This window comes from Bacillus coreaensis (genome assembly GCF_050586445.1).
Taxonomy (GTDB): Bacteria; Bacillota; Bacilli; order Bacillales; family Cytobacillaceae; genus Robertmurraya_A; species Robertmurraya_A coreaensis.
The window spans coordinates 1-57671 of record NZ_JBOCCY010000017.1; the positions used below are offsets into that span (position 1 = coordinate 1).

The 57671-nt window shown below is 38.3% G+C and carries 54 protein-coding genes, 2 pseudogenes and 2 riboswitches (1 of these 58 running past the window's edge); of the genes and pseudogenes, 20 read left to right on the plus strand and 36 right to left on the minus strand.

Going from position 1 to position 57671, the window contains the following annotated elements; translation table 11 throughout:
• Positions 1 to 135 precede the first annotated feature (135 nt).
• Complete coding sequence (locus ACQ5H4_RS19285; protein ID WP_430776613.1) at positions 136 to 1614, minus strand: SulP family inorganic anion transporter; 1479 nt, start codon at positions 1612 to 1614, stop codon at positions 136 to 138.
• A 272-nt stretch (positions 1615 to 1886) separates the two neighbouring features.
• Between ACQ5H4_RS19285 and ACQ5H4_RS19290 the strand changes: the two genes are divergently transcribed.
• Entirely contained in the window at positions 1887 to 3170 is a 1284-nt protein-coding gene (locus tag ACQ5H4_RS19290) for an MFS transporter (protein WP_430776614.1), read from the plus strand.
• Between the two features lie 30 nt (positions 3171 to 3200).
• Here the strand turns inward: ACQ5H4_RS19290 and ACQ5H4_RS19295 are convergent, their stop codons facing one another.
• The 5 genes from ACQ5H4_RS19295 to ACQ5H4_RS19315 form a co-directional block, all read right to left on the minus strand.
• Positions 3201 to 3620, minus strand: coding sequence for a universal stress protein (locus ACQ5H4_RS19295; protein WP_430776615.1), 420 nt, complete (start codon positions 3618 to 3620; stop codon positions 3201 to 3203).
• 13 nt (positions 3621 to 3633) lie between these two features.
• A complete protein-coding gene (locus ACQ5H4_RS19300) occupies positions 3634 to 5082 on the minus strand; it encodes a SulP family inorganic anion transporter (protein WP_430776616.1) in 1449 nt (482 codons plus the stop codon).
• Positions 5083 to 5191: 109 nt separating this feature from the next.
• Positions 5192 to 6037 (minus strand): STAS domain-containing protein, encoded by an 846-nt coding sequence (locus ACQ5H4_RS19305; RefSeq protein WP_430776617.1) that lies wholly within the window; start codon positions 6035 to 6037, stop codon positions 5192 to 5194.
• Positions 6038 to 6168: 131 nt separating this feature from the next.
• Positions 6169 to 7263, minus strand: coding sequence for a mechanosensitive ion channel family protein (locus ACQ5H4_RS19310; protein WP_430776618.1), 1095 nt, complete (start codon positions 7261 to 7263; stop codon positions 6169 to 6171).
• Between the two features lie 424 nt (positions 7264 to 7687).
• Positions 7688 to 8656 carry an MBL fold metallo-hydrolase gene (locus ACQ5H4_RS19315; RefSeq protein WP_430776619.1) on the minus strand — a complete coding sequence of 323 codons (969 nt, stop codon included), beginning with the start codon at positions 8654 to 8656 and terminating at the stop codon, positions 7688 to 7690.
• Positions 8657 to 8851: 195 nt separating this feature from the next.
• Here ACQ5H4_RS19315 and ACQ5H4_RS19320 point away from each other — a divergent pair, with 195 nt between their 5' ends.
• Positions 8852 to 9844, plus strand: coding sequence for an LLM class flavin-dependent oxidoreductase (locus ACQ5H4_RS19320; protein ID WP_430776620.1), 993 nt, complete (start codon positions 8852 to 8854; stop codon positions 9842 to 9844).
• A gap of 185 nt (positions 9845 to 10029) precedes the next feature.
• Here ACQ5H4_RS19320 and ACQ5H4_RS19325 read toward each other — a convergent pair whose 3' ends face one another.
• On the minus strand, positions 10030 to 10596 hold the full coding sequence (locus ACQ5H4_RS19325) for a nitroreductase family protein (protein WP_430776621.1): 567 nt from the start codon (positions 10594 to 10596) through the stop codon (positions 10030 to 10032).
• Positions 10597 to 10849: 253 nt separating this feature from the next.
• On the opposite strand from ACQ5H4_RS19325, the gene sda reads away from it, so the two are divergent.
• On the plus strand, positions 10850 to 11164 hold the full coding sequence (gene sda, locus ACQ5H4_RS19330; protein WP_430776622.1) for a sporulation histidine kinase inhibitor Sda: 315 nt from the start codon (positions 10850 to 10852) through the stop codon (positions 11162 to 11164).
• Between the two features lie 5 nt (positions 11165 to 11169).
• Positions 11170 to 11252, plus strand: a riboswitch (cyclic di-GMP riboswitch).
• 157 nt (positions 11253 to 11409) lie between these two features.
• Here the strand turns inward: sda and ACQ5H4_RS19335 are convergent.
• Both ACQ5H4_RS19335 and ACQ5H4_RS19340 read right to left on the minus strand, forming a co-directional pair.
• Positions 11410 to 12594: an LL-diaminopimelate aminotransferase gene (locus tag ACQ5H4_RS19335; RefSeq protein WP_430776623.1), complete on the minus strand. Its 1185-nt coding sequence runs from the start codon at positions 12592 to 12594 to the stop codon at positions 11410 to 11412.
• 95 nt (positions 12595 to 12689) lie between these two features.
• Complete coding sequence (locus ACQ5H4_RS19340) at positions 12690 to 13556, minus strand: hypothetical protein (RefSeq protein WP_430776624.1); 867 nt, start codon at positions 13554 to 13556, stop codon at positions 12690 to 12692.
• Positions 13557 to 13711: 155 nt separating this feature from the next.
• Between ACQ5H4_RS19340 and wrbA the strand changes: the two genes are divergently transcribed.
• Complete coding sequence (wrbA, locus tag ACQ5H4_RS19345; protein WP_430776680.1) at positions 13712 to 14329, plus strand: NAD(P)H:quinone oxidoreductase; 618 nt, start codon at positions 13712 to 13714, stop codon at positions 14327 to 14329.
• Positions 14330 to 14359: 30 nt separating this feature from the next.
• Here wrbA and ACQ5H4_RS19350 read toward each other — a convergent pair whose 3' ends face one another.
• The gene (locus ACQ5H4_RS19350) at positions 14360 to 14977 is read right to left on the minus strand and encodes a superoxide dismutase (protein WP_430776625.1); all 618 of its coding nucleotides are present in this window, start codon (positions 14975 to 14977) and stop codon (positions 14360 to 14362) included.
• 204 nt (positions 14978 to 15181) lie between these two features.
• Between ACQ5H4_RS19350 and ACQ5H4_RS19355 the strand changes: the two genes are divergently transcribed.
• Both ACQ5H4_RS19355 and ACQ5H4_RS19360 read left to right on the plus strand, forming a co-directional pair.
• Positions 15182 to 15802, plus strand: a complete 621-nt coding sequence (locus tag ACQ5H4_RS19355; protein WP_430776626.1) for a helix-turn-helix transcriptional regulator — start codon at positions 15182 to 15184, stop codon at positions 15800 to 15802.
• 119 nt (positions 15803 to 15921) lie between these two features.
• Positions 15922 to 16782 carry a fructoselysine 6-kinase gene (locus tag ACQ5H4_RS19360; RefSeq protein WP_430776627.1) on the plus strand — a complete coding sequence of 287 codons (861 nt, stop codon included), beginning with the start codon at positions 15922 to 15924 and terminating at the stop codon, positions 16780 to 16782.
• Positions 16783 to 17136: 354 nt separating this feature from the next.
• On the opposite strand, the gene gdhA is transcribed toward ACQ5H4_RS19360, so the two are convergent.
• Positions 17137 to 18519 carry an NADP-specific glutamate dehydrogenase gene (gene gdhA, locus ACQ5H4_RS19365; RefSeq protein ID WP_430776628.1) on the minus strand — a complete coding sequence of 461 codons (1383 nt, stop codon included), beginning with the start codon at positions 18517 to 18519 and terminating at the stop codon, positions 17137 to 17139.
• Between the two features lie 147 nt (positions 18520 to 18666).
• On the opposite strand from gdhA, the gene gltC reads away from it, so the two are divergent.
• Positions 18667 to 19578 (plus strand): glutamate biosynthesis transcriptional regulator GltC, encoded by a 912-nt coding sequence (gltC, locus tag ACQ5H4_RS19370; RefSeq protein ID WP_430776629.1) that lies wholly within the window; start codon positions 18667 to 18669, stop codon positions 19576 to 19578.
• 135 nt (positions 19579 to 19713) lie between these two features.
• Here the strand turns inward: gltC and ACQ5H4_RS19375 are convergent, their stop codons facing one another.
• The 4 genes from ACQ5H4_RS19375 to ACQ5H4_RS19390 all read right to left on the minus strand — a co-directional run bounded on the left by ACQ5H4_RS19375 (position 19714) and on the right by ACQ5H4_RS19390 (position 22969).
• Positions 19714 to 20505 (minus strand): basic amino acid ABC transporter substrate-binding protein, encoded by a 792-nt coding sequence (locus ACQ5H4_RS19375; protein WP_430776630.1) that lies wholly within the window; start codon positions 20503 to 20505, stop codon positions 19714 to 19716.
• A 25-nt stretch (positions 20506 to 20530) separates the two neighbouring features.
• Entirely contained in the window at positions 20531 to 21499 is a 969-nt protein-coding gene (locus ACQ5H4_RS19380) for an SIS domain-containing protein (RefSeq protein WP_430776631.1), read from the minus strand.
• A 95-nt stretch (positions 21500 to 21594) separates the two neighbouring features.
• Positions 21595 to 22317: an amino acid ABC transporter ATP-binding protein gene (locus ACQ5H4_RS19385; RefSeq protein ID WP_430776632.1), complete on the minus strand. Its 723-nt coding sequence runs from the start codon at positions 22315 to 22317 to the stop codon at positions 21595 to 21597.
• Positions 22310 to 22969, minus strand: coding sequence for an amino acid ABC transporter permease (locus ACQ5H4_RS19390; RefSeq protein WP_430776633.1), 660 nt, complete (start codon positions 22967 to 22969; stop codon positions 22310 to 22312). The genes ACQ5H4_RS19385 and ACQ5H4_RS19390 overlap by 8 nt, the downstream gene beginning before the upstream one ends.
• A gap of 240 nt (positions 22970 to 23209) precedes the next feature.
• Here ACQ5H4_RS19390 and ACQ5H4_RS19395 point away from each other — a divergent pair, with 240 nt between their 5' ends.
• A complete protein-coding gene (locus ACQ5H4_RS19395) occupies positions 23210 to 23926 on the plus strand; it encodes a GntR family transcriptional regulator (RefSeq protein ID WP_430776634.1) in 717 nt (238 codons plus the stop codon).
• Positions 23927 to 23976: 50 nt separating this feature from the next.
• On the opposite strand, the gene ACQ5H4_RS19400 is transcribed toward ACQ5H4_RS19395, so the two are convergent.
• The 3 genes from ACQ5H4_RS19400 to ACQ5H4_RS19410 all read right to left on the minus strand — a co-directional run bounded on the left by ACQ5H4_RS19400 (position 23977) and on the right by ACQ5H4_RS19410 (position 26455).
• Positions 23977 to 25236: an ATP-binding protein gene (locus tag ACQ5H4_RS19400; RefSeq protein ID WP_430776635.1), complete on the minus strand. Its 1260-nt coding sequence runs from the start codon at positions 25234 to 25236 to the stop codon at positions 23977 to 23979.
• 209 nt (positions 25237 to 25445) lie between these two features.
• On the minus strand, positions 25446 to 26195 hold the full coding sequence (tatC, locus tag ACQ5H4_RS19405; RefSeq protein ID WP_430776636.1) for a twin-arginine translocase subunit TatC: 750 nt from the start codon (positions 26193 to 26195) through the stop codon (positions 25446 to 25448).
• Positions 26196 to 26269: 74 nt separating this feature from the next.
• Entirely contained in the window at positions 26270 to 26455 is a 186-nt protein-coding gene (locus ACQ5H4_RS19410; RefSeq protein WP_430776637.1) for a twin-arginine translocase TatA/TatE family subunit, read from the minus strand.
• A 291-nt stretch (positions 26456 to 26746) separates the two neighbouring features.
• Between ACQ5H4_RS19410 and ACQ5H4_RS19415 the strand changes: the two genes are divergently transcribed.
• The gene (locus ACQ5H4_RS19415; protein ID WP_430776638.1) at positions 26747 to 28189 is read left to right on the plus strand and encodes an alkaline phosphatase PhoX; all 1443 of its coding nucleotides are present in this window, start codon (positions 26747 to 26749) and stop codon (positions 28187 to 28189) included.
• 62 nt (positions 28190 to 28251) lie between these two features.
• On the opposite strand, the gene ACQ5H4_RS19420 is transcribed toward ACQ5H4_RS19415, so the two are convergent.
• A complete protein-coding gene (locus ACQ5H4_RS19420; protein WP_430776681.1) occupies positions 28252 to 30366 on the minus strand; it encodes a transglycosylase domain-containing protein in 2115 nt (704 codons plus the stop codon).
• Between the two features lie 201 nt (positions 30367 to 30567).
• Positions 30568 to 30653, plus strand: a riboswitch (cyclic di-GMP riboswitch).
• 103 nt (positions 30654 to 30756) lie between these two features.
• On the opposite strand from ACQ5H4_RS19420, the gene ACQ5H4_RS19425 reads away from it, so the two are divergent.
• Positions 30757 to 31920 (plus strand): DUF5667 domain-containing protein, encoded by a 1164-nt coding sequence (locus ACQ5H4_RS19425; RefSeq protein WP_430776639.1) that lies wholly within the window; start codon positions 30757 to 30759, stop codon positions 31918 to 31920.
• An 85-nt stretch (positions 31921 to 32005) separates the two neighbouring features.
• Here the strand turns inward: ACQ5H4_RS19425 and ACQ5H4_RS19430 are convergent, their stop codons facing one another.
• Together ACQ5H4_RS19430 and ACQ5H4_RS19435 are read right to left on the minus strand one after the other, a co-directional pair.
• Positions 32006 to 32155 carry a hypothetical protein gene (locus ACQ5H4_RS19430; RefSeq protein ID WP_430776640.1) on the minus strand — a complete coding sequence of 50 codons (150 nt, stop codon included), beginning with the start codon at positions 32153 to 32155 and terminating at the stop codon, positions 32006 to 32008.
• Positions 32156 to 32302: 147 nt separating this feature from the next.
• Positions 32303 to 33454: a 3-phenylpropionate MFS transporter gene (locus ACQ5H4_RS19435; RefSeq protein ID WP_430776641.1), complete on the minus strand. Its 1152-nt coding sequence runs from the start codon at positions 33452 to 33454 to the stop codon at positions 32303 to 32305.
• 83 nt (positions 33455 to 33537) lie between these two features.
• On the opposite strand from ACQ5H4_RS19435, the gene yeiL reads away from it, so the two are divergent.
• A complete protein-coding gene (gene yeiL, locus ACQ5H4_RS19440) occupies positions 33538 to 34194 on the plus strand; it encodes a transcriptional regulator YeiL (protein ID WP_430776642.1) in 657 nt (218 codons plus the stop codon).
• 91 nt (positions 34195 to 34285) lie between these two features.
• Here the strand turns inward: yeiL and ACQ5H4_RS19445 are convergent, their stop codons facing one another.
• Together ACQ5H4_RS19445 and ACQ5H4_RS19450 are read right to left on the minus strand one after the other, a co-directional pair.
• Entirely contained in the window at positions 34286 to 34663 is a 378-nt protein-coding gene (locus tag ACQ5H4_RS19445) for a VOC family protein (protein WP_430776643.1), read from the minus strand.
• A gap of 131 nt (positions 34664 to 34794) precedes the next feature.
• Positions 34795 to 35586: a VOC family protein gene (locus tag ACQ5H4_RS19450; RefSeq protein WP_430776644.1), complete on the minus strand. Its 792-nt coding sequence runs from the start codon at positions 35584 to 35586 to the stop codon at positions 34795 to 34797.
• Positions 35587 to 35837: 251 nt separating this feature from the next.
• Between ACQ5H4_RS19450 and ACQ5H4_RS19455 the strand changes: the two genes are divergently transcribed.
• Positions 35838 to 36038: an aspartyl-phosphate phosphatase Spo0E family protein gene (locus ACQ5H4_RS19455; RefSeq protein ID WP_160546738.1), complete on the plus strand. Its 201-nt coding sequence runs from the start codon at positions 35838 to 35840 to the stop codon at positions 36036 to 36038.
• 71 nt (positions 36039 to 36109) lie between these two features.
• Here ACQ5H4_RS19455 and ACQ5H4_RS19460 read toward each other — a convergent pair whose 3' ends face one another.
• From ACQ5H4_RS19460 to ACQ5H4_RS19470, 3 genes and pseudogenes are all read right to left on the minus strand, one after another.
• Positions 36110 to 37057, minus strand: a complete 948-nt coding sequence (locus tag ACQ5H4_RS19460) for a methyl-accepting chemotaxis protein (RefSeq protein ID WP_430776682.1) — start codon at positions 37055 to 37057, stop codon at positions 36110 to 36112.
• A pseudogene (locus ACQ5H4_RS19465) lies at positions 37052 to 37816 on the minus strand (cache domain-containing protein); the annotation flags it as partial. The pseudogene ACQ5H4_RS19465 and the gene ACQ5H4_RS19460, both read right to left, overlap by 6 nt.
• Positions 37817 to 38627: 811 nt before the next feature.
• On the minus strand, positions 38628 to 39275 hold the full coding sequence (locus ACQ5H4_RS19470) for a pentapeptide repeat-containing protein (protein ID WP_430776645.1): 648 nt from the start codon (positions 39273 to 39275) through the stop codon (positions 38628 to 38630).
• A gap of 615 nt (positions 39276 to 39890) precedes the next feature.
• Here ACQ5H4_RS19470 and ACQ5H4_RS19475 point away from each other — a divergent pair.
• Positions 39891 to 42461: a rhamnogalacturonan lyase gene (locus ACQ5H4_RS19475; protein ID WP_430776646.1), complete on the plus strand. Its 2571-nt coding sequence runs from the start codon at positions 39891 to 39893 to the stop codon at positions 42459 to 42461.
• A gap of 64 nt (positions 42462 to 42525) precedes the next feature.
• Here the strand turns inward: ACQ5H4_RS19475 and ACQ5H4_RS19480 are convergent, their stop codons facing one another.
• Complete coding sequence (locus tag ACQ5H4_RS19480; RefSeq protein WP_430776647.1) at positions 42526 to 43047, minus strand: acyl-CoA thioesterase; 522 nt, start codon at positions 43045 to 43047, stop codon at positions 42526 to 42528.
• A 165-nt stretch (positions 43048 to 43212) separates the two neighbouring features.
• Between ACQ5H4_RS19480 and ACQ5H4_RS19485 the strand changes: the two genes are divergently transcribed.
• Positions 43213 to 43455, plus strand: a complete 243-nt coding sequence (locus ACQ5H4_RS19485) for a hypothetical protein (RefSeq protein WP_430776648.1) — start codon at positions 43213 to 43215, stop codon at positions 43453 to 43455.
• Positions 43456 to 43515: 60 nt separating this feature from the next.
• Here the strand turns inward: ACQ5H4_RS19485 and ACQ5H4_RS19490 are convergent, their stop codons facing one another.
• Together ACQ5H4_RS19490 and ACQ5H4_RS19495 are read right to left on the minus strand one after the other, a co-directional pair.
• The gene (locus ACQ5H4_RS19490) at positions 43516 to 43812 is read right to left on the minus strand and encodes a DUF3817 domain-containing protein (protein ID WP_430776649.1); all 297 of its coding nucleotides are present in this window, start codon (positions 43810 to 43812) and stop codon (positions 43516 to 43518) included.
• Positions 43813 to 43981: 169 nt separating this feature from the next.
• Positions 43982 to 44422, minus strand: a complete 441-nt coding sequence (locus tag ACQ5H4_RS19495; protein ID WP_430776650.1) for a GNAT family N-acetyltransferase — start codon at positions 44420 to 44422, stop codon at positions 43982 to 43984.
• 105 nt (positions 44423 to 44527) lie between these two features.
• Between ACQ5H4_RS19495 and pdxR the strand changes: the two genes are divergently transcribed.
• The 3 genes from pdxR to ACQ5H4_RS19510 all read left to right on the plus strand — a co-directional run bounded on the left by pdxR (position 44528) and on the right by ACQ5H4_RS19510 (position 48556).
• A complete protein-coding gene (gene pdxR / locus ACQ5H4_RS19500; RefSeq protein WP_430776651.1) occupies positions 44528 to 45907 on the plus strand; it encodes a MocR-like pyridoxine biosynthesis transcription factor PdxR in 1380 nt (459 codons plus the stop codon).
• Between the two features lie 63 nt (positions 45908 to 45970).
• A complete protein-coding gene (locus tag ACQ5H4_RS19505) occupies positions 45971 to 47170 on the plus strand; it encodes an iron-containing alcohol dehydrogenase (protein WP_430776652.1) in 1200 nt (399 codons plus the stop codon).
• A gap of 15 nt (positions 47171 to 47185) precedes the next feature.
• A complete protein-coding gene (locus ACQ5H4_RS19510) occupies positions 47186 to 48556 on the plus strand; it encodes an aldehyde dehydrogenase (RefSeq protein ID WP_430776653.1) in 1371 nt (456 codons plus the stop codon).
• Between the two features lie 56 nt (positions 48557 to 48612).
• On the opposite strand, the gene ACQ5H4_RS19515 is transcribed toward ACQ5H4_RS19510, so the two are convergent.
• Positions 48613 to 48786 (minus strand): hypothetical protein, encoded by a 174-nt coding sequence (locus ACQ5H4_RS19515; protein WP_430776654.1) that lies wholly within the window; start codon positions 48784 to 48786, stop codon positions 48613 to 48615.
• A 280-nt stretch (positions 48787 to 49066) separates the two neighbouring features.
• Between ACQ5H4_RS19515 and ACQ5H4_RS19520 the strand changes: the two genes are divergently transcribed.
• Positions 49067 to 49576, plus strand: coding sequence for a DoxX family membrane protein (locus tag ACQ5H4_RS19520; protein ID WP_430776655.1), 510 nt, complete (start codon positions 49067 to 49069; stop codon positions 49574 to 49576).
• An 89-nt stretch (positions 49577 to 49665) separates the two neighbouring features.
• Here the strand turns inward: ACQ5H4_RS19520 and ACQ5H4_RS19525 are convergent, their stop codons facing one another.
• Positions 49666 to 50613, minus strand: coding sequence for a methyl-accepting chemotaxis protein (locus tag ACQ5H4_RS19525; RefSeq protein ID WP_430776683.1), 948 nt, complete (start codon positions 50611 to 50613; stop codon positions 49666 to 49668).
• Positions 50605 to 51636 (minus strand): annotated as a pseudogene (locus ACQ5H4_RS19530) (cache domain-containing protein); the annotation flags it as partial. The pseudogene ACQ5H4_RS19530 and the gene ACQ5H4_RS19525, both read right to left, overlap by 9 nt.
• A 110-nt stretch (positions 51637 to 51746) precedes the next feature.
• Between ACQ5H4_RS19530 and ACQ5H4_RS19535 the strand changes: the two are divergent.
• Together ACQ5H4_RS19535 and ACQ5H4_RS19540 are read left to right on the plus strand one after the other, a co-directional pair.
• The gene (locus ACQ5H4_RS19535; RefSeq protein ID WP_430776656.1) at positions 51747 to 52952 is read left to right on the plus strand and encodes an MFS transporter; all 1206 of its coding nucleotides are present in this window, start codon (positions 51747 to 51749) and stop codon (positions 52950 to 52952) included.
• Positions 52953 to 52998: 46 nt separating this feature from the next.
• Positions 52999 to 53445 (plus strand): GNAT family N-acetyltransferase, encoded by a 447-nt coding sequence (locus ACQ5H4_RS19540; protein ID WP_430776657.1) that lies wholly within the window; start codon positions 52999 to 53001, stop codon positions 53443 to 53445.
• Positions 53446 to 53485: 40 nt separating this feature from the next.
• Here the strand turns inward: ACQ5H4_RS19540 and ACQ5H4_RS19545 are convergent, their stop codons facing one another.
• The 4 genes from ACQ5H4_RS19545 to ACQ5H4_RS19560 form a co-directional block, all read right to left on the minus strand.
• On the minus strand, positions 53486 to 53812 hold the full coding sequence (locus ACQ5H4_RS19545; RefSeq protein ID WP_430776684.1) for a YnfA family protein: 327 nt from the start codon (positions 53810 to 53812) through the stop codon (positions 53486 to 53488).
• A 22-nt stretch (positions 53813 to 53834) separates the two neighbouring features.
• The gene (locus ACQ5H4_RS19550; RefSeq protein ID WP_430776658.1) at positions 53835 to 54521 is read right to left on the minus strand and encodes a DUF2306 domain-containing protein; all 687 of its coding nucleotides are present in this window, start codon (positions 54519 to 54521) and stop codon (positions 53835 to 53837) included.
• 133 nt (positions 54522 to 54654) lie between these two features.
• On the minus strand, positions 54655 to 55800 hold the full coding sequence (locus tag ACQ5H4_RS19555) for a PstS family phosphate ABC transporter substrate-binding protein (protein ID WP_430776659.1): 1146 nt from the start codon (positions 55798 to 55800) through the stop codon (positions 54655 to 54657).
• Between the two features lie 130 nt (positions 55801 to 55930).
• On the minus strand, positions 55931 to 57671 hold the 3' portion of the coding sequence (locus tag ACQ5H4_RS19560) for a sensor domain-containing protein (RefSeq protein WP_430776660.1). 503 nt of this gene lie beyond the right edge of the window; the window shows 1741 of its 2244 coding nt (coding positions 504-2244); its start codon lies beyond the right edge, outside the window — the gene reads right to left on this strand; the stop codon is at positions 55931 to 55933.

Below are 57671 nucleotides of genomic sequence, written 5' to 3' on the forward strand. Positions count from 1 at the left end.
ACCAAAAATATTTTAGCACCACGGGGAAGTTTTTTTAATACCACGCTGAAAGCTTTTTGGAACCCCGGGCCTAGCCCGGGGTTTTCGTTTCCATAATAAAAAAACCGCAAAGCTTCATCGCTTTGCGGTTTCTCTTTAATGTCCTACAACTTTCTCTAGGCCACCTGGTTTGTTATGAACGGCTAATCTATCTATTAATTTATTGCTTTCTTTATTTAGTCCTACGAGATTGACTTTAATCCCGTTTTGATGGTACTTAATGACGATTTTATCAATCGCACCAACTGCAGAATCATCCCATAGATGAGCTTCCGTTAAGTCAATATTTACTTCTTTAACATCTTCATTGTAATTGAAGTATTCTACAAAGTCTGTCACTGAAGCAAAAAACAATTGACCATATACACGGTAGTACTTTTTATGAGAATGCTCTGAGGCAAGTGTCGTTACTTTCACCTTTGAAATTTTAGATGCAAAGAAAATCGCACTTAAAATAATTCCTACTAACACTCCCTTTGACAAGTCATGTGTCATTAGTACTGTAAGAACGGTAGCAATCATCACAATCGTATCGGTAATCGGAGTTTTGTGTAGAGATTTTACTGAACCCCAATCAAATGTACCGATAGACACCATAATCATTACACCTACAAGTGCTGCCATTGGAATTTGAACAAGGAAGTCATTTAATACTAGGATCAAAATCATTAAGAACACGCCAGCTACAAAAGCAGAGAGTCGTCCGCGCCCACCAGATTTCACATTGATGACCGATTGACCAATCATCGCACATCCAGCCATTCCACCAAACAGTCCAGATACAATGTTGGCAATCCCTTGACCACGTGCCTCTTTGTTTTTATCACTTTTCGTATCCGTCATATCATCAACGATCGTTGCGGTTAGCAAAGATTCCACTAAACCAACAATCGCAATCGAAAGTGAGTATGGGAAAATGATTTTTAACGTCTCGAACGTTAATGGAATATCAGGCAATAAAAACATAGGTAAGGCTTGTGTTAATTCCCCCATATCTCCGATCGTACGCACACCACTACCTGTAAAAATAGCAATAGCAGAAATGACAACGATAGCCACTAATGGAGATGGAACAGCTTTTGTAAAGCGTGGAAGAATATAAATGATCGCTAATGCACCCGCCACCATCGCATACATCGCCCAAGATTCACCAACAAAGTGAGTTAATTGGCTCGTGAAAATCAGGATTGCTAACGCATTAACAAAACCTACCATTACGGATCGAGGAACAAATTTCATCAGTTTCCCTAGTTTAAGTACACCCATGACAATTTGTATAATACCTGTCAAAATCGTCGCAGCTAACAGGTATTGTAAACCGTGTTCAGAAACTAATGTAACCATTAGTAACGCCGTAGCACCAGTTGCAGCAGAAATCATCCCAGGTCTTCCCCCAACAAACGCAATCACAACCGCAATACAGAAGGACGCATACAACCCAATCATCGGATCAACTCCTGCAATAATTGAGAACGCAATCGCCTCTGGGATCAGAGCCATGGCAACGACTAATCCTGCCAACACATCTCCTTTGATGTTCCCAAACCATTCATATTTAATTGTGTTTAAATTCATGAAGCACCTCTTCTTTTTTTATTTGTAGTGACTTTCAACTCTCATGAAAGTCGGGGCCGTTTTTAACAGAAACAAGTATATAAGAATGTGGATAAATTGTGAAATCGAATGAAAGCGCACTCAACTATTATTTCCTTTCATATACTCTCTATTGTTCAGATAAACACTATAAACCTATAATTTTTTCACAAAAAAGATTAGGAGAAAAATTCTTAGAAATCGTATATAGTTTAATAAGAGCATTTATTTCTGTTTACGAAGGAAGTGTTTGTTTGAATAAAACCATACATCATGAAAAAACATCCTATTATTATGGATGGGTAATTGTTTTTATTGCTGCCTTAGGTGGTTTCTTTTCTGGGCCTGGGCAAACCTATTCAAACTCCGTATTCATTGATGAATACATAAAAAGCTTTGGCTGGTCGCGCACGGAGATATCGAGTTTATACAGTGTCGCAACCTTATGTGCGGGTTTATTAATGATGTTCATGGGTAGACTCGTCGATAAGCTTGGACAGCGAATGATGATGGTCATTGTTGGGAGCATTCTTGCTTTTGCCTGTTTCTTTAACAGCTTTGTAACGAACACGTGGATGATGGGAATTGGCTTTTTCCTCATTCGACTGTTTGGTCAAGGAAGTATGACGTTAATCCCTAATACGCTTGTCCCACAGTGGTTTATAAAAAAACGCGGTCGTGCCTTAAGTTTTATGGCCATTGGCGGTGTAGCAAGTGCGGCTTTTTTTCCTTTGGCGAATGCGTGGATTATTGATACGTGGAGCTGGCAAACTGCCTGGCAAGTATGGGGTGTTCTTCTCTTAGTGCTGTTTGTTCCTGTTGCGTTCTTTGGGGTGCGAAACCGTCCCGAGGATGTTGGACTTGTGCCAGATGGCGTTACTGGCCTAAATGGCGAAAGCACAAAACAAGAAGCACCCATTATTATAGAAGACGACTGGACTTTGAAAGAAGCTATGCGAACGAGAACCTTTTGGGCAGTGTTAACTTGTGTTGGAATTCCAGCTCTAGTAAATACAGCAATGACCTTTCATCTTCTATCAATTTTCGGGCAAAGTCAGTTATCTCCTCAATTAGCTGCCACTGTCCTTAGCTTAATGGCGATTGTTGGTTTTCCGATTAGCTTCATTTCCGGTTTCATTGTGGAGAAGGTAAAAACCAGTGTGTTGTTGTTAACTGTGTTTGTCTTAGAGATTGTCGTGCTATTTGTTTTAACACAGGCGAATAGTGTAGCAGTCGGAGTCCTTTTTGGGGTTCTTTGGGGGATTGGCTCAGGAATTGAGCGTATTACATTAAATATTGTGTGGCCGAATTATTTCGGTAGGAAGTATTTAGGTAGCATTAGTGGAATTGCCGCCATGGTTATGGTGATTGGTTCTGCTTGTGGACCTCTTCCACTAGGATTAGGATTTGATCTTTTCCATAGCTATACGGAAAGTTTGTTTCTTTTAATGGTGTTTCCATTAATCGGTCTTGGTTGTGCTTTGTTAGCCAAAAAGCCGGAGAGAATGGTAATCGTAGAAGTACGAAAATTGAGCTAAGTAAGACCACAAAAAATGTGGTCTTTCTCTTTATTTCACGATTAAAACTGGACAGTTCGCTCGTTTTGCTACCTTGTGGCTTACACTTCCTAACACAAATTCCTGTAGTCCGTTTAATCCTCTGCTACCAATGATAGCGATTTCAAAATTGTTTTTGTTCGTATAGTCTACGATCGTAGGACCAGGCTCTCCGTGAAGGATCGTTAACTTATAAGTTACTCCTGCTTCTTTTGCCATTTTTTCAATAGCTCTCATTCGTTCCTTCCGTTTATCCCCTATATCCGCTGTGTTCCAATTGTTTAACACATCTGATTTAGCTTTATCTGCATCTACTACATACACCACTTCCATCAATGAGCCCTTAGAGCATTGTGCGATGTGTATGGCATTTTCTGCTGCTCGTTTGGAGTGTTCCGAACCGTCGGATGCTAAAAGAATTTTTTTATACATCATTCTACCCCCATTAATGTGATCCAAGTTTATTTGCTAATTTACTTACTAATTCGTTACTGTCTTCATTTAATCCTGTTACATTTACCATTATGTTATTTTCTTCGAATTTGTTAACAATTTTATCAACGGCAGCGACAGCCGAATCATCCCATATATGTGTGCGACTTAAATTGATCTCAACATATTTAATTTTTTCCTTGTAATCGAACAGAGTTAACAATTCTGTCACAGACGCAAAAAACAATTCACCTTTGACTTTATATGTTCTTGTATTGCCTTCGAGCTTACTATCTACTCTTACTTTTGATATTTTTGAGACAAAAAAGATTGCACTAAGGAGAATTCCCGTAAAAACGCCAATCGCTAAATTATGCGTTAAGACTACGGTTAATACGGTAACGACCATCACCACAGCATCACTTCTTGGAATCAGGTGAAGTGTTTTAATCGAATTCCAGTCAAACGTGCTTATGGAGACCATAATCATCACCCCAGCTAAAGCACCCATCGGAATTTGAACAACGATATCTCCAAGAACGACAATTAAAAAAATCAAAAACACACCGGCAACAAGAGCGGATAATCGTCCTCGACCACCGGATTTCACATTAATCACAGACTGACCAATCATCGCACAACCAGCCATTCCGCCAAAAAAACCCGTAATGATATTAGCGATTCCTTGTCCTCTACTCTCCATGTTTTTATCACTATCTGTGTCTGTCATGTCATCGACAATCGTGGCCGTTAACAATGACTCAAGAAGTCCAACGACGGCGAGCGCTAGCGAATATGGGATAATAATCATGATTGTTTCCAGATTGAGCGGGACATCTGGCAAGAAAAAAACCGGCAAGGTTTTCGAAATATCTCCCATATCCCCTACAGTACGCACTCCGTAATTCATAAAAATCGATAAAGCTGTAATCGCTACAATGGCAACAAGAGTAGAAGGAACGGCCTTTGTGAGATAAGGAAATAAGTAGATGATCGCAAGAGTTAATCCAACCAATACAAAGATGATTAAATTTTCACCTTGAAAATGTTGAAGCTGCGAAATAAATATAAGAATAGCCAACGCGTTCACGAAGCCAACCATGACAGACCTCGGAATAAATTTCATATATCTTGCTAGCTTAAACACACCAAATAGAATTTGAAGGATACCCGTGAGGATCGTTGCCGCTAACATGTACTCCACACCGTAATTAGCCACTAAATCAATAAACACCAAGGCCATCGCCCCGGTTGCGGCAGAGATCATACCAGGCCTTCCGCCAAGAAACGAAATCGTCACAGCAATCGTAAAAGAAGCATATAACCCCACCATCGGGTCAACACCTGCAATAATTGAAAAAGCAATCGCCTCTGGAATCAATGCTAGGGCAACAACGATACCTGATAATAGGTCGCCTTTTACATTCCCGAACCACGATTGCTTATATGTAAGCTGTCCCATCTTCTTTTCCTCCTTTTTCCTTAGTATGAACGGATGAAGAAAAGTCATGAAAGAAAAATGGCCCTGATTGATGGATAAATCAATCAGGACCATTGAATTCGCAATGCTGTTACCTGCTTCTTTTTACTGAAAAACCTAATTGTTTCAATGCATTCTCCAATGATGAATTAGTTGTCACCTCATTAAATTGCAAGCCAATATTCACAATTGTTTGTGCTAGTTCTGGACGAATACCTGTGATTAAAGGTTCAATTCCACTAAGCTTTAGAGCAGTAATGATCTTATAAAGCTGGTCAGCTACCATCGTATCAATGATAGGTACACCCGATACATCCATAATTAGTGAATCTAACTGAAGGCGTGAGCCTTCATTGAGTACAGCTTCCATGATTAATTGCGCTCGATTGGTGTCTATCGTCCCGATCAGTGGAATCACCGCAATCCCCTTGGTGATTACCACAACGGGAACGGATAACTCTTCAACAGCGGAATAAGCAATTTTCATTAATTCGGTGTTTCTTTTTTCATACACTTCACTTATCACTTGCAGTACTCTATCTATTAAAGGATCAATGATTTTAGACACATCAAGCATCGTAATGGCCGCAAATTGTTTTTCCGCCAATTCGTCGGTAAATACATCCCATAGAATGGTTCGGTAAAAGCTCACTGCGCGTAAGGCATTGCTTAGTGACACCTGATATTTCATCGCAAATATAGCGGACTTTTTCCCCCAACCAATCACATGTTCAAGAATGACTTCCTTTTCCTCGTATAATGCCTGTCCAAAGTATCTGACGAGTTCTGCTCTGTAAGCATGTAGCTCTTGGTCAGGGGCCCCAGCCTTACTCAGACTTGATGAATAATCTGAATCGATTAACTCCGATATTCTGGTAGCTAATATATCCTCATTTTTTACAATCTTTTCCCCAATATAACGTAATTCTTTCTTCACATTCGTAGTCTCCTTGTCTATAGGGCAATATAAATTATTTCAACATCCAGCAGATAGAATCCTTCTATGTGGATTGTGCGCTATAAAAAAAAGAGCCCACCGCTAAAATAAACGGTAGGTCTCTTAACAGGTCAATCAAAAGAACCCATGGTTTGAAGCATATCACTCGATTCCTGTGATACGTAAATCGTTCTACTTGGGAATGCCACTTCGACACCCTCTTCTTCTAAAATCGCCATAATCGCTATGTTGATTTCATGTTTAATTTTCACATGTTCTCCCCAAACGGTTGTGTTCGTGAAAAAGTATAAGAGGATATCAAGGCTACTATCATTATACTGATCGAATGCCACCATAATCGTATCCGGATGAACGTCCTCATGATTTCGCAGCAGATGCTCCACCCGCTGAACGACTCTTTGAATTTGATCTTTAGTAGATTTATAGTTTAATCCTAAGTGAAATGTAATTCGTCTTTTCCCCATACGACTCCAGTTTGTAATTGGTTCGTTCGCTAGAGTTGAATTCGGAACCGTTACTAAAGCCTGGCTAAACGTTCGTACCTTCGTGCTTCGGAAATTAATATCCTCTACCGTTCCCTCAACGCTAGGAGTTAAAATCCAATCTCCAATCGAAAAAGGTTTTTCGGTTACTATAACGATACCACCAATCAAGTTGCCAACCGCTTCTTTGGCAGCGAGTGCAAAGGCAAGACCGCCCAGTCCTAGTCCAGCAACCAAGCCATTAACGTCATAATCAAACTCCTGACCAATAATGCTTATACTGATGGCAACAAGGATCACTCGAATCGTCCTTGAGATAAAAGGAATCAAAATTAAATCTATCTTATTATTAATCTTTTGATTCACACTCATGATAATTCCAGTAGTTGGTGAAGAAAGATTAAATAATCCCCACGTAATGGTTACAATCACCATGGATCGTAGAAATTTTAAAAATAGTGCATTGTGCTGTTCGATAAACGGGAAATAATCCATCGATACATATAAACCGATAATAATAAACAACCAGCCGATCGGGCGTTCAAAACTTAAGCAAATTTGCGTAAAAAAATCAGTGGGTGTTTTTCTAGACAATTTTAATATCAACTGAAATACATACTTCGTAAATAGGTTTCTAAATAGAATAAACAAAAGCAAGATTCCTATAGAGATCCCTAAATCTTTTAACATATCATAGTCGAGTTGGAATGAAAAAAAATCCATCTTACTTACCTTCTCTCTTTGTAATTCACAACATACATCCTCATATATTACTCGCATCATCAAGAGATTTGAATACACCAAAAGTCTTGTTTATAAAAAAGGATAAAAGAAGGTAGACGAACGAGTGTCGACAAAGAATCGTTGAAATTTGTTGTAACTTGACTAAAAATGTTGGTAATAAATGGTTTTATTTACAGACTGATGTTGTTAAAATAGATTTTGTGTTGAAAAATAATACGTTGAAAGGTGTGTGGAAATTGATTTATGAAATAGTCCTTTATAAAGGTCTAAAGTGTAATGTGGTATTTGATTATGGAAATGGAAATCTCGAAATATTATGCTTGGATGAAGTTCTCCTCGTCCACGAGGGTCAAATAGATCGGTTACAATAAAGGATTGCACTAAAAAAGAAGCAAACTTACGTCTACTTCTTCCAAATTTCCCTCCACCAAGGAGTTTTCGGACAATCATCCATACCAATGCAAACGGTTTCCCCGATTTTCGGCGTAGAAATGGATACCTGATGCAGAGCTGCCGCTTTTGTTACTCGTTCTACTGGATCAATCCACGAATGGAAAGCAAGGGTAAAGGCTCCCCAATGAACAGGTATTAACAAATCACCGCGAACATCAAGATGGGCTTGTACCGTTTCTTCCGGTAGCATATGGATATGGGACCATCGCTCATCATATTGACCGCATTCCATTAAAGTTACGTCAAAAGGTCCGTAGGTATCACCGATTTCCTTGAAATGTGGACCATAACCGCTGTCGCCACTGTAGTATACCTTTGTTTCACGTCCTGCTATTACCCATGAACACCACAAGGTAGAATTTCGATTAAATAAACCTCTTCCGGAAAAATGTCTAGCAGGCACACAAGCTAGGGTGAGATCCTCAAGCTGGACTTCGTCGCCCCAAGCATGCTCAGTAATTTTTTCTGAAGGAACACCCCAATTGACTAAATATCGTCGTACCCCTAACGGTACAATAAATCTTTCTGTTTTATCCTTTAATCTACGAATAGATGAATAATCCAGATGATCATAATGATCATGGGAGATCACTATTGCATCAATATGGAAAAGCTCTTCAGGTTCAATCGGCAAGTTTGTGCTAAAGCGTTTCGTACCAGCCCATGAAACCGGTGACGGACGGTTACCAAGCATCGGATCAAAGAAGAGTCTTTTCCCTTCAAGCTCAAGAAGAAAAGCCGAGTGTCCGAACCAGGTAACCCTTGAATGAGAAGTAGTTCCCTCTACAAAATTTTCTACCTGGATGGGAATGCTTGGCCTTCGAATGCTTCTAGTAGTTACAGAATCCTTCATCATGCTGATCATCGACTTTAGATTCATATTCATAAAGGTTGGTATTTGGTTTTCGTATTTTTTCATTAAAGAATCTTCCTTTTTTGTTACATTGATTTTTATCTCATTATAGAACAATTCTGATACAATTTCATTTTACTACAATCATAAAAGCATAACTGGAGACCACCTAAAGTAATAGATAGGTTACTTTTCTTGCTTCATAGAAACACATAAATTAAAGTGGAAATGTCTATTAATTTTTTAGTTGGAGGGTATGTCTTGAAACTTAGTGTTCTTGATCAATCAGTTATCAGTAAAGGAGCAACCGCCTCGACTGCACTACAAAACACCGTGAAACTCGCGCAATTATCAGAGGAATTAGGATACACTCGCTTTTGGGTTGCTGAACATCATAATTCAAACGGAATCGCAGGCTCTTCTCCGGAAGTACTAATTTCTCATGTTGCATCAAGCACGAAAAAAATCCGAGTGGGATCTGGCGGTGTTTTACTCCCACAATACAGTCCATATAAAATTGCCGAAAACTTTAAAGTATTAGAAGCTCTATTTCCCAACCGAATCGATCTAGGAATTGGCCGCTCTCCAGGAGGTGCGGCAACCACCAGAATAGCATTAACAGATGGATCAAGAAAAAGTCTAAATGAATTCCCACGGCAAGTGAGAGATTTGCAAGCCTTTCTAAGTAATGACTTACCTGCCGACCATCCTTATGAGTTGGTAAAAGCCTACCCTGTTTCTTCGAGTTCCCCCCACATCTGGATGCTTGGTATCACACATCGAGGTGCAAGGTTGGCTGCAGAATATGGGACAGCCTTTACGTATGGACATTTTATTACTCCGGCAAATGGACAACGGGCTTTGGACTATTATTATGAAAACTTCCACCCCTCCCCCCTGCTACCAAAGCCACAAGCGAATGTTTGCGTATTCGTGGTATGTGCAACCTCACAGGCAAAAGCAGAAGAATTGGCTTTGAGCCAGGACATGTGGCTTTTAGCTATCGAAAAAGGACTGGATACTCGGATTATGTCTGTAGAAGAGGCAAAAAGAATTCCACTAACAAGTGCTGACATAGTAAAAATCCAAGAAAACCGCAAACGCATGATCATAGGTACACCACAGAAGGTGAAAGAGGACATTCTCAGATTTAGCGAACGGTATCGTACAGATGAGTTTATGATTATTAATAATGTATATGACTTTCAAGATAAAATGGAGACGTATACATTGTTGGCTGAGGCTTTGCTTTGAATGGCGTTGGTATTGTGGGGATAGGTCCGATGTTTAGTTCTTTAATTCCTGGAAATCACGGGTCCTAAACCCCAACTTTGTCCCCTCCTGGAATCCACAAGCACTAAGTACGCCCAATTGTTTTGTTCACCTACCCACCAAAAGCAAAAAAAGCAAACCACACAGTGATTTGCTCAACTACTTATCTACTTATATTCACCTTCAAATATTAACTCTTTAAGAGGCCGTCTGCCCGATGGATGCTCACGGTCTTGTAATTCTGCTGGTAGGGCTTCTTTCTCACCCTGATATCCCATTGCGACAATCACTTGAATGTCGAAGTCATCCGGGACATTTAGTGCTTCTCGAGCTTGATCTTGATAAAATCCAGCCATCGGGTGAGTGATCAACCCTTTTTGACTTGCCTGTAGTGCTAAATACCCCCAAGCCGAGCCAGAATCAAATGCATGATATCCGAAATTTTTATCCGACAAAATCGCCACAAAAACAGGAGCCTTTTCACACCATTTACGATTTCCTTCCTTGATAAAAGAATGGAATTTTTCACGATCCTCTTGTGAACGTGCAATCACAAATCTCCAAGGCTGAGAGTTATTTGCAGACGGAGCCCAATGTGCTGCTTCTAATACACTCATAAGAACGTCCTCAGATACTTCCTTTTCTAAAAACGAACGAGGGGACCACCGATTTAAGTAGATTGGATCAATGTTATACTCAGCTTGACGAACTTGTTTTGATTGTAATTCCGCCATATACATTCCTCCCTTTGTGAAAATATCCCATAACACAATACCCATTTTACTCCAACCATAATTTCCCTACAATTTTTTTGCTTTTTTATGACTACATCTCTTCCATAGCGGGTATTGATATACGTCAGCACACAAATAATCAGATATTACGAATTTTGTCGAAAAATATCTTATGGTGTATGCAGTTACCTTTGGACTATTGAACTTAACCTATATATACTAATTTAAGTAGAATGTAAGAAAGGATTTTCGTATGAATTCGCTACAAAGACTAGAAGATGAACAATTATCTACTACCATTATTCGAGCCATAAAGTTTAACTTAGAAGGAGATTTTATCCAATTTTTAAAAAATGAGGCGATACGAAGGTTGACCTATTCACAGCATGATCTTATTTCCAAGCAAAGTCTTCAAGATGCACTTGATGTAATTTATTTCAAAAAAGAATTAGAGCTTTTACAATATGAACAAACGAAATGTACAAATGATGCAATAAGAGAGCAAATATGGATGGACATTGAACTTTTACGTTCTGTCATTGAATTAGCCACCGAACAGATCAAATAACCACCCTCCTGCAAAGGCAAACCTTATGAAAATAAGAGACGCAAAGCCACGGACCTAACGCAATCGCTATGGTAGCCGAGCCGCCAGGACACTTCCTCTTTTTTGTTTACTACAACTCTTACAATTACCCACAAACAAGTTAAAATTTTTTTCTCCTAATGATAAAAACTCGTACATATCCCTTTTCAGACACAAAAAAAATCCCTATCAAAGTAGTAAAGTTCCTACTATGAAAGGGATTTATATTAATTGGTTTCTGGTCGATAGGTATGTAAAAACTTCTGAATGCGCTCTGCAGCTACTGCTAATCTTTCGGAAGGCTGTACTAATGCGATTCGCACGTATCCTTCTCCCCCTGCACCAAATGCGTCACCTGGTACAACTGCCACACCAGCGTGTTCAAGTAATTCAAAAGCAAATTGACGAGAGGTCCAGCCTGGAGGAATCTTTGTCCAAATGAACATCGTTGCCGGGGTAGTTTTTACTTCCCAACCGCCCTGATTAAGTCCGTTAATTAATGTATTTCTTCGGTCTTCGTATATTTTTTTCTGTTCAGCAAGCATCAAAAAATCGGAAGTTAACACGGCTACTGCTGCTTTTTGAATCGGTAAAAACACTCCGTAATCCATATGTGACTTTAGAGAAGCTAGTATTTGTAATGCTTGAGGATTTCCGACCACATATCCAATTCGGCAGCCCGCCATATTAAAGGTTTTTGATAAAGAATTGAACTCAATACCGACTTCCTTAGCCCCTTCAATAGACATAAAGCTCAATTGAGGATGATCATCAAAAATAAGTTCCGAATAAGCGAAATCGTGTACCACTAGAATGTTATGCTTCTTTGCAAAAATTACTAACTTTTCAAAAAAGGTTCTATCTGCAATGGCAGTCACTGGATTTCCTGGATAACTCAAGATCATCATTTTTGTTTTAACTAAAACTTCTTCAGGAATGTCCTCTAAAATGGGCAGGAAATCATTTTCTTCAAATAATGGCATCGGATATACGATTCCCCCCGCAATCGTGACACTCGCCTCGTAAATCGGATATCCTGGGTCAGGCACAAGTACATATTCACCTGGGTTCACCATGGCCGTTGCCAAGTGTGATAGTCCATCCTGCGAACCCATAAGCTGTAGAACCTCATTCTTCGGGTTAAGTTCCACTCCATAACGTGTTTTATAAAAATAGCAAACCGCTTCACTAAACTCAGCCGTCCCTGTTAACGTATATCCATAATTTGCAGGATCTTTACTGTATGCACTAATCGTATCCATAACTAATGACGATGGAGGTAAATCGGGACTACCTACACTTAAATCTATTACATCCAATCCCTGATTCATAAGTTCACTTTTTCGATTGGCTAAGTCCAAAAAAATGGATGTTGTTAGTTTGTCCATCTTAGCTGATGCCTGTAATTTCATTTCAAGTTGTCTCCTTATTATCAAAACTATACTACAATTTTAAATTGTTTTGTTTTTTAGTATAGCAAAAAAAGAAAACCTAATCATATAGGTTTTCAAATATTTCCCTGTAATTGATTTAAAAAATGCTCCATGTCAATTTTCCACCGATCCAATAGACTATTTTTTCTTAAAATAAATGTCATGTTCTTTGTTACTTTCCCGCTTTTATCGGTGTGATATTTGGCTTCTACTGGAACTTCTAAAACTAGCTGACCTTCTAGATCTTCCACTGGTAGATAGGACATAGATGTAATTCGGAAGTAAGTAAATGTCTTTGTCCATTTCTTTAATTTTTTAGGATCTTGATTCTCAATACTAGTTACTTTTAGTAAATGAGGATCTTGATAATTTATGCCTGTAACAAAAAACTCAATCATTTCATACGGATCAACGGTATGTAAGTACTCTTCTTCTTTTCCCCCGGCTTTTAAAATCATTAAATGATGGAGTTTATCCATTTTTCCTGAGCGATGGGTGGTACTTCCAAAAAAGTGGATGCAAAAATGGCCCGGAAAACCATTTTGGAGTGCTCCTGCTCCGTGAGGCATTCCATGCATAGAAGCCGCAATAAATTGGTCTCCCACCTTCACGATAATCGCTCTTCTTTTCCAACTCCATTTTCCATCATAGATTTTCTTCATGATCTTCGTGTCTTTTGTCGTTAAAGGCTGAACATCTGCATGTCTGCTCCCCGCTCGTCTTTGAACCTTGAATTGTTTTCCTGTTTCAACATCAATCACTGTGAATTTCTTCCACTTCGGAAGGAGATCTTTAGCCGTTTCCCAGGGTAGGATTTCAATTTCAAAGCTAATGGGAAGGTCATCATCATCAAACTTCATTACATTTGCTTTAGATTCTACAGGAAGAATGAAAAGAAAAGTAAGAATTCCTATTATGATATATAAAGAAAAGTTTCTCATATCACACCTCACTTTTCATATTCTTTTCCATCAAAACAAAAAATATTTAATAAGCTGAGTTTGTCCTGGAGGAACTAAAGGAAAGGATTGGTATAAACACTCTGACCAATGGGAATAGTAGCTTTGTATTAGCTATTAATATAAAGGGTGGATGAATCATGACTGTAAAATTAGCGATTGTTTACTACAGCTCTACCGGTACGAACTATCAATTAGCAAAGTGGGCTGCTGATGGGGCATTGGAGGCTGGTGCGGATGTGACCATTTACAAAGTACAAGAGACGGCCCCACAAACTGTGATTGATGGGAACCCTGCCTGGAAAGCACATGTAGAAGCTACAAAAGATATTCCTGTTATTACACCTGCTGATATCGAAAATTCTGATGCCATTATTTTTAGTACGCCTACTCGTTTTGGAAATATGGCCGCACAAATGAAGCAATTTTTGGATACCACTGGTGGAATTTGGTTCCATGGAAAAACAGTCAATAAAGTCGTAAGTGCGATGACTTCGGCGCAAAATTCCCATGGCGGTCAAGAGGCAACCATCCTTAGTCTTTATACATCTATGTATCATTGGGGTGCGATCGTTGTAGCTCCAGGTTATACGGACGCGTCACTATTTGCCGCTGGCGGAAACCCTTATGGAACAAGTGTATCAGTAGACCAAAACAATGAAATCGTTGGGGACAAAGAAACCTTTAAAAAAGCCATCGTACACCAAGCGCGACGTGTGGTATCCATTGCGGACATGGTTAAAAAGGGACAATAATTTTTATTGTCCCTTTTCCTACGTTCTTATTTACTTACTTGCCTGCTCAAACTTGCTAGAAACCGCATCCCAGTTAATAATCTTGAAGAAGCTTTCAATATAATCTGGTCTTCTGTTTTGATAATTTAAGTAATACGCATGCTCCCACACATCAAGGCCAAGGATCGCCACTTTGCCTTCCATAATTGGGTTGTCTTGATTAGGTGTACTTGTTACTTCAAGAGCGCCTTGTTCGTTTACAACCAGCCAAGCCCAACCGGATCCAAAACGAGTAAGTGCCGCTTTTGTAAATTCTGCTTTAAAGTTGTCGAAGCTACCAAATGCTTTTTCAATCGCTGCTCCTAATTCACTGCTTGGTGCAACATTCCCTGCTGGCGCAATAACTTCCCAGAATAATGTGTGGTTTAAATGTCCTCCACCATTATTTCTAACTGCTCCTTGAATCGCTTCAGGCAATTCATTTAAATTTTTCAACAAGCTTTCTAAATCTTTTCCTTGAAGTTCAGCTTTTCCTTCAAGTGCAGCATTTAAGTTATTTACATACGTTTGGTGATGCTTTCCGTAATGAATTTCCATTGTTTGCTGGTCAATGTGAGGCTCTAATGCATTAAAATCGTAAGCTAATGTTGGTAATGTGTAAGTTGTCATCATAACAATCCCCTTTAATTGTTCTTTTTTATACTTTATGGTTTAAAAAGTATATTTTAAATTTACCTCAATCTTTCAAATTATTCAATGTATTTGCTTCATCTTTTTTCTTATATTTTTTAAAACAGAAGCGTTTCTTTTCATTATTTATACTATATAGTATAATAAGTCTTATATTAAGATAGAATTGAGGTGTTGCAGTCTATGAGTAAAAACACCAGAGAACAGATATTGGATTTGCTGAAGAAGGAAGTGTCACTGGCTGTTAATGAGCTGACCGAACGGTTAAACATTACCCATATGGCTGTCAGAAAGCACTTAAATATTCTTGAAAAAGATCATCTGATCCGCTCGATAGAGGTCAAGCAGCCCATGGGCCGTCCCCTCCAAATGTACTCCTTAACGGAAAAAGGAGAACAGCTTTTTCCGAAAAATTATGAAAGCATTAGTGTCGAGTTTCTTCGAGATATCCAAGAACTCCACGGGGAAGAAACGATTCAACTCTTATTTGATAAAAGAGAAAAACGAATTACTGATGAATATAAATTAAAAATTCAAGATAAAAAGAATTTGTCTGAAAAAATAAAAGAGCTCGCATCGCTACAAAATGACAAAGGCTATATGACCGAAGTAAACCAAGTGGACGAACATTCCTATGAAATGATTGAGTATAACTGTCCAATCTATGCGGTAGCCAAAGAATTTAAAATCGCTTGCCGATGTGAAACAGACATGTTCAAAAACGTGGTAGGTACCGAACAAGTAGATCGAATTTGCTGCAAAACAGATGGAGATGACCACTGCCGATTTGTTTTTCACGCATAACAAAGGGGCTTACCAACCAGTGAGTCCCTCTTTTTATATATTAAGAAATTTCTATCTTAAATTTACTGAAATTTCTGTTCAAATGTAATATAATACGTTTTATAACGTTTCTTTATATTGTGTCTCAGGGGGTTACTATAATGAAAGTCATTGGTTTTGGAGATAATGTTGTAGATAAGTATGTTGATATACAAACAATGTATCCTGGTGGCAACACATTAAATTTTACAGTTTATGCGAAACAGCTGGGAAGCGATTCTTCTTTTATGGGCATATTCGGCACAGATTTGGCGGCTGCGCATAACCAAGACACGTTGAAAAAAATCGGCGTCGACATTTCTCATTGTAAGGTATTAGAAGGTGAAAATGGTTATGCCATGGTTGACCTTGTAGATGGAGATCGTGTTTTCCTTCGTAGTAATAAAGGTGGCATCAGCAATACAAGCAATTATCATTTATCAGCTGAGAACCTAGAATATATTAAAAGCTTTCAGCTCCTTCATTCCAGTAAATATAGCTACATAGAAAATGAGTTACCAAAAATAAAATCAACTGGCGTTCCAATCTCTTTTGATTTTTCCGATGATTTTACAGACGAATACATCGAGCAAGTTGCCCCGTTTGTAAATTATAGCTTTCTATCATGCAGCCATCTCGAAGAAATCGAAGTGAAGGAACTGCTAAAAAAAGTACACTCACTTGGAAGTCAAATGGTTGTTGGTACACTTGGCTCAAAGGGAGCACTTTTATATAACGGGACAAGCTTTTATGCTCAAGCTCCAAAGCTTGTAGAAGCGGTTGATACATTGGGTGCGGGAGATTCATTTATTACGGCGTTTTTGTTAAACTATGTTGGTCATTCGGCGAATTTAGAAGAGGAAGTATTAATCCAACAATCCTTAAGTAAAGCAGCCGAGTTTGCCGCATCAACCTGCATGGTAGAAGGCGCGTTTGGGTACGGATTGAAATATGAAGAATAGGAAGACGCAAAAAACTCGCTCATAGTCAGCGAGTTTTCTTCGTTCTATTATCCTCTTAAATAAAGTAAAACCATAAGAAAAATGACAAGTCCAATCATGAAAATAGAACCAATACTAGCGCTGTAAATTATATAAACTTTAACATGAAGAATTACATGAACTAAGAGAACGATAAATAAGCAAAACAGCAAAATAATGATTAAATTAACATTTTTATTTCTATACAAAGAATCAGCACCTTAAGGATCCATTTTTCTATTACTTCTTATATATTTTGCATATGCTAAGAATATTCTTTTTCCATCTCTTAAAACAGAAAAAGGCCACCAAATAGTGACCTTTTGTCTATAATAGTTAGATAACTCCCTGTGCGATCATCGCATCCGCTACTTTTACAAACCCCGCGATATTCGCACCGACTACCAGATTCCCTGGAGCATCATATTCTTCTGCTGCCTTCTGACTCTTAGTATAAATATCTTTCATGATCTGTTGTAATTTGAGATCCACTTCTTCTTGTGTCCAAGCTAATCTAGCACTATTTTGTGCCATTTCTAATGCCGACACAGCCACTCCACCAGCATTGGCTGCTTTAGCAGGAGCAAATAATACTTGATTCTCGCTAAAAATTTCAACGGCTTCTAATGTGGAAGGCATGTTTGCTCCCTCACCTACCGCTTTTACTCCATTCGAAACTAGCAATTCTGCTGCTTCTTTATTTAATTCATTTTGAGTCGCACATGGCAATGCAATATCGCACGGAATGGTCCAAATACCTAAACAACCTTCTTGATAGATTGCACCAGAATGTTCCTTCACATATTCAGAAATCCTTTTATTTTCTACTTCTTTTAAGCGTTTTACGGTATCTAAATGAATTCCATTTGGGTCGTAAACATAGCCTGATGAATCACTACATGCGACCACTTTTGCACCAAATTGGATCGCTTTTTCCATCGCATAAATGGAAACATTGCCTGATCCAGATACTACCACCGTACTACCATCAAAGCTGAAGCCCTTACTTTTTAACATTTCATCTACAAAGTAAACCGTACCATAACCAGTTGCTTCTTTTCGACCTAAGCTTCCTCCATATCCAATTCCTTTTCCCGTTAATACACCGGCCTCATAAGCGCCTCTTAGTTTCTTATATTGTCCGAACATATAACCGATCTCTCTCGCTCCTACCCCGATATCTCCAGCCGGAACATCTGTGTCTGGACCGATATATTTACTTAGCTCTGTCATAAAGCTCTGACAAAAACGCATAATTTCAAAATCCGATTTTCCTTTTGGATCAAAATCAGACCCACCTTTACCACCACCGATTGGCTGCCCTGTTAAAGAGTTCTTAAAGATTTGCTCAAAGCCAAGGAATTTAATAATGCTTGCGTTCACAAAAGGGTGAAATCTAAGTCCTCCTTTATAAGGTCCAATGGCACTATTAAACTGAACACGATACCCGCGATTGACTTTTACATTTCCATTGTCATCTACCCATGGCACTCGGAATGAAATCAAGCGCTCAGGTTCAATCATTCTTTCTAAAACTGCTTGTTTGATATAAATCGGATTTTTCACAAGAACAGGTACTAATGATTCCAGCACTTCTTTTACTGCCTGCTGGAACTCTCCTTCATTTGGATTATTCTCTTGAACCTTTGTAAATAAACGGTTTACATACTCTTTTACCATTTGCATTTGGCTCTCTTCTACTTTTTCTAACACTTTCATAAAAATTTCGCCCCTAATCTATTATAAAGTTAAGAATATTATCTTTTCTTAAATGTGTTTTCATTTTATAATTTTGTAATTAATAGTTCCAATATCAAAATTCGATGAAATCCATGCGTAAAACGCATGAATCAGGAGCGGGTAAAAATGGAAACAAGGCAAATTCAATATTTCTTAGAAGTAGCAAAAAGAGAGCATGTAACAGAAGCAGCAGATGCTTTGCATGTTGCCCAGTCTTCGGTTAGCAGACAAATATTTAATTTAGAAGACGAATTAGGGGTCGAATTATTTATTCGTGAAGGTAGAAGTGTACGGCTAACCCCTTTAGGTAGAATCTTTTACGAACGAATGAAGCAAGTGTGGAACATGATGGAGGATGCAAAGCGAGAAGTGGAAGAATATCTTAATCCGGAAAAAGGAACCGTTCGAATCGCGTTTCCGATTAGTATGGCTGCTCATACCTTGCCTTCCATTATCTATGCATTCCGCAATAGATACCCTGAGGCTAAGTTTCATATGAGCAATGCCCTTTATTCTGACTTAATCGATGGTGTCGTAAATGGGGAGTACAACTTAGCCATGATTGCTCCCATGCCCAATCAGGAGAAGGAGAACAAAATCAAAGGAGACATTCTTTTCACAGAAAATATCGTTGCCCTCATCCCTCTTCACCATCCACTTTCAGACCGAGAGTCCATTCGCCTGCGTGACTTAAAGGATGACTCCTTCTGTGTCTTACCTGAAGGGTTTATCTTTCGCGAACAAGTGGTTCAAGCCTGTCATGATGCAGGTTTTTCTCCCAAAATTGCGTTCGAAGGAAAGGATATTGATGCATTAAAAGGGTTGGTTTCTGCTGGATTAGGTGTCGCCTTAATGCCAGAAATGACATTGGTGGATAACACCCCGCGATCCACCGTTATGATACCCTTATCAGATACAAGTGTAACCCGAACAGTCGGAGTGATTTATCCCACTCAACGGAAATTACTCCCCACCGAAGCATTGTTTTATGATTTCTTGCTTGAAACATTTGAAAGATTGAATGAATTTAGAAAGTAGCATTTACAAGGGACGAAAGATATAAAGATTCGTCCCTTCGTGCAGTTAGTTTACATAATATAATTATAGTTAATAAAAAAACTGACCTCAGAAGCAAGATTGTACCCACTTTTGAAGTCAGTCTTTTTTCACCTACTATTCAACAAACCATTTCACAACCAATTCATCAATTTCTCCGCTATCCATCATTTCCTTTAATGCAGTGTTAAATTCTTCTGTTAGCTCGCTGCCCTTTGGAAAAGCAATGGCTGTACCAGGTGTTTCTCCATTTGGAACTGAAATAGTTTTGAGATTTTCATTCGTGCTCATATAGCCAATTGCTACAGCTTCTTCCATGATTACTGCGTCAAATCGCTTTGATTTTAGTTCTTGTATTAAGTCAGGTGTGCGGTCACGTGTTTCAAGGGTAAAATCCACCGTGCCATTTAGCTCTTTGGCTACTTCCTCCTGGAAGGAATTCACTTGAGCGCCCAATACCTTCCCACTCAAGTCGTCTGTACTTGTGATCTTACTATCTTCTTCAAATAATAAAACCAAATCGGAACGATAATAGCTGTCTGTAAAGTCAACATTTTGCTTTCGCTCTTCGGTTGGTGCCATTCCAGACATGACGAAATCAACCTTCCCAGCCTGTAACGCAGCAATTAACCCGCTAAAATCCATGTCTCTAATCTCGACTTCATACCCCAGTTTGTCGGCTAGAGCATGAATAATGTCCACGTCAAACCCAATGATCTCCTCACTTTTTGCTGTATCGATGTATTCAAATGGCGGAAAATCAGCCGACGTTCCCATCACTAGCACTTTTTTCGATTCTGTTTCTGTCTGCTCCTCACTTCCAGACGTTGAAAGATTGGAGGTTCCACATGCAACTAATACACTCATCACTAACGTAACCAACATAAATACTGAAAAGAACTTTTTCATTGATAAACCCCTCTTCTCTATTTTTTTAATAAGCGACTTTCCCCATATATCTTCTTGTTTCTAATGGATGCTTGCGAATGTACGAAAGCTCTGTACGATATACATCTAAAATACTGTAAAAAAGAATCGGGTTGAAGTATTCAACAACCGTATCATCTATTGTACTAATTCCTAGTTCCTTGCTATCAATGACTTCTACCTTTTCAGCGTATGTGTTCAAAAATTTTAGCGCTCGTTCATCAAGGGGTCTCGTTCTTCCTTCATTGACTAAAAGGATATATGGTGTGTCTTTATCGGTTACCTCAAATGGGCCATGGAAGTATTCACCTGAATGAATGGCGGAAGCATTTACCCATTGCATCTCCATTAACGAACAAATTGAAAATCCATACGCATGACCGTAGGAGGCACCGCTACTCATTACATAAAATAAGTCCTCACGCTCATATCTTTCAGCAAATGCTTTTGCACGATCCGCCACAAGCACCTTCGCTTTTTCAATAATGCCATTGATTCGCTCTAACCCTTCTAGAACCTTGTCATAGTAGTCAAATCCTTCAGTCACATGCAAAATCTCAAAAGTAATGTGCAAGATGATGGCCATTGGGTTGTTTTTCACATTTGATTCGGCTCCCCACATATATAAAATATTATGGTCCGCATGTTGAATAAGATTTGCCTGTTCATTATGTGTTAATGTGATAGTTGTGGAGCCATGCGCTCTTGCAAGTCTAGCTGCCTCAACAGATTCCGGTGTATTACCACCGTGTGAACAAACAATTGTTACGGAACTTTCACCTAAGGCTTTCGGTAATGCATGAACAAACTCATTGCTCGTATAAAATCCCACGCGTAACTCTCTTGCTTCACTTTCTAGCAAGTATTTAGATGCATACATATCGACCAGTGATCCGCCACAAGCAACTAAATAGACTTCCTTAATCCCCTCTTGTTTTGCTGAATGAATTTGCTTCACGATTTCTTGAATATTCATTATGTCCTCTCCTTTTGTTCATTTAATACGTATTAAAACGTATCTTTTTATAGTTAACATTCATCCTCTACTGAAGAAGTACAGGACGAATATTTTTATAGCATTTTTTCTAAAAATTCCTTTGCTCGACTACTTCTTGGCGAGGAGAAAAACTGTGCTGGTGGTGAATCTTCTACTAATCTACCATCATCCAAAAATAACACTCGATCCGCTACCTCACGTGCAAATCCCATTTCATGGGTGACGATTGCCATGGTCATCCCTGTTTGTACAAGGGATTTCATCACATCCAGCACTTCCTTCACCATCTCTGGATCTAATGCCGAAGTGGGTTCATCAAAAAGCATGACTTCTGGTGACATGGCTAATGCTCTTGCGATAGCCACCCTTTGCTTTTGACCACCAGATAGTCGATTCGGATATTCGGCTGCTTTTTCCGCTAAGCCTACTTTACTAAGTAGGTTTAACCCAATCTTATCAGCCTCTTCCTTAGACAGCCCTTTTACTTTCATTGGCGCATACGTTAGATTTTCTAAAACCGTTTTATGTGGAAACAAATGAAAATGCTGAAAGACCATGCCAATGTTCTGTCTGACACTCATAAGATCTACTTTTGGATTGGTCACCTCTATTTGTCGGTACCAGATCTCTCCTTTAGTTGGCGTTTCTAATAAATTCATACATCGAAGAAACGTCGACTTTCCAGATCCAGAGGGTCCAATAATGGCTACAACTTCTCCTTCTTTAATTTCTGTTGATATCCCCTTTAAAACGGTATTGCTTCCAAACGATTTTTCGAGGTTCGTTATCTTAATCACTTTTTCTCATTCTCCTCTCGATCGCTTTTCCAAGAATCGTAAGAACCATGACCAATATGTAATAAATGATACCCGCGATCAGAAGTGGCTCAAAATAACGATAGGTTTGACCACCAACGATATATGCTCGTCTCATCACATCCATCGCACCAATCACCGTTACGACTGCTGATTCCTTCGTAAGAGTAATGAATTCATTCATAAGAGCGGGCAAGATGTTCTTCATTGCCTGCGGGAGGATGATATCCTTCATCATGGGGCGGTATGGAATACCAAGTGCAAGTGATGCCTCACTTTGTCCTTTGTCAACAGCTAGAATACCAGCACGAATAATTTCAGAAATATAAGCGGCTGAGTTCATTCCAAATGCAATGACTGCTGCAGGAAATGCCGTGATTTCGAACCCGATGATCTGAGGCAATCCGTAATAAATAATCAATAATTGTAAAACCATCGGTGTTCCTCTAAATACAGAGGTATAACCATCGGCAAACCATCGTAACAGCCGATACTTACTAATTTTAAATAAAGTAAGGATAATCCCTAGTGTAAAACCAAGGAGAGCAGCAGCTAATACAATTTGAATCGTAATCCGTAACCCTTCTAAGATGTATGGAATTGATGGTCCTATTTGAGTAAAATCCAAATCCATAATCGGTTCACTCCTCCCTTTTTATGGTAAAATCAAAACCAATGAATCTATTATGTGAAACAAAACGTATTAAAACGTTTTATGAAAATATACTATACAAAAAGAACACTCGTCAATACTTTTTAGTATTTTCTGAAATCTTCACTTTTAAAAGGTTAAATGATTGGCACTTCGTTTGGTAAGATGATACAATACGTTTTACAAAGACAGCGTATACATATTTAAAAGAAGGTGATATAAATGCTTAGCCAGGAGAACAAGATTCCTCTTTACCTACAATTAAAAGAATCGATTCGTAGTGAAATTGTAAATAAGAAGCTGAAATCTGGAGAAAAAATCCCCACAGAAGTGGAATTGAGCGAGAAATATGATATTAGTAGAGTCACCGTTAGAAAAGCGATTACCGAATTAGTTGAAGAAGGTTACTTGATTAAAAAACAAGGAAAAGGAACTTTTGTTAGCAAACCGAAAATCGAAAGAAAGATCGTCCACTTCATTAGTTTTTCAGCAGCCTGTGAAGCAAATGGATTAAAAGCGAGCAGCAAGGTGATCAAACGAGAAATTCTCCAACCAGAACCGGGTGTCATGCAATTACTTCAGTTGGACCCTGATGATCTGGTCATCTATATTCAACGTGTGAGATTGGCTGGTGAAAATCCGTTAATGCTAGAAAACAACTACTTTCCTTATAACAAATATAAATTCTTATTAAATGAAAACTTAGAGGGCTCCCTGTATCAAACACTAAAAGAAAAACATAATATTCATCCTTCTAATCCAGGTGAAACCACACTAGAAATCGTCCGTGCATTGGAAGAAGAAGCGCAGTTGCTAGAAGTCCCATCCGGTGAGCCTTTGTTTTTAATGAAAACGGTGATTTTTGATCAAAATCACGCACCTATTCATATTGGAAAACAGCTTATCGTTGGAGAAGGTTATAAATTTACGTTTAGTTAAAAACCCGAATAGCTCTCCACTTAGTAATAAGTGGGAACTATTCGGGTTTTTTATTTGTGTGAGAAATATTTACTAACCGTTTGAAATTGGATCGTAAACCTGGTACCTCTTCCTTGTTTACTTCTCACCATTATCGTACCCTTCATCGAGTGTACGATCTTATAGCACAGAGACAGTCCTACTCCTGTTCCTTTATCTTTCGTCGAATAAAAAGGAGTACCGAGATATTTCAGTTGAGTTTCTGACATACCTTGACCATTATCTTCTATCTCTACTATTACATGTTTTCCATTTTGATAGGCACTAACCATAATTTCGCCTTTTTCTCCAATCGCTTCTATGCTGTTCTTGAGAAGATTCACAAAAACTTGCTTGATTTCAGAACTGTCGCCTTTGATCAAAAGTCTATCTTCTATTGAAGAAACGATCGAAATGGTTTGAAGGTTCGTAAATGACCTCATCAGTTCGATAATATTTTCTAAGTCCGACTTTAAGTTTAGGATTTTCAGATCGGTCGTAGCAGGCTTGGCTAAGGACAGGTACTCCGTTAAGATGACCTGCGAGTGATCTAACTCTTCCATTGAAATATTTATGTACCTTCTTTGAGATTCCGTTAAATTATCATCATCACTCATTAGCTGTAAAAACCCTCGAACAGCGGTCATCGGGTTTCTCACCTCATGCGCTACAGACGCTGCAAGTTGACCAACCACATCAAATTTTTCTGCCCGTTGTACCTTAGACTCTAATTCCATTTGCTTGTTCATATTTTCAAAAATAAACATAGCCGACAACAAAGTAAGCCAAGAAATGAATGAGAAAGTAAAGACGATTCCAATTTCCTGAGAGTGATTCGTATAAACAAGCAAAACTCCCCTCGTAATCGTTATGAGTCCATACAGAGTGCTAATTAAAAGTATCTTTTTTAAATCACTATATGTACGAAATTTCTTTGTTACAAGAATGAGTAATCCACTTATGATTCCAAAATTCATCACAGTTATTATTGGGTTATCATTATGAATGAATATTTCATAAACGACAGTAATGCCGATTATCAGTAATCCACATGGATTGCTTCCGTATAGAAAAGCAATAATGATCGGGACCATTTTTAAGTCAAAGAAATATGTATCATAATAATTAATTGAAAATGTTAAGGTAAGTAAAAGAGAAATGATTAGAACCAACACTAGCGTTGGTTTAAACCCTTGTCTAGACCCTTTTTCCTGAAATAACAAATGGTACGTCCAAATAGGAAAAAGCACCATTAGGACTTGATTTAAGATGAGTTCTATCCCATGAAGCATGGAGCACGTCCCCCTGTAAAATACTTTCCTTATAATAATTTTTTACTCTATCAATTATTCGATAAAAAACATCAAATTCCTTTTTCCGACAAAAAAAGCTAACAAATTCGTTTCGTTTTTGTACTGAGGGGACAGAATCAGACATAAAAAAGAGCAATCACCAAGATGATTACTCTTCTACAGTTTCAATTATTGTACTTTGATCTTCACTAGCTTACTTCACTAAAATCTACCTCTTCCACCTTGGCCTCCTCTTTCAGCTTCTTTTTATAAACGATTTTGGAGAGAGTTAAACTTACCTCATAAAGTGTAAGCAAGGGAATGATCACTAGAAAATCAGAAATAAAGTCCGGTGGTGTGATAAGAATCGATACAACGATAAGAACAAAGTACGAGAGCTTTCTCGCTTTTACTAGTCTCATTGGATTGAGAATTCCTAATCTTGTTAAAAACAAGACGACGAGTGGCATTTCAAACAGAAAGCCAAAGGGCAATGTGAGATTGATTAAGAAGCTAAAGTATTTTTCTGCCGTAAACATGGTCTGAAATTGTCCCTCAGATAGTCCCATCAAAAACCCTAATACGATAGGAAATAAAACAAAGTACCCGAAACTGATTCCTAAAATAAATAATAGAAAAAAGCCAGGGATAAACCTAAGTGTTACATCCCTTTCCTTCTTATGTAATGCAGGCGTGACAAACCTCCACACTTGAAAAGCCGCTACAGGAATGGTGCATGCAAAAGCACAAACACCTGATAACATCATATACACCCACAAAATATCGCTTGGCCCAAGTACGGCAAGCTTCTCATCTAGGTCCCTTATTAACCAATTATATAAGTCTTTTACAAATATAAAAGCGCCCATAAGGAATATCATGAAGGCACCTAATGTGATAATGAGTCGTTTCCGAAGCTCTTCTAAATGCTCTACTAAATGGATATCCTTGTTGTGCATCTGTTTGCCCCCTCTTATTCGTTCCATAAAATAAGATGTAAGTAGGAATAACCACTTACATCTTACAGATCCTTTTAATTTGTTTTTTCCTCTTTTTTCACTGGTGCATCATCTGATACTAACTCTCGAGTGGATTTTTTAAACTCTTTTAATGTTGATCCCACTGCACGGCCTAATTCAGGCAGCTTAGAAGGACCAAAAATAATTAGTGCAATCACAAGCAAAAGGATTAAGCCAGGTACTCCTATATTTTGGAACAATTGAAAAACCTCCCTATTCACTAGTAGTTTGTTTTATTAATAGTTTTGATTATAGGTGAGTAAAAAACCAAAGCCAATGAAGCTACTGTAAAAAAGTGTTAAGAAATTATTATAGTGAAAATAGAATATACCTCTTCTCAACAGCACTTTAGGAAATAAGTAACAAGAAATCTTTTACATTTCATTAGTAATATTCATAAAATTCTTACAAGCTCTCCATTTCAACTTAATCCTCTACCTTTACTATAAAACTAGTTTTTGAAAACTAACCATTTGAGGGAGGAATTTTTTATGAAAAAAGAAACAACTCAAAACGGATTAAACCGACGTGATTTTCTAAAAGCTGGAGGTGTGGGAACACTTGCCCTAACTCTAGGATCCACTGGAATTTTATCTTTAGGATCAAAGGTATTAGCTGATTCTACCGATAATCCGACAAGCGGGTTTGGAGGCTACGGACCATTAGTTCCGGATCCAAATGGTATTCTTGATCTTCCACAAGGCTTTCATTATAAGATCATTTCCGAAGAAGGAAAGCCAATGACTAACGGAACAGCGATTCCAGGAGCATTTGATGGAATGGCCGCTTTCGAAGGACCAAACAACACGACTGTTCTTGTGCGTAACCACGAATTAGGGACAAGCGCCGCCAATCCGGTTATTGGAACAAACCCGTATAGCTCTGCAGCAGTAGGAGGTACAACGACACTGATTATTAATAATGCTAGAAACGTATTAAAAGAATATGTTAGTTCTTCAGGAACCATCCGAAATTGTGCAGGTGGTGCAACTCTTTGGGGAACTTGGTTAACTTGTGAAGAAACCCGTTCCTCCACGCATGGCTATGTATTCGAAGTCGATCCATTAGATCCTGAAAATGAACTGTCAAGAACGCCAATCAAAGACATGGGTCGCTTCTCTCATGAAGCATGTGCGATCGATCCAGCAACTGGTTATGTATACTTAACTGAAGATGCAAGCCCAAGTTATTTATACCGTTTCATTCCAAATGACACGAGCAAAAAACCAGGTGCCCTGCAAAAAGGTGGTAAGTTATACGCAGCTGCTATCGAAGAAATCGCTTCTCCAAAAGCAAGTACCTTTAAAACGGGACAAACGATAGGAATTGTGTGGAAGGAATTGAATCCGGATTTATGTCGTGAGGACGCAAAAGCACAAGGATGTATTGAATTTAAAAAGCTAGAAGGAGCATTTTTCCAAGCCGGTGTGTTCTGGTTTGATGACAGCTCTGCTGGCGAGAAAAATCTTGGACGTATTTACCGCTACATACCAGCTACCAATTCCTTGGAGCTTTTCTATGAAGCAACCGATCGAGAACTAATGGAATCACCAGATAATATCTGCATGACACCTTGGGGAGATTTGTGGTTTGCAGAAGATGGATCCGGAAACGACCGTATCATGGGGATTACACCAGAAGGAAACATCTATCCTTTTGCCAATAACCGTTTAAGCGGCTCAGAATTAGCAGGACCAATATTCTCACCTGATGGCAAGACCTTATTTGTTAACATTCAATCTCCAGGTAAAACATTTGCCATTTGGGGACCATTTGCACGCAGCAACTCAGCACGTGCGAGAGAAATGTCTTACTCGTCCCCTGGCAAGCTGTTTGCTCCTCAAGTGTCTGATAAATTAACAGCATTCGCTGAAAGCCAAGGAATTTCAGTTCTTGAAGCAGCTGCCTTTGAGCGTCATGGAGTGAAAATTTAAGTATAAGAAGAAAGGCACCTACTGTGAAAATGTCGCAGTAGATGCCTTTGTCTTTATAAACGCTAATCATCATTCTTACCTTTATTCTTTTCTTTCTCTCTCTCTTTTTGTTCCTTTTCTCTTTCCTTTTCTCTTTCCTTCTGTTCCTTCTCTCTTTCTTTTTCCTCTTTTTCTTTCTCCTTCTCTTCGTCTTCGTTTTCTTCCTCTTCTTCCTCTTCTTCTTCCTCTTTTTCGTCTTCGTCCTCTTCTTCTTCTTTTCTCACATCACGATACTCTTTTTCAATGGAAGAAAGGTCAAATTCCTTTTCAGTAAACACAGAGGAGGACCTACTAAAAATTTCTTTAAATAAAATCGTTACGGTAGAACTACTTGATGTGGTTAGATAATGATTTTCGTCAGTTTGATCGTACCCCATCCATACCGCTCCCACCATTTCAGGTGAATACCCGACAAACCAGTGATCCTTTGTTCCAGCATCGTTTGCAAAAGGTAGTTCGGTCGTTCCTGTTTTTCCAGCAATATCCCAACCACTTACCTTCGCATTTTCTCCTGTCCCTTCATCAACGACTCCTTTTAACATATACGTCATTTTCTCAGCAACTTCTGGGTCCGTCACCTTGATCGCATGATTTTTCCATTGTGCAATCACTTTTCCTTCTGCATCTTCAATTCGGGTAATCGAGTGGGCTGTGATTCGTACCCCTTTGTTGGCAAATGTAGAATAAGCCTGTGCCATTGCTAAAGGTGATACTCCTTTGTGTAAGCCGCCAAGTGTCATACCAGCTGTTTGGTCTTCTTCCTCCAACGAAATACCAAAGCGTTCCACGGCATTGACCCCATATTTCACTCCCATTTTCTGAAGGAGCCATACAGGAGGCACATTATAGGAGTTAACCAAGGCATCATACATCGTTACCTCTCCACGGAAACGTTTATCATAATTCAATGGTTGATATCCATTAATGTCGATAGGGCGATCCTGCAGTTTATCAAATATGTCATATCCTTGTTCAAGGGCAGGTGTATACGCAGCTAATGGCTTCATTGTAGATCCTGGCTGACGCTCTAATTGAGTCGCATGGTTAAAGCCTCTAAACACATGTTCCCCTCTACCTCCGACAAGGGCGGTGATTCCTCCTGTAGCGGGGGCGATAAAGGCTGCCCCACTTTGAAGCAGCTGATCAGACGTACTTTCAGGAAATAGGCTATTATCGTCATACACTTCTTCAGCCGCATTTTGAATGACTGGATTTAGTTCTGTATAAATTCTTAGACCACCTGAAAGAATCTCGTTTTCAGTTAGTTCATATTGTTCAATCGCTTCTGCAATGATATGGTCAACATAATAAGGGTATTTCCCTTTATAACCATCGATTTTTTTTCCTTCTAAAACGATTGTCTGTTCTTTTGCCTCGTTTCGTTCCGCTTCCGTAATATAGCCTTCTTCTTCCATAAGTGATAAAACAAGATCTCTTCGTTCTACCGATCGGTCCATATCCTTAAATGGAGACAAAATGGACGGGGCTTTTATTAATCCCGCTATCATAGCTGATTCCCCAAGAGTTAATTCACTAACATCCTTTCCAAAGTACGTCTGGGCAGCACGTTGGATTCCCCATGCCCCTTCACCAAAGTAGATTTGGTTTAAATATCTCTCCATAATTTCATCTTTTGAATACTTTTGTTCAATTCTTTTTGTAATAATAAGTTCTTTAAACTTTCTAGTATATGTTCGTTCTTGTGTTAAAAAAGCATTTTTAGCTAGCTGCTGTGTTAATGTACTACCTCCAGCCACGATTTCTCCACTCAGGGTGTTTTTTATCAAAGCCTTCGCAATGGCAAAATAGTTAATTCCATCATGCTTATAAAACCTCTGGTCCTCTGTTGCAATCACCGCATGTACAACAGTGTCCGGTATTTTCTCAATACTAACGCCTTCAATATTAGATGATGCAATTTTACTTGCGACCTCTCCCCTTTGATCAAAAATGATGGTTGGTTGTGGTGCAGGTTCTTCTAACTTGCTCACGTCTGTTGTCCAGATTAAGATGTTAAAAATCATAAAGAAAACGAGAGCCATACCTATAATTGCCGAAAGTATCTTGATTTTTGCGCTCTTTGAAGTAAAGGCACTCCAAGAAAACTTTGAGGTCTTCCTTTGTTGTCGTCTTTCCATTCTTCCCACGAAAAATTCTCCCACCTTTTGCTTAAAAAGTTAACTATTATGTTATACCCGATTTAGTAAAAATAAAATATCTGGGTTATTTTATAAAAAACAGCTTGAAGGTTTATACTACTTCATTTCTGGATACTCCTCACAGTGAATTTTTACCTGTATATTAAAATCCTTCCCGATAGTAAGATAGAAGTAGGAAATATCCGATAAGGGCAAACTTATAGAAATATAAGGACGCAAAACTACAGGGGCTAAGGTCAAATGAACTATGCCTGCCAGTTACCGAAGAGAATGTAGGACTACAGGACTATTCTTCGGGACTAGTCCTTTTTGTTTCAATAAAAGTCTTATGGATAAAGATTACTAAATTTATTCCAGGGAGAAAAATGGATGAAAAGAAAATGGACCGCTCCACTCGTTATCTCAAGTATGTTTTTGTTTGGTAACTCTGTACTTGCCGAGGAAACCGCCGACAGTTACGATCCAGGAACAACGCCTGATCAATTTATCTATACCATTGATCGATTAGTAGAAGACATTCAACTATTCCTTGCATCTAATGGATCAGAAGAAACAGATTTACTCCTTCAATTTGCGGAAGAACGTATCGCAGAGGCAAAGGCCATGTCCGAAGAAGAAAAACAAGTATTTGTTCAAGAAGCTATTGAAGACTATCTAAAAATACTTACAGATGCTGAAGAAACAATTGCTGAAATGATAATAAATGAAGAGATGAATGAGGAACAGGTTTTAGAATTAGATGAAAAGCTTGAAGATTCAATTGAATTAAATGAAGAAGTTGGCGAACTACTAGATGAAAGCTTACTAGAAGACGTTGAGGAGAAACAACAAGTTCTAGCCAAACTCCCTTCGATTGTAAATGCACTTGATGAAACAAAAGTAAAAGAGTTACGTGATTCCGGTTTGGGATATGGCCAAATTGTACAGGTATTTATCCTAGCTAATGCAACAGATAAGACCGTTGAGGAAGTTGGTGCTCTTTTTAATGGGGAAAACAAGGGATTTGGAGATGTTGCAAAGGAACTAGGCATCCATCCGTCTGAACTATCGAATGGAAAAAAGAAGGCTCCTAAACAAACCGTGTCCACTATAGAACAAGAGGAACAAATAAACCCAGATGTAGAAGGAACTGACGAAGAAAAGACAGAAACCGATGAAGTAAAGACAGAAGCAATTTCGGATAGCACTGAGGTTCAGTTAGCTTCTGTTGCAAAAAAGGAAAAATCTGTTCAGCAACCTTCAGAAGAACAACAAAAAGAAGAAACAAAACCCTTAGAAGAAGAACAACGCAAAGCAGCGGAAAAGCAAAAAGAAGAAGTAAATCGCTTAGCAGAAGAACAGCGTAAAGCTGCCGAAAAGCAAAAAGAAGAAGCCAAACGTCTAGCGGAAGAACAGCGTAAAGCTGCCGAGAAGAAAAGAGAAGAAGCCAATCGTCTAGCGGAAGAACAGCGTAAAGCTGCCGAGAAGCAAAGAGAAGAAGCGAAACGTCAAGCCGAGCAACAAAGCAAAAGTAACGAAAAGAACAAAGATTAATCTGTCAGCCACTGATTATTCAGTGGCTACTTTATTTTTTGTCAAATGAAAAAGCAGTGAAAATTCACTGCTTTTACCAACCCACTTATTTCTGTCCATGATTATTCTGATGATTTTGTTCTGTTTCACCTGAAGTACTTACAAGCCCATAACCTGTTGAACTTATTTCTAATTTTTGCTCGTTCTCTTCACTAATAGATAAAAGGCTTTTGTACTCATTGTTTTCTTTCGTCATGATGTGCCTCCAAATCTTAATATGTTTATATAGTGCGTCATAAGAAAAAGTTTATGACATGAGAGTCGAAAAATCAGAAACTTTCGCGTCATAAGTTATGCAAAAAGAGCATGAACTTTAATAGTTCCATGCTCCCCACAAACTTTTTTAATAATTAAACCGACTTCTTGAACCAACAATAACTAAAATTGCCGGAATGGTACAAATAATCATACCTAAAAAGGCAAGATTCGGGGAAATCTCATACAAGAATCCACCTATCAGTGTTAATACAGCGGTGCTTAAGCTTAAAGCAATCGCAGAATAAATTCCTTGAGCATTTGGAATTTGTTCCTTTGGTAGATTCTTAGTGATATAAGTAATAAACGCGTAATGTGCCACTCCAAAGGATAAAGCATGTAAACCTTGAGAAAGAATAAATACCCAGATATTGGGGAACAAAAACAAAAGGATCCACCTTAAAGTAGAACCTGCTGCCGCTAGCAATAATAAGGAGGATGTATTCCATTTTTGAAACAAGGAATCTGCTTTCATAAAGTAAAAGATTTCAAAAATGACCGCTATGTTAATAATCAAACCGATATAATATTGATTCACTTGTAAGTCTTGTAAATAAATATATCCATAGTTGTAATAAGAAGCATGTGCTCCTTGTAATAACACAACAATGAGTAATACGATCGGAAAGCTTTTAACTTCTAATAATTTCTGGACAGATAATGCCCCTTTTCGATTTTGTTTGGATGGTGCCTCTAATAAAATAGGCGGTGTTGGTAAAAAAGACATAATTAGCATGAAACCAAGACCGACAAACATACTCCACAATATGGCTTGCTCTCCCCACTGCCCTGTTAACATACTAATAATAAAAACAGAGACAACAAATCCAATCGATCCGTATTTACGACTTTTTCCATAATGTATTCCATGTTGACTTACTAACACTGCCGCGGCACTTTCGACAGCAGGCAAAAGTGTCGGATAAACAGCACTAAATAGGATCGTTACAACGAATAAGGTTGTAAACGAAGAAGATGGAATATAAAGAACGGTGGAAATGAGTGAGATAACCGTCAAACTCAGAATTACCTTATGAGCACTTAAAAACCTTGACGCAAAAGGAAAAGCGAACAGCGTTGAAAGTCCTCTTGCCACTAATCCTACTCCCATAATTAGACTTGCTTCAGAAACGCTTAATCCTTTATCTTGTACGAGCCATCCTGTCCAATAGGGTAAGAATGCACCCCATGTAATAAAAAATACAAAGAAATTTCGTGAAAGCCAATGTTGTATATTCATTTTTATACCTCCGTGATTCTTGCATCATAACACGAACATACATACAATAATATGAGATATCTCATATTTTCTCGGAGGAATTTATGCAATTTTTAGTTGAACCTTTACGTAATTACTATCTTACACAATACCCAATAGAATCCTTGTTCTCCTTTCCCATCACACCTTATATACAAGTGTGTCAATTTGAACGAGGTGAATTTATCTTCAAAGAAGGCTCGTATCCTGAGTACTTATTTTATCTTATTGAGGGCAAAGCAAAGCTCTATGTGACACATGAGAATGGGAAAGTATCACTGATCAATTTTTTACAAGCCCCTACTTTTATGGGAGAAATTGAACTTTTAAATGAAGAACGTATATCCAAAGCGATTCAAACCGTCACGAAGGTTACTTGTCTTGCCATTCCCATTCAGGCTTGCAAAGAGAAGCTGCTCACGGACGCCATCTTCTTAAGGCATTTATGTATTTTTCTAAGTAAAAAAGCAACAACCATTTCCGCGAAGTATACCGAAAATCAGGTATATCCCTTAATTAACCGGCTCGCTGCTTTTATACTCGTTTCAGCGGATCATGATTTTTACAAAGAAAAACACACCGAAGTATGTGAATACTTAGGCGTGTCGTACCGTCACTTATTGCATGTATTTGCAAAGCTATGTGAAGAAGGGGTGGTAAAAAAACATGCTCGAGGATTTTTGATTGTAGATAGACAACGACTGCAACAATTAGCTAAATAGGTCGACCACACCTTATAAAAAGAGGATCTTTGCTCTTAAAATGAGCAAAGACCCTCTTTACTAAAACGAAAATCCGTTGTATCTCCCAAGCTTACTTCTTCTCCATAACCGCAAAATAATTTCCTTCATCATCTGCAAAATTAAAGACTTTTCCAAAAGGCATATTGACCAATTCTCCAACTGTAACGTTTTTATTTGATAAATCTTTATAAAAATCTTCAAGATTTTCGGTGAAAAACATTAAGGAAGGTGTACCCAAATTCAATTCAGGTGACATTTTCGCTACAAATTCCTTGTTATGTAAAATAATACTTGTCTCAGCGTTCTTTGGAGCCACCTCAATCCATCTAAATCCTTGACCGTTATCTTCCTCAGAAACGACCTGAAACCCTACTTTTTCTGTCCAAAAAGCTTTTGCCTCATCTTGGTTAGTAACATACAGCATGATTTGACCAACTTTGTTAATCATTCACTCTACCCCTTTTAGATTGGATTTTTAATGCTCTTACTTCTATAAGTATAACGCTTCCACAAAAGAATATTAATACCCTAGTAAATAAAACTACTACACTATTAAAAACTTAAATTTTGTCTGCCTGTTTATTTATAGGACCACACATTGATTCGATTATGGTCCGGATCATAAAAGTGAAAACCATCCCAACCATTTATTGGGTCACCTGCCATTTCAGAAGGTTCCAATCCATTTTTTATCAGCTTATGATATTCTTCAAAAACAAACTCAGGCCGTATATCGTAATAGGTTCTTACACGATTATCATTCGGCTTTGGAACGGTGTCTTCGTTTTTCAAAAGCCAAATATGATCCCAAAAACATTCGTTCAATACATTTCGATCATAGGCATCCTCTGTCTTAAGGTGGGCAAAGCCTTTCACCTCATCTATTTCCTCTATCACAAATCCAAGATGTTCTCTATACCAAGAGGCTGAAACCTCGGGATCCTTCACATGAATAATGGAGTTAACTGTGCCAAAACCAAGAACTCCTGATGGAGGATACTCCTTTTCGTCCTCTCCTTTGTTTTCCTCTACTAACGTTAGCCTCGTGTTGTCAAAGGCTACGATATCACAGTATCTTTGTCCATTCGGGAGCATATTAGTGTCCTTCGATTCTATCTTTCTACCTTGTAAATAAGAAAGGGTTTGATCCAAATTGTACGTGGCAAATCCGAGTTTCACTTTGCCTTCTGATTCTGTAAACTGCAAATGATCATAATCTCCTTCGAACGATTTTATCGTCACCATTCCAGCTCTAGGCAGCTTCATAAATGCTTTTCTTCCAACCTTACTTGTAATTTGATCCACACATTCCCAGCCAAATACGTCCTGATACCACTGAATGGCCTCCTCATATTGATCAGGTTGAACCATTATAAATCCTCCATCCCACCGATACATCTAACCACTCCCTTTGTTTGGTTTACATATCTAGAATAAAGGTTCTACCTAGTAGAGTGTCAATCATTTATTCACTATTTTTCAAATATTTAGGAAATAGGAAACTTCTTTACAAAAAATAAACATTTTATTAAAATTGCTATCAAATATTCCCTTTTCTTTTAAAAATATGTAATAATAACATAATACGACCTAGAGAAATTATAGCCATAGGAGTCATTGATATGCCGCCGATTATTTTTGAAAATGATGAAGTGTACTTATATATTAAAATTGAACTTATTCGTGGGGAATTGATTTACACTGGAATGCAAGAAGGGTTTGGCAGCCAAAATACCATTCGTATCAGTCAAAGACTAGACAGTTATCTCACCATCTACCAACGTTTATTTTCAAAAAACCGCCGTACTTTTCTCTATAAATAACTGAATAATTGAAACATTAAACCAAAAATGACTGACCATACTGGGCCAGTCATTTTATATAAATGATTTATTTAAACCTTGAACTTACCAATTAAAACTTTTAAATCATCTGCTAGATTAGATAATGCCGAAGCAGACGTCGCAATTTCCTCCATAGATGCAAGTTGTTCTTCTGCTGAAGCTGCTACATTCTGCGAATGCATCGAGGTTTGCTCAGATATATGAATAATTCCAGATACAGTAGCAGAAACCTCTTGTGTGCTTGCTGATATTTCTTCAGAGGTTGCTGCCATATCATTGATTTGTCCTGTTAAATTCGCCATAAACTCAAGAATTTCCTTAAAAGTCTCTTTTGTTTGGTTAACAATCATCAATCCCTCTTTTACGTCGACCGAAACTTGTTCAATGGACTGCGAAGATTGAGTCATGTCTTCTTGAATGGTTTTAATTAATGCTGAGATTTGTGAAGAAGATTGCTGTGATTGTTCAGCAAGCTTTCGAACTTCATCCGCAACAACAGCAAATCCTTTTCCATGTTCCCCTGCTCTTGCCGCTTCAATGGCCGCGTTTAACGCCAATAAATTTGTTTGATTGGCAATTGCAGTGATTACATTCGTGATTTTCTCAATTTCCTGTGAACGATGTTCAAGTGTTTTTATTACCTCTCCACTTGCCACAACAGAATGATTGATTTCATTGATCTGATTAACGGTCTTATCAACAAACAATCCACCCTCTTTAGCCTTTTCAGTGGCATGTACACTTACTTCTGAAACGATCGACGCATTATCAGCAATAGACTGTATCCCCTTCGTGACTTCTTCTAATGCTATTGCACTCTCTTGTACACTTGATGTGGAGTGTTCTGCACCATCTGCTACTTGTTGAATAGATTCTGTGATTGTCTCCGTTGCTTTACTTGTTTGTTCCGAGCTTGCTGTTAATTCTTCTGATGAAGAAGCAAGAAGTTCAGAAGTGGAAATCACCTCATTCATCATGTCTTTAAGACTTCCTGACATTTTGTTATAGCTATCTGATAAAACACCTAACTCATCGTTTGAATGATCTTCTACCTTTGCAGTGAAATCACCATTTCCGGCCATATCAAGTGCCTTAGTAAGATTCGAAAGTCTTCTTTTCATTTTCCATGTAAACCAATACACAGCTCCAGAGGCTATTCCGATCATAATCACTAAAACTATAATAAATTTCGTTAGAAAAGAAGATAAAATATTATGAATAATTTCTTCTGAAGCACCGACATACATGATTCCGATCACTTCTCCAGATGCATCTTCTATTGGCATATATGCTGTTTGATACATATTCCCCGCTACATTTGCTTCCCCGTAAAAAGACTCACCTTTTGTAAGAACCGTATCGACTACCTCAGCTGAAGCCTGTGTACCAATCGCACGCTCTCCATCAATCTTTACATTGGTTGTCACACGTGTATCTCCGAGGAAAATCGTAACGGTGTCTCCCGTATCTTCTCCAATGGTATCTACTATGTCATAATTATCGTTGATAAGAGTTGATCCCTTATAGAGGCTATTCTCTTTGACTTCCCATTCTCCAGGATACGTACTATCAACATATCTATACGCGAGTCCTAAATCTCCTTTTGCTTTCTCAGTAGCAAACTCTTTAATTCCTCTTGTAATCTCTTCGTTTACTACAAATCCAATCACTAAGGATAGAACAGTGATAATTGATATAACAATTAAATTGATCTTTGTTCCTAGTTTAAGATTTATTCTTATGATGTTTTTCCCCATTGTTGCTCTCTCCTGTCCTATTACATATAAAAAAAGGAACTTCTACTATCACTACTATCAGCCTAAAATTATCAATGTTTATAACTTTGTTCGAAATTTAGACACAAATAGTTTTCGCAAAAAAAAAGAGGTTAATTTTTTATTAACGCTCCTTAAGGCCACCTAACTATTTTTTTCTAATAAAAGATATAAAAATAGTAATTCCTGAGATCATTAATCCTAGTATATAAACGTTAATAATGATGGTGTTTGTATATTGATTTAACCAGGGATACCGATAGATCCTTGAGGTCTCTTTTCCTAGATCGCCACCTAAATCGCTAATAAGTTCAATAGTAAATTGGTACTCTAAAAAACAAAACAGCAGGAAAGTAGTGATTCCCCTCAAGCTATAAGAAAAACCACAAAATTGTGCGGTTGGACCAACTTTTCATGCAAACCTCCTAATGTATGTCACTTCAATGGGCTTATGTTAGGATCGCCGTTTCTTGTCCTCTTTGATGACCGATAAGATCTGTGTTGCTGCTCCGTATTCCAAGCGGATGGTTTTTCTTGCATCCACCGGTGATCTCGCAGTTACGTGCTTCATTTGCTTTTCTCCATTTATTCCAATTGTGACCAGAAAACATTTTGATCCGCATCTCATATAGCCCACTCCTTGTGTTATCAGGTTTTCGTCAGTCTCACTGTAATAGTATTACTCTATCAAATATTTTCCCCATAAAAAACCTGTATCAAATACGGCTTGATACAGGTTTTTTCGAAATTTGTTAAATAAAATAGACACTTTCTACCATCACGAATGGTTAATTTACTCTCTAATCTTCAAGCCTAATAATCTTGAGAACCCAATTGCTTGATTGGGAGAAACCTCGCAGCCCACCAAACTTTCTGTTGACACATTGATTTGTTCGAATGTACAAGTGCTAATATCAACCCCTTTAAGGATTGTATTGGTAAAGTCCGCATCATTTAGATCACACCGGTTCAGACCTACTTTAGTAAACTTAGAGTTGAAAAAATTTGCACTTCTCAATGTGGACTGCTCATAATTCACTTGTTTTAAACGAGTATCAGCAAAATTACTCAAGTTCAAATCACAGTTTTCAAAAAGAACATTCCCTAAGATCGCATCAGACAAATCTAACCCCAAAAGTTTGCAATCTTTAAACTCCACTCGATGTAGATTTCCTCCACAAAAACGCACATTTGATAAATTACAATTCTCAAAAACCACATCTGTAACATCTATATTGACAAAGGAACTGCTTAAAAACGTAACGTTTCTAAAAATAACTTTTGAGAGAATCAGCCTTTCAATTACTTCATTCTCAACTTGAGTATTTATCACCGAACAGTTAACTAACTCCGCTTCTTCTTCATAAAAAACATCTCGAAAATTAGCTTGGGGCAAATCTGTTGCAACCTTTGGACGATCCATTTTAAATGTTTTTGTCATACTACACCTCAATACCTCTCAAATACTTTTCATTACTCAACCATACAAGAAAATGAAATCATATTTAAGTCTTTATTTTTCAATAGAGTTGTGTGCAACTGGGTTTTACAGCCCCTTATTCCAATGACGTACACATTTATTCGTAGTAAACAACACGGTTGAATCGACATTAGGTTAAAAATCATCTGTTTTTATTAACTAAGCTAGTCTGTCCAAATCTAGTACTCATTGAGACTCTAACACTTGCCTTTCCCTCCCCTCTGTCCAAATCCCCCCTCATTCGGACTCTTCCCCTTGCTTTTCACTCCCCCTCTGTCCAAATCCACCCCTCATTCGGACTCCACCCTTGCTTTTCACTCCCTCTTTGTCCGAATCCACCCCTCATTCGGACTTCTCGAGCTCCTTTCCCCTCTACTCAGTCCAATTCCACCATAAACACCAACAACACTGATTTTTATATGAAAACGTCTGAATATTGCATTTTTAGTTCAGAATATTTCAAATATAATAGGTTACGTGTTTCTACTAACCTAATTCATGGAGGTGCAACGACAAAATTGTAAGCGCATTCAACTTAGTGTAAAACTACTAAAAAATCTAGGAGGTTATTTTATCTTGAAAAAAACATCCCTACGTAGAAGAGTTCTAACCAGTGCATTAGCCGTACCACTTCTTTTATCAGGTGTTTCATCGGTAGTAGCTGCAGATAAAACACAACAAAACAAGCTTCCCTACAATGTTCAAGGAGTTCAATTAGAGTATCTTGATCGAGGGCTTGTAGCAGCGACCACTTCAGAAGGAGTTTTTGTAAGTTGGAGACTGTTAGGCAATGAAGTGACCGGCTATTCAGAAACAGGGTTAACGGGTGTCAACTTTCATGTGTATCGCGATGGGAAATTCATAGCCAGTGTCGAGGATAGCACAAACTTTTTAGATCCCAACGGCAGCAGTAATTCTAAGTATTACGTTCGGTCTGTGTTGAATGGTAAAGAGCTAGATCAAAGTTCCTCTGTTTCCCCTTGGACACAATCCTACGTCGATTTGAAGCTTAACAAACCAGCAGACGGTGTCACACCTGTTGGTGAGAGCTATACGTATTCAGCTAATGATATGAGTGTTGGAGATGTCGATGGCGACGGCCAATATGAGTTTTTTGTCAAATGGGACCCTTCCAACTCGAAGGATGTTTCACAGGTTGGATATACCGGAAACACGTATATTGATAGTTATCGAATGGATGGCACCCTTCTCTACCGAATTGATTTAGGCGTGAACATACGCTCAGGTGCTCATTACACTCAATTTTTAGTATATGACTTTGACGGTGATGGAAAATCAGAGATGATGTTCAAAACCGCTCCAGGTACAAAGATCATCAAATACGATAAAAATGGTCGGGTAACATCAGAAAAATACATTACCTTGCCTCAAAAAGACATCGATGCAGGTTACAGCAATCAAGATGACTACCGAATGAGCAGTGATGACTATTATAATCATGTAGTGAGCATGTTTATGAATTGGCATGAACATGAAGAAGTCGTAAATGGCAATTGGCCAAGTACACTTGAAGAAGCGTTCGGAGTAGAAAAACAATATAGCTATCCATTATCTAAAGAGGATGCCCAAAGTTTAACTGATTATTTCATGGATGTTTATGCACCTAGTAGAAGCGCTCGGAATAATTTAAGAGCTTTCGAAGGATTCATCGTCAAAGGGCCCGAATATTTAACTGTATTCAACGGGGAAACAGGTGAAGAAATGGACACCATTGATTACAATCCAGATCGACATGATGATGGTCTCATGTGGGGAGATTATGCGATGGCTAGAATTGAACCTGGCAACCGTGTAGATCGATTCCTTTCTGGTGTCGCTTATCTAGATGGAGAAAAACCTTATGCCATGTTTGCTCGGGGATATTATACAAGATCCAATCTAGTTACATATAGCTGGGATGGAAAGAATTTAAAAGAAAACTGGGCCGTGGACAGTGGATGGACTCCTATGTCAAACCCATTTAACGATAGTCCTCACGGGGTAGATGGTACCGACCCAGAATATGGTACTCTTACCACACAAGGAGCACATTCCTTAAGTGCAGCAGATGTGGATGGTGACGGCAAGCAAGAAATCGTCTATGGAAGTGCCACGATTGATGATGATGGATCCTTATTATATAGTTCTATGGACGTAATGCCTGAAGGAAGTGCCATTCCTGGACAGACTGCAAGACTTGGACATGGAGATGCCATGCATGTGACAGATATCGATCCGAACCGTCCGGGAATGGAGATTTATATGGTCCACGAAGGTGGAACTTGGGCACCTTACGGCTACACACTACGAGATGCCAAAACCGGTGAATTGATATACGGTGGTTATACGGGCCGTGATACGGGCCGAGGAATGGTCGGAGATATTGACCCTACTCAGCCTGGATTAGAAACTTGGGCGAATACAGGGGTGGGCTTATGGACAGCAGCCGGTCAAAAGCTAGGTTCTAGTGCTCCTGGTACAAATATGAACATCAAGTGGTCTGCCGATATGACCACACAAATTGTCGATGGCGCCCTTAACGTTACACCGACGATTCAGGATTGGAAAAAAGGCACTATTCTCACGGCGGAAGGAACAAGAACGAATAATGGAACAAAAGGAAATCCTAGCTTAGTAGCTGATATTTTTGGTGACTGGAGAGAAGAATTGCTCGTCCGCACTGCCGATAGTACTGCTATCAGAATGTACATGAGTACAGAGGTAACCAACCATAAATTATACACACTCATGCATGATGCTCAATATCGAGCAGAGGTTGCTAGACAAAGTACGACATATAATCAGCCTTCTTATACAAGCTTCTACTTCGGAAGTGATACAGACTGGTCCAAGGTTCCTGCTCCAACATTTATCATGCCTGGAGCCCTAACAGCGTTAGAGTCGGAGCTAGCTGAGCTTCAAGCGAACAAGGAGTTAACTGGTCCACTTAGCAACCAACTAGAAAACTCTTTGAAACAAGCAAAGCACCATTTAGAAAAAGGCTCAGAGAGAAAAGCCATCGACTTCTTGGAAAAATTCGTAAAAGCGATCGACAAGAAGAATAATGAAAAATATCTGTCTTCTGCTGGAAAACTGAACTTGTCGAATAAAGCTCAAATCGTTATCTCCATGTTAGAAAACAATTAATAAATCTTAAAAAGACTCTCAACTTTTCTGGTTGAGAGTCTTTTATACATAGTCAAAATAATTATCAACCCCAAGGTACGTTCACATTAATTTTTTCCCCTAAGGTTTTGCTATGTTCTCTTCGTTTCTTTCGATTTTCCGCCCTCATCGGTGCACTTTCATTCATCATGATTTCTTCTTCACTTACTGGTTTTACATAAGGTACTGTCAGTGCTTTTCCTTCTTTAGAAAGGGCCACGAACGTTAGAAATGAGGTAGCAGCTAATTGCCTTTCCCCTGTCATGAGGTTTTCTGAGATCACTTTAACGAACACTTCCATGGAGGATTTACCGACCCATGTAACATATGATTCCAAGCAGACTGAATGATCCTTTTGGATGGGAAAAAGGAAATCGACCGAATCGGTTGAAGCCGTCACGATCTCACATCGTGCATGTCTTGAGGCAGAAATGGATGCGACATCGTCGATCATGCTCATCAATTTCCCACCAAATAATGTCCCATGGTTATTGGTATCAAGGGGAAATACCCTGCTTGTCTTAATTACTCTGGACTGTGAACATGTTTTTGTTATTCTATCTGTCATCGCTCTTCCTCGCTTCTTCTTTTTGATTATTATACTCTAATTTTTGGCACGAACTATCTTCTGTTTTTATTTGAAAACAATTTCATGATATTTACAAAACGTTAAAACGAACTTCATGTTTCTCTTTTATAATTAAATAAAATGAAATATCAAGGAGGAGTTCCAATGCGAAGTATGAAGAATTCGGTGATAGGCAATGTGGAAGGAATTTTACGAGATTACGAGGATGGGTACAAATGGGAAGCTTTAGTAAATGAATTATCCTACAGCGATCTTAAACATCTCGTATCTTTAGCGAAAGAGGCCGATCAATATAATAAAGTACTTTCTGACATTGCAACGATTATAAGATCATCAACTGAAAAAGAAACTGTAGAAAAAATAATGATTAAGTTATCGCAATCGTAAAAAAGCTACCAATGTTTGGAAGCTACTCTTTTAGAAAGGTTTATAATTACCACATACAAATTAACTGTACCGTGACTTACGAAGTTTTGCATCAAGGACTAGATTACCGAAAGGAATAAACGCAACAGCAAATGCCGATGTGATCCATACAAAAGACCACCTAATTTTAAAAGTGACATACGCAATCATAAACACATACATGACAAATAACATACCGTGAATCGAACCCACTAATGTGACTACTTCCGGAAACCCTGCGAAGTATTTAAGGGGCATAGCAATAAATATTAAAACGAGCAGAGATACACCCTCTAGTAGACCCATTAGCCGAAATTTTGCGATTGGCGAGTTAAGCATTCTTTTCCCTCCTAGCTTCTAATCCATATTCCCTTCTCAAATGACTATGATAGCCATTTTTACCATTAATAGATATATAATAACATGTTTGTACAATTATCACTGTTAAAAAGTAATAAAAGAAACCAAAGCTCTGAATCCAAGCTATGGTTCACTTTTCTCCCTATTTCTAGAACCTTTTCACATAACCATCATACTCATTTGATAACTGCATTCCCATCTCTTCATATAAGGTCTTAGCCTGAACATTATCTGGAGCCGTCTCTAATTGAACAAAATGGGCATTTCTCTCTTCACAAAACTGAAAAACTTCCTGAATTAATGCTCTTCCGATGCCTTTTTTTCTATAGGATACATCCACAAACAAATCGTTTAGGATGTATCCTTTTTTCATACCAACAGACGAAAAGGTTGGATAAAGCTGCGTGAATCCCACTGCCGTTTCCCCCTCCATCGCTAGAAAAATGATCGACTCTTGATTGACTATTCTTTCTTGAAGAAATTGTCTTGCTCCTTCAAGATTGCTAGTTTGATCGTAAAACATTCGGTAGGCATTGAATAGTATGGTTATTTGCTCTAGTGAAGTTATATCTGCCTTAATAATATCCATATTCCTCTTCCCTTCTTTCAATAAATCTATTTCTATCTTACAATCAATCTGACATAATAAAAGGAACAGTTTTTATCAATTGCGTATGTCAGATGGGAGTTATTGATGAAAGAGTTAGTCTTACAACTAAACGATAAGAGTCCTAAATATAAACAAATTTATGAAAAAATTCGCTCCCTTATTGAAGATGGAGTGATCACCAAAGATACAAAGCTTCCGTCCATTCGTCAGTTAGCTATGATTTTACATGTGAGCAGAAACACCACTCTTATTGCGTATGAGCAATTAATAGCTGAGGGTTATATACGAAGTGAAGAGAAAAAAGGATACTTTGTCGAAGCGTTTGAGCCCATTGATTTACAGGACTCCATTTCAATAGAGAATAACCTTCGCTCTATCGAGACATCAATAAAAGTGAATTTTCGTGCTGGAACCGTAGATCAACATGCTTTCCCCTTAAAAGCTTGGCGAAGATGTAGTAATGATGTGTTAAAGGAAGACATGATTTATACTTACGGAGAAAATCAGGGTGATCCCCTCCTTAGAAATCAAATTTCTAGCTATTTACTTCAATCAAGGGGAATTCAAACCACACCAGAACAAATCATCATCGGCAGCAGCACGCAACAACTACTAATGCACTTATCCCTTTTTCTAAAAAAAGATTTTTCTAGCATTGCCGTTGAAGATCCTGGGTATGACGGAGCTCGGGTAGTCTTTCAACTTCATGGGTATCACCTTCATCCCATAGAGGTTGGTGCAAAAGGGTTTTCACTAAAACAGCTTGAAATGACAGACTCCAAGCTTGCATACATCACTCCGTCGCACCAGTTTCCAACCGGTGTCACCATGCCTGTTCCAGAACGTCAGCTATTACTGAAATGGGCAGACACAAAGAATGGTTTTATTATTGAAGATGATTATGATAGTGAATTTCGATACAAACAACAGCCGATTCCAGCCTTATTATCCTTACAGCCAGGTGCTCGTGTAATTTACCTTGGTACTTTTTCAAAAGCATTTATCCCTTCAATCCGTTTAAGCTACATGGTATTGCCCTCAATTCTAATCAAACCATATGTAAAACAGTTCTCCGGTCTCGAGCAAGGTACCTCGAGCATTCATCAGCGAACGATGGCACGCTTCATGGAACAAGGGTTTTGGGATTCACATATACGAAAAATGCGAACCACATACAAACGGAAGATGCACACACTTGTCACCTGCCTACAGAATACATTCGGAGAGAAGATCGAAATCATTGGTTCTCAATCAGGATTATATGTACTAATTAGATTTCGAGTACCAACAGAGGAGGAACAATTGATTAAACAAGCTCTTTCTCACGGAGTGAAAGTGTATCCTACCTCCAATTACTATGTAACAAACGAACAAAGAACCATACTAAAGCTTGGTTTTAGTAATTTATCAATCGAACAAATCCATTTAGGAGTAAAGTTGCTGAAACAAGCTTGGAGGTTTTAGGCATTTCTCCAAATATTTCCTCATTAAATATTAGTAGACCTTTTTAGAAATGAGGAAATTGCGATGTACAACCTCTATTGTCGAATGTATCAGTTCGCCTATAAAACTGCTGCTCCCTTTTTTAATTGGAGAAAGCCTGAACTTTTAGAAGGAGAAAACAGTCTGATTAAGCTTCCACCACTCCTGAAGCTAAAAGGAATTGGAAGCGTTCTAATTGTAACTGATAAAGGGATAACATCCATGGGATTGCTCGATCGTTTACTGCCTGGGTTAGAAGGAAAAGAAATTGACTATGTTATTTATGACGAAACCATACCCAATCCAACGATAGAAAATATTGAAGAAGCTTTACAATTATATAAAGACCATCAATGTCATGGAATTATCGGCTTTGGCGGTGGCTCTCCAATTGACTGTGCAAAAGGAGTGTCCGCTCGAGTGGCACGACCAGGTAAAACGATACCTGAAATGAAAGGACAACTGAAAGTAAGAAAACCGACTCCTCCACTCATTGCGGTACCAACGACTTCCGGAACTGGGAGCGAAGCAACGGTAGCTGCGGTTATTTCCAACAGTGAAACACACGAAAAATATGCGATTAATGACCATGTATTGATTCCGGATTTGGCCGTTCTCGATCCGTTGCTTACCACGAAGCTTCCCCCACATATCACCTCGACGACGGGTATGGATGCACTCACTCATGCGGTGGAAGCATACATTGGCAGAAGCAATACAGAGGAAACGGTTCAATGCAGCAAAGAAGCGGTTCAATTAATTTTTGAAAATCTATATGAGGCATATTCGAATGGATCAAATATCGAGGCTCGAAAAAACATGCAAAAAGCGTCGTATTTGGCTGGCGTTGCGTTCACTCGTGCGTATGTTGGCTATGTTCACGCCATCGCTCATACATTAGGTGGATTCTACTCAGTCCCTCATGGGCTAGCGAATGCCATCATACTCCCTTATGTGCTAGAGTATTATGGAGAGAGCGTGCATCAACCGTTAGCAGAATTAGCTGATTTGATCGGCATTACCAAAGCAAACGAAACGGACTCTCTTAAAGCCCAAAAATTTATTGATGCTATTAAAAAACTAAACTGGGACATGAATATCCCCAATACATTCGATTGTCTACAAAATCGGGACCTTCCGATCATGGTGGATCGAGCGTTTCGTGAAGCAAACCCGCTATATCCGGTTCCAAAAATATTAGACAAACACGATTTGTTCAGATTATATGAAATGATTAAGGAATAAGTAGGAGTTGCATATATGGAGAACTACCACTCACTCATCTTAAAACAAAAAGCGTTTTTTCGTTCTGGAGCAACAAAGGAATTGAACTATCGAATTCAGGCATTAGAAGCACTTCGAGAGGCCATTCGTAAAAATGAACAGTCCCTTTTTCAAACCTTAAAAGAGGATTTAAATAAATCCGAATTTGAAGCTTATGCAACCGAAATTGGGGTCGTCCTTGAGGAAATTCGTTTTACTCTTAAACATATAACTGACTGGCTCAAGCCAGAAAGAGTAAAAACTCCTGTTAGCCATATTGGTTCGACCAGCTATATTTACTCAGATCCTTACGGTGTCGCTCTCATTATTTCACCATGGAATTATCCGTTTCAACTGGCGATTGCTCCACTTATGGGAGCCATCGCTGCAGGGAACTGTGCGATTTTAAAACCTTCGGAGTTAACACCCAAAACCTCTGCATTGTTAAAAAGAATTATTACTGAACTTTTTCCCGAAGAATATATTGCCGTAGTGGAAGGCGGTGTCGAAGCAAGTCAAGCACTACTTGCAGAGGATGTTGACTACATTTTCTTTACCGGAAGTGTTCCTGTTGGAAAAGTCATTATGGAAGCAGCAGCCAAAAATTTAACTCCTGTTACACTCGAGTTAGGTGGAAAAAGCCCTTGTATCGTCCATCATGATGCAAATATCAAAATCGCTGCCAAACGAATCGCTTGGGGGAAATTTATTAATGCTGGTCAAACCTGTGTTGCCCCCGATTACTTGTATATTCATGAGAGCATTAGAGATGAATTTTTACAGGAATTTCAATTGGCAACTCATGAGCTCTATGGGGAAAAAGTACTTGAAAATCCTGATTACACGCGTATCGTGAGCCAACGACATTTTGATCGATTGCATACCTTTTTGGATAATGGAAATACGTTTATGGGCGGTGGTTCCAATGAGGAAACTTTAACGATTGAACCGACTGTTTTGACAGAAATCACATGGGATGATCCCATTATGCAGGATGAAATATTTGGTCCGATTCTACCTTTCCTTCCGTATCGTGAGCTTACAGAGGTTATTGAAGGGATACATAAACACCCGAACCCTTTAGCACTTTATCTTTTCTCTGAGAATGAGAGCGTACAACAAGAGGTATTACATCATATTTCTTTCGGAGGTGGCTGTATTAATGATACCGTCTACCATCTCGCCTCACCTTATCTTCCTTTTGGTGGAGTGGGCTCAAGCGGAATCGGTGCATACCATGGAAAAGGAAGCTTTGACACGTTTTCTCATCGGAAAAGTGTTCTAAAACAAACAACGAAATTTGATCTACCCTTCCGCTATCCGCATGTAAAGGATGGTTTGAAAAAATTAAAGTGGTTTCTGAAATAATAGGAAAAAAGCCTTTACGCTCCCTAAGTGCGTAAAGGCTTCCCGAAATCGCATTATCAACCCGTTTGGCCGTACCCATCTTGTTGTCCACTAGAAAAAAGTAGCTCATGAATAGAAACCAATCGGATATCAAACTTATAATTTCTATTGCGTATCTCTACCATTCCATTCTTGTAATCGTGCATAATTATGTAATCTTGATTTCTATGTACGACCTTTGTTCCTTCCAAAGAACATCCCCTCCTAGTTGATAAAATGAGATTTCTTAGATATATACCCTTTATACTATTTGTTAAACATTCATTTTAAAATTAATCTACTATTTTATAAAAATTATTGAAATACATAACATCTTCACTGTACCGGCTGTTTCCCTCGTGTTCACATTTTAATCAATAAGCTTTTAACACTTTGTGAACAACATCACAAACCTATGTTTTTCTTTATAGTCACGGTGTATATTATGAATATAGAAACACAAAAACATTTATTCGAAAGAAGGAATCATTTATGTTTAATCAATTATTAAGAGAAAATAAGATTGTTGCTGGTCTATTGACCGTATTACGTGTATACCTGGGATTTGCTTGGATGACCGGTGGCTGGGGAAAAATAACTAGTGGTGGTTTTGATGCTGCAGGTTTTCTAAAAGGCGCAATCGCTAATCCAGTTGCAGGTCCAGATGGTGTTGTGTATAGCTGGTATGTAACTTTCCTAGAAGGCGTTGCCTTACCAAATATTGATTTATTTAACTTCTTAGTACCTTGGGGAGAATTCTTAGTTGGTTTAGGTTTAATCCTTGGATGTTTCACAACTGCAGCTGCCTTTTTCGGAGTATTAATGAACTTTGCTTTCATCCTTGCTGGAACTGTATCTCATAACCCAACTGATATCTTAATGGGCTTCATTCTTATCGTAGCTGGTTACAACGCAGGAAGATTTGGTTTAGATTATTATGTTCTGCCTATCATCCGCAAAGCATTTAACAAAAAAGCAAATCCACTTCATCAAGAAGCATAATCTGAGAATCCCTTACTAATCATTTGTAAGGGATTTTCTTATTTCTCAATAAAATAGGAGCCCTAAATTTTTAGGACTCCTTCTATTTATTAAATCTTAAACTTTCTAACGAGTTCCTGAAGGTTTTCAGCCATTTCTGATAGTGATTTGGCTGATAAGCTTACTTCTTCAAGAGATGCCAGTTGTTCCTCAGTGGACGCCGCCACATTTTCTGAAGATGACGCGTTTTCCTTTGCGATTTCAGATAATTCATAAGATGTGTCTGTTACATTTTTGACTTCTGCAGTGATTTGTTCTGCTATTCGAGATACTTCTTCAATTTGAGGGGCCATGACTCTGACCCCATTGAGAATCTCGTCAAACTTCTCAATCGTTTTATTAGACACGAGTATTCCGTCTTGCACACTCTTTGTTGCGAGTTGCATCGTTTCTACCGATTTCTCTGTATCTTCTTGAATCGCTTGAATGAGTTCAGCTATTTGACTTGCTGAGCTTTGCGATTGATCAGCCAGTTTACGAACTTCATCTGCCACCACAGCAAAGCCCTTCCCTTGCTCACCAGCTCTTGCTGCTTCAATCGCAGCATTTAACGCTAACAAGTTCGTTTGATTAGCAATATCACTTATCACACCAATAATCTCATTTACTTGCTTCGAACGGTCGTAAAGTGATTTAATAATCACATCTGAACTTTCTACTTGCCTATGAATCTCGTTCATTTGTGTTACCGTATGTTGAACCGACTCTCCACCTTCTTCAGCATGTTTCACCGCTTGTTGTGTGAGTGCATTTACCTGAATAAAGTTGGTTGTCATGGTTTCCATTCCTTGACTAATTTCATTCATTGTACTTACCGTTTGATCGATTCCGATTGTTTGACTTTCCGCGCCACTCGCTACTTGTTGGATAGAGTATGCGACCTGTTTCGTAGCCATCGTTGTTTCATCAGAGGATGCTGTTAATTCTTCTGCTGCTGCCGCAACTTGCTCTGTGTTCATATCCACCTGTGTAATAATTTGTTTTAGATTGTCAGTCATATTTTTGAAAGAAACAGCCAACTCTGCAATTTCATCCTTGCCTTTAACTTCAATCTCGTGTGTTAGATCCCCTTCGCTTATTGCTAATGTACTGCCAACTAAACGACGAATTGGTTGTACAATGGAACGGATGATGAAGAACGTTACGACTGCACCGATTATTAGAGCAATCACCACGGTGATTAATGTTTTGTTAAAAATTGGTGAGGCACTATTTTTTATTTCACTAGTATACATCGTGCCACCGATTTTCCAGCCTGTGAGTTCGTTTGTTGTAAAACTCATTTTTTTATCTTGGGAGTCTAATTCATAGTCAAACTCACCTTTATTGCCTTCGTACATTTTTTGATAATAAGCTTGCTCCATGAGTGTTCCAGGCTCTACCGCTGGGTGGTAAATCATATTCTTTTCTCTTCCAAGAAGAATCACATAGCCTTCATTTCCGATTTTAATTTTACCTGCTGACTGTGTAATATTCCCAATCAATAAGTTAATTCCGATAACACCACTACCGTCATCTGTGGTTCTCGCTACAGTAATGACCATTCCACCTGAAGAAGCTTCATATGGATCTGTGATGATGACTTGCCCTTTATTCGCCATTGCTTCTTGATACCACGGACGTTGTCTGGGATCATAATCTGCAGCAAGTTCTTTCCTTGGATTTTGAATCATCAATCCGTCTGTTGTTCCTAAATAGATACTGACAGTTTCAGGATGCAAATTGGTATATTGTTCTAATTTAACACGTAGTTCTGGGCTATCTTCACCCTTAACCAAGTCAGATGTGACCGTTTTGGCAAACGTTTCTGCATCATGTACTTTTAGGCTAATAGTACTTGTAATAAATGAGTCTAGTAACATAATACTTTCTATGGAAGTAGACATCATTTGTTTTTCAATTTCCTGCTTAGCACTTGAATACGCAAGCGTACCAATAATGGTTGATGGTAATAAAAGAATACCTAACGAAAACAAAATGAGTTTCGTTCTAATTTTTAGTGAGACTAATTTTTTCAACAAGTTAAACCCTCCAAGATGATTTATTTTAATAATGTCACTATGTATATCGGTTTAACTACTACAATGATTAGTTTAATATTTATCCAATTTGTGAACAGGAGGTTCAGAAAATGTCACATCCAAATAAACGATCTTCTAACTATCCATTAATGACCAGCATTTTGTTCTGGTGTGGGTTAGTCGTTTTATCTAGTATGTACGTGACCATCCCTTTAGCCACTGTATTGTCTGATACGTTTCACAAAAGCATGACTGAGGTGGCTTGGCTCGCAAGTTGCTATTCGATTTGTTATGCGATTGGATGTTTACTTTACGGTCCATTTTCCGATCGTTATGGACGAAAAATATTTTTAGTGACGAGCATTAGTCTTTTAACAGTGATCACCTTTGCAATAGGTTTTGTAGACAATTTTTATATACTACTCCTACTGCGTGGGTTACAAGGACTTATTTCTGCTGCCTTTGCTCCAATCTCCTTGGTGTATGCAGGGGAAATGTTTCCACCTAAAAAAAGGTTAACAGCTGTTGGATTTGTCAGTTCTGGACTTTTGATGGCAGGAGTTGTGGGGCAAGTGTATAGTGGACTAGTCAATGAAATTTGGAGCTGGCAGGCTATATTTTTCCTGTTGGGGATTCTTTATTTCCTTACACTTATTCTCATTATTGTCTTTTTGCCAAAAGATGAGATGACCAGACCTCATGTACATATGCTTGAAGCATTCAAAAAAATGACCTTATTAGGAAAGCAACCTCAGCTTTTACTCGCCTTTTATATTACATTCTCCCTATTGTTATCATTAGTTGGTATGTATACGATTCTAGGTAGCTATTTGTCTGTTCAATTTGGCCTTACAGAAAAAGAAATCTTATATGTTCGTGCCGCTGGAATCATAGGAATGCTCTTATCACTTTTTGCAGGAAGAATGGCACAAACACTAGGAACAACGATGATCCTTAAAATAGGATTGGCTCTTGCTGCTGCCGGACTGTTCGGCATAGGAGTAAGTCCGTCCCTCCCGTTCATTATTTTTGCTAGTATCATTTTTGTTTTAGGAATTGCAACAGCCAATCCCATTGTTATCTCCATTGTGAGCCAACTAGCCGGACATGCAAGAGGCAGTGCCGTTTCGTTCAATGCCTTTATTTTATTTGTTGGAGCGAGTACTGGACCCATTTTGGCACTGAGCTTAATTGATACAGGAATTTACTTGTTATCCTTTAGTACATTAGGATGTATTTTGCTGGCTGGTTTTTTCCTTTCCTTCTTTATAAAAATGACTTCTTCAGCACATGTTACGTTTACTGCAAGTAATTAGTATTTGTTATATTAAATTCAAAACAATAATGAAAAGGAATGAGAATATGCTTTCAAAAAGTATTACCCATCAGGAGGAATTACAAAAAGCTTTATCTATTAGAGAAAAGGTTTTTGTTGAAGAACAAGGTGTGCCACATGAGGAAGAATTTGATCAGTTTGATACTTTAGGGGAAGATTGTGTACATATTTTAGTATATTTTCAAGAAGAAGCCGTAGGTACTGGACGCATCAGATTTGTCGACCATTTTGGCAAATTAGAAAGAATTTGTATATTAGAAGAATATCGGAAATATGGACTAGGAAAAGTAATTATTTCAGCACTAGAAGAGATCGCCCTTAAAAAAGGCATGACACACGCAAAATTGCATGGTCAAACACAAGCAGAGGGCTTTTATAAAAAACTAGGCTATCACACCGCCTCCGATGTTTTTACGGAAGCAGATATCCCTCATGTTTTAATGATAAAAAATTTAACACAATCATTACTTTAAACAAGAAAGCGTATTGCTGTGGGATAAGCAATACGCTTTCTTATTGACGCGGGGCGAATAAGATAATGGAAGCACCTAATAAGCATATGCCAGCTCCGACCCAATCATATAAATCAGGTGTTTTTTTATCCACTCCCCATCCCCATAGCACGGAAAGGACGATAAACACTCCTCCATACGCGGCATAGATTCGACCAAAAGAAGGAAAAGATTGAAATGCAGCAATCACCCCATACAGAGCTAATGTGATTCCACCAACTATCCCCCAATACGCAGGCTTTCCCTCCCGTAGCCAAAGCCATATTAAGTAGCCACCACCTATTTCAGCTACTCCTGCACATATAAACAAAATGATTGCACTGATAATTGGAACCACTTCCTGTTTTTTGTTATGAATGATTATTATATTTCTTTTCGTATTTTATAGTAAATAAAATTAATACAGGGACAAGGATTACCGTTGGAAGAAACCACAGGAAAAGACTCGATGACGGGATGTTTAATAGTCTAGGAGCGCCAAAAACAGTAAATGCTGTTACTGTCGAAATACTGCAGGCAATCATTCCACTTAAATGTTCAAAAAGCCAATGCATGTTTTTAACCGGTTTTCGTAACCAATAATAAAGTTGCGAACCCCCTAGAAATACACCTAATAGAGGAAAATATGTAATCAATGAAGTTCCAATCTTAAACCCGTACCATGCGATACCTATACCTGAAATCAATAATAAAGAACTGACGAATAAGTCGATCCAACTTCGATGTCGTTCCTTCCTCTTTTTAAAGCGAAGCACCCTAATTCCATACCAACAAGTAGCCCCGCTTAATATAGAAATAAAAATTAAAAACCATGAAAAGGAGACTTTTGTAGCATCTGCGGTTTCATCAAATAGGACACGGTAACAACCCATATAAAAAGCAGAAAACGACACGAATGCCATGGCAAATACATACACCCATCCGACTTTATTGTGTACCTTCCCACCTTTTTTCGTAACTAACGGGATCCAAAATAGAATTAATGCTAAAAACCCAGCAGCAATATGTAAAATCCGAAACAATGAGAAAGCTTCCAAACAATTCCCCCCTAAAGCAAGATTAGTTGATTATAAGTATATCAATATAGCTAAATTTTTGATGCAAATATTTGTAATTTCTTTGTTAAATAGAGGGGAACTGTTTTAGTAGCTACTTTGAGAACCAAAAAAACTACTCTACCGGTACATACCCTGAACGCTCAACAATTTCCTGCCCCTGTTTTGATAGTATCCATTGAAGAAATTCTTCAAGATGAGGGTTTTGGCTGTTACCTGTAATTGCGAAGAAATTAGCAACAATTGGATACTTCTCTTTTTGAATATTTTCTTTTGTCGGTAGCACTCCATTAACGGCAATATTTTTAATTTTACCATTTTGTACCATATTATCAGAAAAATGTCTGAAAGAGTAACCGATAGCGTTTGGACGATTTTGATAATTACTTGTTTCGCGAATGATGCCTCCCATACCTGAGACGATATCTTTTGATGGAGGATCCATAATGGGTGTTTCTCCCATAAAATTGATTAATGCTGATTGACTGCCACTTCCTTCTGGTCGTTGGAAGGCACGAATTTCTTCGTCTTTCCCTCCTACTTCCTTCCAGTTGGTGATTTCTCCTGCATAAATTCCTTGAAGCTCCTTAATTGATAGCTCTTCTACTGGATTGTCTTTGTGAACAAAAAACACAAAGGCTTCTCTTCCAATCGGAATTAAAGTTAGTTCCACTTCTTGAAGTCTAGCATAGTCCATTTGTTCCTCAGACGGGTGAGCCATAAAAACCATATCAACCTCACCATTAACTAAACGCTCAAACGCATAACTCGTTTGAGTGGAAACCACTTCACTTTCATCTAATGAATACTCTTTTTCCGGGTAAACGGCTTGAACAAATCCTGCATATACCGGATAAAGGGCAGTTGCCCCATCAAGTGTTGGAAGATCTCCTTCAATTTGAAACGTAGAAGCCTCATCTAACGTTACAACCTTGGAGTTTTCAACAAACGGACGATACTGAGACAAATCCACATCTTGTGTACTTACCACTTCCAGACTCTTCAAATAGTATTGATACCCTTCAAAGCCACCAACCGTACATAGAGTAAGAGCCAGAAATCCAATTGAGATTCGTTTTACTACCTTTTTCTTCAATTGATCATATATACCGAGTATCGAAATAACGATCAAACCAAGTACCACAATCGGTGTAAAAATAGGATAAAATTCAGAAGATCTTGAAATCGTTAGAATAATGGTTCCATAAAATCCTATAAATCCAAAAACGAGTACAACTACAAACGCTCCAAATAACCTCATAATTCCCTCCTGATTTACAAATAGTGTATTTTTACACTAATTATAGCTATATTTCCAATCGAAGGGAAGATGATTTGGAAAATTTTATTAACAATTATAAAACCTTCCAACTAAATACTGTTGGAAGGTCTTACTCCACTATTTTCTTTTTTAAAATGACTTCAATCTCTTTTGCGGGAAGTGGCTTACTAAAGAAATATCCTTGCGCTAAAAAACAGTTATTTTCTTTTAAGAAAGACATTTGTTGTTCATCTTCCACTCCTTCAGCAATGACTTGAAAACGTAACCGATTGCCCAGTTCGATAATTGTTTTTACAATCTCTTCTCCGTCCTTATGCTGATTGATTTCATCAATGAAGGATTTATCAATTTTTAATTTATCTATTGGAAAATGTCTTAAGTAGTTTAGTGAAGAATACCCCGTCCCAAAGTCATCTATTGCAAATTTTACCCCTAGATCTTTAATTTCTTTCATAATGCTCAATGCTTGATCCACATTGCTAGTTACACTTTCGGTAATTTCTAGTTCAAGAAATCTCGGGGGTAGTTCAGAATCTTTTAGTATCTGATTGACGGAAGCAACAAAGTTTTTCTCACGAAATTGTAAAGGAGACACATTAACTGATACACTATCAATCGGTAAACCTAGGTCAATCCATTGCTTACACTGAGCACATGCGGTTTTTAATACCCACTTTCCAATCGAGAAAATGAGGCCTGTCTCTTCGGCAAGGGGGATAAATTCTGCTGGAGAGATAAACCCATATTCAGGGTGCTTCCACCGAATCAATGCTTCTAATCCGATGACTTGATTAGATACAAGATCTACCTGAGGTTGATAATGTAGGCTCAATTCATTATTGTTCAAGGCATTACGCAATCCATTTTCTAATTCCATTCTCCATCGATGACTTAAATTCAGAGAAGATGTGTAATATTGATAATTATTTTTTCCATTTTCCTTTGCATTGTACATAGCAATATCTGAATTTTGGATTAGCGCCTCTACATTTTCGCCATCTTTTGGATAGATACTTATTCCGATACTGGTTGAAATGAACATTTGTCGGCCTTTAATGATGAAGGGAGAGGCTAACATAAAGATGATTTTTTCTGCTGTTTCAGACACTTTAGACCGATTATCAGTTTCGAGGACAATAATAAACTCATCTCCTCCATAACGGAAGATTCTTCCTTCTTCACCTACAGAGTTCGTAAGTCTTGTAGAAACTTTCTGCAATAATAGATCCCCAAAACTATGTCCATACGTATCATTAATCATCTTAAAACGATCTAAATCCAAAAACATGACAGCAAAGCTTTGACCGCTCTTTTCGTTTCTTGTTACCGCTTCATTTAAATGTTCATAGAGAAGATTGCGGTTGGCCATGCCGGTTAATGAATCATAGTATGCTAATAATTGTACTTGTTCCTCTGCCTTTTTCCGTTTTGAAATATCTCTTATGATGACCTGAACGGCTTCTTCCCCTTCATATGTTGTTAAAAATGCCATAATATCCGTAAAAATTACTGTTCCATCTAGTTTAAGGATACGATATTCACTAATTTCCGATATGCCCTTTTTCACTTGTTTCATTTTTTCAATAGCCTGGTTTATATCCTCAGGATATATAAAATCTAGGACATCTCTCCCGATGACTTGCTCAGAGTTATGAGCTCCAATTAACTCTACGCCTGCTTGATTCACATAAATGATTTCTCTATTTATATGAATCAATGTTGTTTCAGGAGAAAATTCTACTAGTTTCCGGTACCGTTCTTCGCTTTCTAATAAATCTCTTTCAGCTCTATCACGTTCGGTAATATCTTGAACAATAACGATATAACGGCCTGTATCCTTTTCGTCAGCG

Coding starts and splice junctions, on each gene's coding strand:
- ACQ5H4_RS19285 (WP_430776613.1), bottom strand. CDS start 1,614: ATGAATTTAAACACAATTAAATATGAATGGTTTGGGAACATCAAAGGA.
- ACQ5H4_RS19295 (WP_430776615.1), bottom strand. CDS start 3,620: ATGTATAAAAAAATTCTTTTAGCATCCGACGGTTCGGAACACTCCAAA.
- ACQ5H4_RS19300 (WP_430776616.1), bottom strand. CDS start 5,082: ATGGGACAGCTTACATATAAGCAATCGTGGTTCGGGAATGTAAAAGGC.
- ACQ5H4_RS19310 (WP_430776618.1), bottom strand. CDS start 7,263: ATGGATTTTTTTTCATTCCAACTCGACTATGATATGTTAAAAGATTTA.
- ACQ5H4_RS19315 (WP_430776619.1), bottom strand. CDS start 8,656: ATGAAAAAATACGAAAACCAAATACCAACCTTTATGAATATGAATCTA.
- ACQ5H4_RS19325 (WP_430776621.1), bottom strand. CDS start 10,596: ATGGCGGAATTACAATCAAAACAAGTTCGTCAAGCTGAGTATAACATT.
- sda (WP_430776622.1), top strand. CDS start 10,850: ATGAATTCGCTACAAAGACTAGAAGATGAACAATTATCTACTACCATT.
- ACQ5H4_RS19335 (WP_430776623.1), bottom strand. CDS start 12,594: ATGAAATTACAGGCATCAGCTAAGATGGACAAACTAACAACATCCATT.
- ACQ5H4_RS19340 (WP_430776624.1), bottom strand. CDS start 13,556: ATGAGAAACTTTTCTTTATATATCATAATAGGAATTCTTACTTTTCTT.
- ACQ5H4_RS19350 (WP_430776625.1), bottom strand. CDS start 14,977: ATGACAACTTACACATTACCAACATTAGCTTACGATTTTAATGCATTA.
- ACQ5H4_RS19355 (WP_430776626.1), top strand. CDS start 15,182: ATGAGTAAAAACACCAGAGAACAGATATTGGATTTGCTGAAGAAGGAA.
- gdhA (WP_430776628.1), bottom strand. CDS start 18,519: ATGAAAGTGTTAGAAAAAGTAGAAGAGAGCCAAATGCAAATGGTAAAA.
- gltC (WP_430776629.1), top strand. CDS start 18,667: ATGGAAACAAGGCAAATTCAATATTTCTTAGAAGTAGCAAAAAGAGAG.
- ACQ5H4_RS19375 (WP_430776630.1), bottom strand. CDS start 20,505: ATGAAAAAGTTCTTTTCAGTATTTATGTTGGTTACGTTAGTGATGAGT.
- ACQ5H4_RS19380 (WP_430776631.1), bottom strand. CDS start 21,499: ATGAATATTCAAGAAATCGTGAAGCAAATTCATTCAGCAAAACAAGAG.
- ACQ5H4_RS19390 (WP_430776633.1), bottom strand. CDS start 22,969: ATGGATTTGGATTTTACTCAAATAGGACCATCAATTCCATACATCTTA.
- ACQ5H4_RS19395 (WP_430776634.1), top strand. CDS start 23,210: ATGCTTAGCCAGGAGAACAAGATTCCTCTTTACCTACAATTAAAAGAA.
- ACQ5H4_RS19400 (WP_430776635.1), bottom strand. CDS start 25,236: ATGCTTCATGGGATAGAACTCATCTTAAATCAAGTCCTAATGGTGCTT.
- tatC (WP_430776636.1), bottom strand. CDS start 26,195: ATGCACAACAAGGATATCCATTTAGTAGAGCATTTAGAAGAGCTTCGG.
- ACQ5H4_RS19415 (WP_430776638.1), top strand. CDS start 26,747: ATGAAAAAAGAAACAACTCAAAACGGATTAAACCGACGTGATTTTCTA.
- ACQ5H4_RS19420 (WP_430776681.1), bottom strand. CDS start 30,366: ATGGAAAGACGACAACAAAGGAAGACCTCAAAGTTTTCTTGGAGTGCC.
- ACQ5H4_RS19425 (WP_430776639.1), top strand. CDS start 30,757: ATGAAAAGAAAATGGACCGCTCCACTCGTTATCTCAAGTATGTTTTTG.
- ACQ5H4_RS19430 (WP_430776640.1), bottom strand. CDS start 32,155: ATGACGAAAGAAAACAATGAGTACAAAAGCCTTTTATCTATTAGTGAA.
- ACQ5H4_RS19435 (WP_430776641.1), bottom strand. CDS start 33,454: ATGAATATACAACATTGGCTTTCACGAAATTTCTTTGTATTTTTTATT.
- yeiL (WP_430776642.1), top strand. CDS start 33,538: ATGCAATTTTTAGTTGAACCTTTACGTAATTACTATCTTACACAATAC.
- ACQ5H4_RS19445 (WP_430776643.1), bottom strand. CDS start 34,663: ATGATTAACAAAGTTGGTCAAATCATGCTGTATGTTACTAACCAAGAT.
- ACQ5H4_RS19450 (WP_430776644.1), bottom strand. CDS start 35,586: ATGGTTCAACCTGATCAATATGAGGAGGCCATTCAGTGGTATCAGGAC.
- ACQ5H4_RS19455 (WP_160546738.1), top strand. CDS start 35,838: ATGCCGCCGATTATTTTTGAAAATGATGAAGTGTACTTATATATTAAA.
- ACQ5H4_RS19460 (WP_430776682.1), bottom strand. CDS start 37,057: ATGTCAGGAAGTCTTAAAGACATGATGAATGAGGTGATTTCCACTTCT.
- ACQ5H4_RS19470 (WP_430776645.1), bottom strand. CDS start 39,275: ATGACAAAAACATTTAAAATGGATCGTCCAAAGGTTGCAACAGATTTG.
- ACQ5H4_RS19480 (WP_430776647.1), bottom strand. CDS start 43,047: ATGACAGATAGAATAACAAAAACATGTTCACAGTCCAGAGTAATTAAG.
- ACQ5H4_RS19485 (WP_430776648.1), top strand. CDS start 43,213: ATGCGAAGTATGAAGAATTCGGTGATAGGCAATGTGGAAGGAATTTTA.
- ACQ5H4_RS19490 (WP_430776649.1), bottom strand. CDS start 43,812: ATGCTTAACTCGCCAATCGCAAAATTTCGGCTAATGGGTCTACTAGAG.
- ACQ5H4_RS19495 (WP_430776650.1), bottom strand. CDS start 44,422: ATGGATATTATTAAGGCAGATATAACTTCACTAGAGCAAATAACCATA.
- pdxR (WP_430776651.1), top strand. CDS start 44,528: ATGAAAGAGTTAGTCTTACAACTAAACGATAAGAGTCCTAAATATAAA.
- ACQ5H4_RS19505 (WP_430776652.1), top strand. CDS start 45,971: ATGTACAACCTCTATTGTCGAATGTATCAGTTCGCCTATAAAACTGCT.
- ACQ5H4_RS19510 (WP_430776653.1), top strand. CDS start 47,186: ATGGAGAACTACCACTCACTCATCTTAAAACAAAAAGCGTTTTTTCGT.
- ACQ5H4_RS19520 (WP_430776655.1), top strand. CDS start 49,067: ATGTTTAATCAATTATTAAGAGAAAATAAGATTGTTGCTGGTCTATTG.
- ACQ5H4_RS19525 (WP_430776683.1), bottom strand. CDS start 50,613: ATGACTGACAATCTAAAACAAATTATTACACAGGTGGATATGAACACA.
- ACQ5H4_RS19535 (WP_430776656.1), top strand. CDS start 51,747: ATGTCACATCCAAATAAACGATCTTCTAACTATCCATTAATGACCAGC.
- ACQ5H4_RS19540 (WP_430776657.1), top strand. CDS start 52,999: ATGCTTTCAAAAAGTATTACCCATCAGGAGGAATTACAAAAAGCTTTA.
- ACQ5H4_RS19555 (WP_430776659.1), bottom strand. CDS start 55,800: ATGAGGTTATTTGGAGCGTTTGTAGTTGTACTCGTTTTTGGATTTATA.